The organism is Dongia rigui (assembly GCF_034044635.1).
GTDB classification, from domain to species: Bacteria; Pseudomonadota; Alphaproteobacteria; order Dongiales; family Dongiaceae; genus Dongia; species Dongia rigui.
Map to the genome: position 1 here is coordinate 227565 of NZ_JAXCLX010000004.1, position 56225 is coordinate 283789.

The window sequence follows — 56225 nt, forward strand, 5'->3', positions numbered from 1 at the left end:
TGAGCCCCCATCCAATGGTGGCGGCGGCAACAGCAACGGCGGCTGAGCTGATAGCTTAGCTGATAGACGGGCCATCGACTTCAAGGGCGCGCTTGGACTATCCATAGGGCCTCAGATTTGAGGATCCTCATGTCGATGCCCAATGCCTTCGAGGCCGCCAACGCCGCCTTCTATCAAGCTTTCGCCCGGGCCGATTTCGATGCGATGCGCCGTCTTTGGGCGGCGAAGCTGCCGGTTACCTGCCTGCATCCCGGTGCAGGGCCGCTCCTCTCCAGGATTGATATCCTGGACTCCTGGCGCCAGATCTTCCTGCACGGCCATCCCGGGGACATCACCTTCGTGCCGCAGCAAATGAGCCTGGTGGGCAACATCGGCATCGCCTGCGTGCTGGAAGTCATCGGTGGCGGCCAGATCGCCTGTACCAACCTCTTTGCCGAGGAAGACGGGGAATGGCGGATGATTCACCACCAGGGCGGGCCGGTCATCCCCGCCAACATCCGCCAGCCGGCCCGGTCGGAAACGCCCCCCATCACCCGACACTAGCCCCGGAAGCGCCCGGACGGCATATTAACGCTCATGAAGCTGAGTCGGACCCTTCGGCGCCAGGTGCTGGCGACCACCCTTTGTGCGGCCATCCTCGCTGGTGCCGGCGCCGGTTTGGCGCGTGCCGACTACAAGAGCGGCCTGGACGCGTTCAACGCCGGCGCTTTTGAACAGGCGCTGGTGGAATGGAAGAAGGCGGCACTGGAAGGGGACAAGCGTGCGCAGCACGCCCTCGGCTTGCTGCTGCAAAGCGGGCGGGGGACAAAGCCTGATATCGCGCAAGCCTTGAAGTGGTACGAAGCGGCGGCCGAGCAGGGTTTTGCACCTGCCATGAATAACCTCGCCATGCTCTATGCCGACGGCTTGGGTGTGAAGAAGGATCAGAACAAGGCGATCGCCTATTGGACCAAGGCGGCCGAGGCCGGCAATGCCACGGCCCAGTTCAATCTTGGCGTCCAATACATGCTGGGCAACGGCGTTCCCGCCGACAAAAAGCAGACCGTGCAACTTTGGACCAAGGCCGCCGAAGCAAAGCATGCCCAAGCCCAATATAACCTTGGCCTGCTCTATGACCGTGGCGACGGCGTCGACAAGGATGAGAAGCAGGCGGCGCATTGGATTGCGCAGGCCGCTGAAAACAATCTGGTCGAAGCGCAGATCGATTTGGCCGAGTTCTATCGGACCGGTCATGGCGTCGCCAAGAATTCCGACCAAGCTTATATGTGGCTTGAAAAGGCTGCCGCCGCCGGCAGCTTGAAGGCCAAGCAGAAACTGACCGAATTGCCCAAGCCGGCTGCGCCCGTCGCTGCTGCCGAACCAGCGCCAGCGCCGACTGAAGGCCATGCAACTGAGGCGCAGCCCGCCGAGGGTCATGGAACGGAACCGCAGGCCGAGGGTGGCCAAGCAGCCGAAACAGGACATGCGACGTCGACGGCCGAAAACGCCGCGCCGGCGGAACCCTCAGGGCACGCGGCCGAACCGGCCGCTGCCAGCACTGCCGCTGAGCCGGCGCCGGAAGCCCATGCAACCGAGGGGCACACGGCCGAGGGGCAAACGACTGAGGGGCACGCGGCCGAAGAACAGACCGCTGAAGCGCCCACGAGCGAAGGCGGCGCCGCGCCGACGGAAGGCCATGCCGCCGACACGCATGGCGCAGAGGCCGCCAGTGAGTCGAATGGCGAGGCGACGAGCGTGGCGTCCGACGCGCATGCAGAAGCGGCGCCAACCGATGCCCATGAAGAAGCACCCGTCGCTGCTGTGGCTGAAGAAGGGCATGCCGCCGAAGAGCCGCAGGCCGAGGGCGAACACGCAGCCGAACCGGGGGCGGCCGAGGGCGACCATGCCGCCGCCAGCGAAGCTGCTCCTGCCGAGGGCCAGGCAGAGGGGCAGGCCGAGGCTCACGCTGGCGAACACACTGAACCTGCTGCCGAAGAAGAGGGCGAAACATCGGTCGCAGAAAATGCCGAAGGCGCCGCCAGTCCGGCCGAAGAGGCGGCTTCATCTGCCGACCCTGGAAGCGAAGGCGAGGCAGCCTCGAGCGCCGAAGACACGATCAGCGCGGATGGCGTGCAACCCGACATTCCGATGGCGGAGACCCTGTCGCCAGCCGAGAAGCGCTTTTACATCTGGCTCGATGAGCGCGGCACCAGCCCCTCTGCCGAGACTCAGTTCAGCAGCCTGAAATTGCAGTTGAAGCCCGATCTCAACAAGGCAGAGCATACCATCCGGCCTTTCATCAGCGCCGACCGCAAGGTCTATCGCATTTACGTCGGCCCCTATCCGACGCTGAAGGACGCGCAGGAGATGTGCGACAAAATCCACGCGCGCATCAGCGGGCAGTTCTGCCGCACCGTCATCAACTGATCATGTCATTGGTACGGCAACCCGTCGTCACCTCGTCAGAGATGCGCGCGGCGGAGCGGGCCTATTTTGCCCGTGGGAACGACAGTTATGAGTTGATGCGCCGCGCCGGTGCCGCGGTGGCAGATGCGATCAGCCGCGCGCATGCGCCGGATGTCGGCCCCGTCCTGGTCCTCTGTGGCCCAGGTAACAATGGCGGCGACGGTTTCGTCATTGCCGATTTGCTTCGGCACGCTGGCTTCGACGTCCAAGTGGCCGCCATGCGTGCGCTCCAGGATTATCAGGGGGACGCAGCAACGGCCGCGGCGAAGTGGGGGCAGGGTGGCAATCTTCTGCCATTCGAGCCGGCCGATTGGCCACGGCCGTTCCTGGTCGTCGACGCCCTGTTCGGCATTGGCCTCGATCGAAAACTTGAAGGAAAAGCGACCGCAGCGATCGATTGGGTCAATCGGTCCGGCGCGGTGACCTGGGCCGTCGACGTCCCGAGTGGGATTTCAGCGGATGATGGCCGTGTTCTGGGGGCGGCCATCCGGGCGACAAACACGGTCACCTTCGGCTGGGCGAAGGTCGGGCACCTCCTGCTGCCTGGACGCGCCTATTGCGGAACACTTGTCGTGGCACCGATCGGGCTTGATGAAACGATTGTGCCGGCGGGTGGAAAGACGTTCCGCAACGACAATGGCTTTTGGGGCTCTTCCTTGCCAAGGCCGGGCCCCCTCGATCACAAATACAGCCGCGGCCATGCCTTGGTGATCGGCAGCAGCGAGATGCCCGGGGCCGGGCGACTGGCTGCCCTGGGTGCCAGGCGCATCGGCGCGGGCATGCTGAGCGTGGCGGCACCGGCTGCGACACTCACGCTCTACATGGCCGATCAACCGGGCATCATCGCCAAGCCAGCCGCACGGGCCGAGGATCTGGTCGAGATCCTGATGGACCGCCGCATCTCCGCCGTGCTGGTCGGATCCGGCCTGGTTCCAAACACCACAACGCGGGAGGGCGTGATCACGGCGCTTTCGGCGGGTCGGCCGGCTGTCGTCGACGGCGGTGGTCTGACGGCCTTTGCCGATCGGCCGGACGATCTTTTCACGCTGGGTCGCGCGGATGTGGTGCTGACGCCCCACGAGGGCGAATTCCGGCGTCTTTTTCCCGATTTGGGGCCGGAGCTTGCCAAGGTGGAACGCGCCCGCCGCGCGGCGGCCCGTGCCAAGGCTGTGATCGTCCTGAAGGGGGCTGATACCGTCATTGCCGCGCCGGACGGCAGCATTCTGATCAACGACGTCAGCAGCCCCTATCTTGCCACGGCTGGCTCCGGCGACGTGCTGGCGGGCCTCATCCTGGGGCTCCTCGCCCAGGGAATGCCGGCCTATCCGGCGGCTGCAGCAGCTGTCTGGTTTCATGGCAAGGCGGGCCTCGCCCTTGGACCCGGCCTCATCGCGGAGGACCTACCGGGCGCCATTCCAGCGCTGCTGGCAGGGCTTGGATGACCATCGCGGTGCGGCGCGCGGGTCTGGCGGACCAAGCCGCCTGTATCCGGATCTTCGTCGAGACCGTGACGGCTACCTTTCCGCATGAACCCGATGCGGGCAAAACGGCGGCAGCCTATGCCGACAGCGTCATCGGGGAAGAGCAATGGGTCGCGTTAATTGATGACCAAATAGTCGGATATATTTCAGTGTATTGGCCGACAAACTTCATCCATTCTCTTTACATTGTGCCGGGGTTTCAGGGACGCGGCGCCGGCCGGGCGTTGCTGGACGAGGTTCGCAAGCGGGCCAAGGGGGACCTCGAGCTCAAGACCGATAAGGCCAATGCGCGCGCTTTCGCCTTTTACCGGCAGCTCGGCTGGCGGGTCGTGGGCGAGGGGATGGCGGCCACCGGCCCCTGGTGGCGCTTGCGCTGGGCCGGAGGCATCCTCTAGACCTATTAGGCCTTTTTCGCTTGTCGCTCCGGCCGGGCTGGGCTACACCCCCGGCCCGGAACCGGTGCGAACCGGGGCCGACGGGCGTGCTTCGGCGCCGCTCGAGGCGACCTTGAGATGAGCGGGCGTGGCGAAATTGGTAGACGCGCGGGATTTAGGTTCCCGTGACGCAAGTCGTGGGGGTTCAAGTCCCTCCGCCCGCACCAATCCAGCCCGATAGGGTCGTTTCGCAGCTGGCGCGGATTTGCCCGCCAAGCCCCTGGTGACGTTGCCAGAACGCATTTTGAACCCAAGTCTGAAAGAGTGCTGCCATGCAGGTTACCGAAACCCTCAACCAGGGTCTGAAGCGGGAATACAAGATCGCCGTCCCGGCCGCCGCTTTGCGCGAGAAGGTCGACGGCAAGCTGAACGAGCTCAGCCACAAGCTGAAGATTCCCGGCTTCCGCCCCGGCAAGGTGCCGATGTCGCTCCTGAAGCAGCGCTATGAGCAGTCCGTCATGGGCGAAGTGCTCGAGGAAAGTGTGCAGCAGAGCTCGCAGCAGCTGATGACCGAGCGCAACCTGCGTCCGGCCGGCCAGCCCAAGGTCGAGCTGGTGGGTGAATTCAAGGACGGCGCCGACCTCGAATTCTCGGTCGCCATGGAAGTCATTCCGGAAGTGACGCCGATGGATTTCACCACCGTTTCGCTGGAGCGCGTCGGTGTCGAAGTCCCCGAGACCGAAGTGGAAGAAAGCCTGAAGCGCATCGCCAAGCGCCAGCGTGCCTCCGATCCGGTGGACGACGCTGCCGCCAATGGCGACATCGTCGTCATCGATTTCGTCGGTTCGATCGACGGCGTTGAATTCGAGGGCGGCAAGGCCGATGGCCACCATCTGGAACTCGGCTCGGGCCAGTTCATCCCGGGCTTCGAAGAGCAGCTGGTCGGCGCGAAAAAGGGTGACAAGAAGACCGTGAAGGTGACCTTCCCGGCCGAATACGGCAATTCGGATCTTGCCGGCAAGGAAGCGAGCTTCGGCGTCACGGTGCAGGAAGTGCGTCGTCTGAAGGACGTGCCGGTCGACGATGAGCTGGCAAAGTCGCTGGGTCTCACCGACCTCGCTGAACTGAAGAAGCAGGCCCGCGAGCGCATCGAGAAGGAATACGGCGCGGTCGCCCGTGCCCGCGTGAAGCGCAAGCTCCTTGACGTTTTGGCCGACAATCACAATTTCACTCTTCCGGAGAGCCTGGTTGAGGCCGAGTTCGGCGCCATCTGGCAGCAGATCGAAGCCGATATGAAGGCCGACCGCCTCGACGAGGAAGACAAGGGCAAGTCGGAAGAGGTGTTGAAGAAGGAATACCGCGACATCGCCGAACGTCGCGTGAAGCTCGGCCTGCTTCTCTCTGAAGTCGGCCGTCAGAACAACATCCAGGTGCCGAACGAGGAATTGAGCCGCGCCCTCATTCAGGAGGCGCAGCGCTATCCCGGTCAGCAGCAGCAGGTGATCGAGTACTACCAGCGTTCGCCGGAAGCGCTCAACCAGCTGCGTGCGCCGCTCTACGAGGAAAAGGTCGTCGACTACATCCTCGAGCGCGCCAAGGTCAGCGAGCGGAAGGTTTCGCCCGAGGCGTTCGCCGCCGAAGGCGAAGCGGAGCTCAAGGGCCGCCGCGACTAAGTGATTGCGACTCTGGCAGCTGTTTCAGATCTGCCCGTTTCAGATCTGGAACGGTTTGCCAGAATCCCGCCACTCGCTAAGATCGCGCTTCATAAGCTTCGGGTGAGTCGCCATTCGCGCCGCGGATGACCGCTTAGCCCCATCTTGAGAGTGGATGATGAGAGACAGAGATCCCGTCGAGATCTATAACAATTATCTCGTGCCGATGGTGGTCGAGCAGACCAATCGCGGCGAGCGCTCCTACGACATCTATTCGCGCCTCCTCAAGGAGCGCATCATTTTCCTGGTCGGCCCGGTCAATGACGGCATGGCAAGCGTCGTATGCGCCCAGCTGCTGTTCCTGGAATCGGAAAACCCGAACAAGGAAATCTCGATCTACATCAACTCGCCGGGCGGCGTCGTCTCCTCAGGCCTCGCGATGTACGACACCATGCAGTACATCCGCCCCGAAGTGTCGACCGTCTGCATCGGGCTTGCGGCCTCGGCCGGATCGCTGCTGCTGACCGCCGGCGCCAAGGGCAAGCGCTTCAGCCTGCCGCATTCGAACATCATGATCCATCAGCCCTCGGGCGGCTATCAGGGCCAGGCGACGGATATCGAGATCCACGCCAAGGAAATCCTCCGCACGCGTGATCGCCTGAACAAGATCTATGTCCGCCACACGGGCCAGGATCTCGCCACGATCGAGAACGCCATGGAGCGCGACCGCTACATGACGCCGGAGGAGGCCAAGGAATTCGGCCTGATCGATGAAGTGGTCAACGAGCGTCCGCCGATGCTGGACGGCAAGGACAAGGCTGCCTGAACGCTGTAAAGCCCAAGGCCCCGTTCTCGTTATGGTCATGGCCCGGTCTGTCGGATAGTCCGCCGGATCGGGCCTTAACCTTTTGTGGACGAAGCCATGCGCAAAATGGGCTTGTGAATGGCATGCCGGGTGCCGATTTGTTCCCGGTAGGTACCTCAATCCGCGTTCTGTTGCAAAATGACGTTGTGCGGCGCCGGAACGGGGGGCTACATTGACCAATGACCGGGCGATTCAGCCAATTGAATCAATGCTGCCCGAAGCTCGAATGGATCGGAAATGAATAAATCCGCCAGCGGTGACTCCAAAAACACCCTCTACTGCTCCTTCTGCGGCAAGTCGCAGCATGAGGTTCGCAAGCTCATCGCCGGTCCCACGGTGTTCATCTGCGACGAATGCGTCGAACTGTGCATGGACATCATCCGCGAGGAGCACAAGACCACGTTGGTCAAGTCCCGCGACGGCGTGCCGAGCCCCAAGGACATCTGCAAGGTCCTCGACGACTATGTGATCGGACAGGGCCATGCCAAGCGCATCCTCTCGGTCGCGGTCCACAACCACTACAAGCGCCTCGCGCATCTGGGCAAAAACAACGACGTCGAGTTGGCGAAGTCGAACATCCTGCTCGTCGGCCCCACAGGTTGCGGCAAGACGCTGCTCGCCCAGACGCTGGCGCGCATCATCGACGTGCCCTTCACCATGGCAGATGCGACGACACTGACCGAAGCCGGCTATGTCGGCGAGGATGTCGAGAACATCATCCTGAAGCTGTTGCAGGCCGCCGACTACAATGTCGAGCGCGCGCAGCGCGGCATCGTCTATATCGACGAAGTCGACAAGATCAGCCGCAAGTCGGACAACCCCTCGATCACCCGCGACGTGTCCGGCGAGGGCGTGCAGCAGGCCTTGCTGAAGATCATGGAAGGCACCGTTGCCAGCGTTCCGCCGCAGGGTGGCCGCAAGCATCCGCAGCAGGAGTTCCTGCAGGTCGACACCACCAACATCCTCTTCATCTGCGGCGGTGCCTTTGCCGGCCTCGAGCGCGTCATCAGCCAGCGTGGCCGCACCGGTTCGGCGATCGGCTTCGGCGCCGATGTGCGTGGTCCGGATGAGCGTGGCACGGGCGAAATCCTGAAAGAGGTCGAGCCCGAGGATTTGCTGAAGTTCGGCCTCATCCCCGAATTCGTCGGCCGTCTCCCTGTCGTGGCGACACTCGAAGACCTCGATGAACCGGCCCTCATCAAGATTCTGACCGAACCGAAGAACGCGCTGGTGAAGCAGTATCAGCGACTGTTCGAAATGGAAGACGTGCGCCTCGAATTCGCTGAAGACGCGCTGGGCGCCATTGCTCGCCGCGCCATTCAGCGCAAGACCGGCGCCCGCGGCCTGCGCTCGATCATGGAGAGCATCCTCTTGGAACCCATGTTCGATCTGCCCGGCCTCGACGGCGTTGAAGCCATCGTCATCAGCCGCGAAGTGGTCGATGGCAAGGCAAAGCCGCTCTACATCTATACCGATCGTCGCAGCGACGCGACCGCCGGTGCCTGAGACGCGCGATCATCGAAATGCAAAAGGCCGGGCATTTGCCCGGCCTTTTTGTTTGCAGGCTAAAACAAGCTGCGTGATTTTTTGTGAGGACCATCGCGCAGCCGAGGGTACGGCAAATTCTTCGACCTGAGACGCCAGAACGTGAAGGCAAGATAGAATGCGGCTGTCAGCAAGGTTTGAAAAGCAAGCGCCTGTACGCTCCTGTCTGAGCCGGTAAAATAATCAAACGTCGCAATGGACAAGAAGAAAACAACCGCGAAATCGACCGCATCTCGACGCGCTTTCGTATAAATCTCGCCTGTTTCAGGTGTCATCTGCGGACCTGATTGTTCGATAGAAGGGGCGGGAACATTATCACCTTGAGGTCGTGTTAGCTAGAAACTCAACCGTTCCCCGCTCACGACATGTTCGAACCAGTCAGGGACCACGCGCGGGGCGCGGCCGTCGACATTGGGGGCGGCGAGACCGGCGGTGACGTGGGCAAGATTGACCGTGCGGCTTTCGACGCTGAAGCGCGTCGCCGATGTGTCGGTGGCGATGCTGCCATGGAGGTGCTGGCCGGAGAAGGCCAGCATGTCGCCTGGCTCGATGACGACAGCTTTGGCGGCATCCGCCGGCAGTGTTTCGGTGACGACCGGCAGGACCGGATATTGATCTGCCTTGCCCTCGTTCATCAGCCGTTTCAGCGTCTCAAAATCCCAATCCGCACTGCTGTTGGCGACAGGCTTATCGAAATAGGCAGGGTAAAACAGGATCGAGCGCCCCTCGCTCAACGGATAGAGCGGTGACCACCAATTGATCTGCTGGCCGATATTGGAACCCCAATTGTCGCGATGGGCGGGCAGGGGCATGATGCGCCGGCCGTGATGCGACCCTTGCGCCGGCACGACGCGCAATTGCAGCGGATCCCAGAAGCAATCGCCGGCACCAAGACCCGTCTCGGTCAGGGCTCGCTTGAAGGCCACATTGATGATCTCGTCCTGGCGGAAGGCCGCCCGCAGGCGCCGCACGCGCTTCAGATACTCATCCGGCCCAAATCGCTGCTCGGCACTCAAGGGATCGCCGTCGAAGCCGCCACGCAGGACGTCGTCGGCACGTGTGCACAGCGTTATGAGGGCAGGGAGACGGCGCCACACCAGCAGCGCGCCACCGAAGGCGGCGGCGCCGATCGCATGCGTGTCACGTGGACCCGGTGTCAGTGTCGCAAGGCTCATGTCCCATTCTTGCGGGTGGTAAGGCCGAAAAACAGGCAGAAGCCGTCAACGACATGCCTTTTAGCGTCATCGCGCCTGCGGCATAACGCGCCGATCCTGGCAGATGGCCGATCTTCTTGCATTTCAGCCGGTCGCCCACCGGCGGTTCGCTTGTTGCGGCGTGAGCCGGACGATATAAGGCGTGCCTATCTCAAAAGATCGGCTGGAGACTTGGTATGGAAGACGTCAAGGACTGCAATGGTGCCATCCTCAAGGACGGTGATTCCGTCACCCTCATCAAGGATCTCAAGGTCAAGGGCAGCTCCGTCACCTTGAAGCGCGGCACGCGCATTAAGAACATCCGCCTCACCAGCGATCCCGCCGAGATCGAATGCAATGCCGACAAGGTGAAGGGGCTGGTCCTGCGCACGGAGTTTCTCAAAAAGGCCTGAGGCAGGGCGGTACCGGCAGATTTTCAATCCGCCATGTCAAGATAGGGCGCCACCACATCGCGCGTGTCCTTGCTGGGCACCACCGGCACGATCTCAAATGTGACGCCAAGGCCGCGCCAGCCGAGCACCCATTCCTGCAGCAGCCGGGCGTCATCGGTTTCCATCAGTTGGAAACAGCGCCCGAAACCGGGTTCAATCCAGCTATCGATATAGCGCAAACCGTCGGGCAGGGACCGCCCATTCTGGCGCACCTGGCGATAGACCGGCACCATGTCGTTGTCCTTGAACCGTTCGATGACCATGAAGAGCATTTCCGGATCCACTTCCTGCCGTGCCACGGGCGACAGTGCCGGAAAAGGCTGCGGATGTCAGCCTGCGGCGCGATAAACACTTGCTGTTTCTTCGATTTCCCTGCAAGGCTGGATGCACGATACACGTGCATTACTGAAGGCAAGATGGCTGCACTCAAAGACCATGCCGACGTCCCGAACATCCACCGGCTGCATGCCTATTGGCAGAGCCTGGCAGGCGGGGCCACGCCGGATCGCGCGCAGGTCGACCCGGGGGCGATCAAGGATCTGCTGCCCTATATCTGCATCGTCGAATTCGAGGCCGAACCGTTCCGCGTGCATTATCGCCTCAGCGGCACCAAGGTCGATGAGATCAATGGCTTCAGCCTGGTTGGCCTTTATCTCGACCAGCTTGGTACGCCGGAGAGCAAGGGCGCCGTCGCGCATCTTGCGGACTTCTATCGGCGCTGCTGGGAAACCGCCAAGCCCTGTTTCAGCGCCTATCGCTGGCCACGCCGGTCGGGCGGTCATCTCGACGTCAAGTTCGCCATGTTCCCGCTCAGCGTCGACGGCAAGGTCGCCCAAGCCATTGCCATCGAGGACTGGGAATATTCCTTCGAACCAATCGTCGAGGAAGCAGTGCCGCTAGCCGAGGATAAAACCCGATTGGCCGACTAGGGACGTTCGCGCGTGTCTAGCGTTCGTTGTCGCGTACCATCGCCAGATCGGGACGCTTTGTCAAAGCCGGCCGGGGAATGCTGGAGCATCACCCGGCCGCTCTGACGGAAGTTCCGAGCTCAGCAGAAGACCGGCGCCAGCTCTCCGAGCGTCTTGGCGCGAGCAGGGGCGATGTGCTGGAGCGTACCCATGAAGTTGGGATGGGTCATACCGGAGCCGATATAGGTCCAGCGCTGCGCCTGGTGCTGCTGCGTGATGATGGCTGTGGCCGTTTCCGCATCGAAGCGGCGGCCAGTGGCGGCGGTGAGTGCATCGAGATCGAACGCCGCCTGCTGCTTCAGCGCGCCGTCGATCATGCCGCCCAGGGCCAGATAGCCATCAACGGCAGCGTCGATCGCCGCCGCGTCACGGCTTTCCGCCAGGGCTTCCACCATCAGCGTGTCGAGCTTGGCATGCTGGCTTTCTTCCATCCAATGGTGCTTCAGCAGGCTTTTGAACTGCGGGTCGAGATCCTGGTCGTCGCGGACGCTGTCGACATAGTGGCGCTGCGACATCCATTCGATGTGGAGGATGAGGAGGGCGACCGCCAACGGGTCATGGGCCAATACCGCGTCGGCGATGGCGGCGGCCGGACCGATCACCTCACAGTCGGTGCCGAAGCCTGCCTGGAATTCGCGCCGGAAACGCTTGAAGAGGTCGATGTGCTTGGCCTCCTCGCCGGCGAATTGCAGCAGGGCGCGGGTGCGGGCATCGTCCTTTGCAAGGTGCGGTCGGGCATGATCCAGCACGAAGGGCAGGATGAACTCCTCGACCAGCCCGAAGATGTACAGATAGCCGTGACCCCTGATGTGGTTGAGGACCAGCTTTTCAGCGTCGTCCAGCATGCCGAGACTGTCGATCCGGGCGAGGTTCTTCGGCATGAAAGGTTTCGAGAAATCCAGCGGCTTGTCCGGGCCGATGATGTCCTCGATCCGCCAATTCACCCGTTGCGACGTGGCAAGGGTATCGGCATAGGAGTAGGCGCCCGGCGCGTAGCTCGCCGCGCGCGAAGGCGCCGCCATCGTCTGCTGCATCTGCATGATCTTCCTCTGTCTTTCTCTGCTGTTGGCCTGCGCGGGCCGACGGACCGGGAGGGTCGCGACCGGGCGAGGGGTGGGCGGGAACCTAGGCAGGCGGCGTTCGACATGCTTGGCGAACACCTGCAGGATTCATGGAGAGTTCCGGTTTTTTGGGACCGGATTGCCATACCGGCCGGAATAGGTCATCACTGCGCGAAATGACCGGCACACAGGAATCCAGCCGATGTCAGACGTGGAAAACAGGGTTGGAAAGGTTGTTTTCGCCGACTGCGAGGTCGATCTCGCTGCCTTTGAGTTGCGGCGCAATGGAACGCTGTGCCCGGTCGAACCCCAGGTCTTTGACCTCATCGCCTATCTGATCCGCCATCCGGATCGCCTCATCAGCAAGGACGAGTTGATTGCCGGCGTCTGGCATGGTCGCATCGTGTCTGACGCGGCGCTTGCCAGCCGAATCAAATCTGCCCGCCGGGCGCTGGGTGACGATGGCGAACAGCAGCGCCTGATCCGAACCGTCCATGGTCGTGGCATCCGCTTCGTGGGCGATATCCAGAGGGCGGCGGAATCGGCGCAGGGCGACGCAGTCCCGTCGCAGAAGATTCAGTTCTGCACCGCCGCCGACGGCGTCCGCATCGCCTATGCGCGCGTCGGTTCCGGCCCCGTGCTGGTGAAGCCCGCGCATTGGCTGACGCATCTTGATTACGACTGGGAAAGCCCGGTCTGGCACGACTGGCTCAGCGATCTTGCCCGGCATTACACGCTGATCCGGTACGATCAGCGTGGCAACGGGCTCTCCGACCGGGAGGTCGAGAACGTCTCCCTCGATGCCATGGTCGGCGATCTGCTGGCCGTGCTGGATGCCAACGGCCTCGACCGGGTGCCGCTCTTCGGGCATTCCCAGGGTTGCGCCGTGGCGGCGACTTTTGCCGCGAGATATCCGGAGCGCGTCAGCCGGATGGTGTTCCTGGGTGGTTATGCCAGGGGATGGGCGAAGCGGGGGGATCCGGAACTGGTGACCCGCCGGCGTGCCATCTCGACCCTGATCGCCCATGGCTGGGGCCAGGACAATCCCGCATTCCGCCAGCTGTTCACCAGTTTCATGATGCCCGGCGCGTCGCCTGAGCACATGCAGTGGTACAACGAGCTGCAGCGCCGGACGGCCTCACCTGAAGGCGCCAGACGGCTTCATGACGCGTTTGGGGAGATTGACGTCACTTCGAACCTCGCACGGGTCAAGGCGCCGACGTTGGTCATGCATGCCCGTGGCGATGCCTCGGTACCATTCGAGGAAGGTCGCATTTTGGCGACGGGCATACCCGGCGCGCGGTTCGTGCCGCTGGAGGGTAACAACCACGTCCTGATGAAATGGGAACCAGCCTGGCAGCGCTTTATGACCGAGACCCAGGCCTTCCTGAATACCTGATACAATATTTTCCATAATATATATTATGCGACTTGACGATAAACTAAGCCGGCGTGAGATCACGGTTTCCTGATGTTGCTGAACCCTCTGACCCGCCTGCTCGACGGACCTTTGAAGCGATCGGCTTCAACCAACTGGTGGAGGTCCCAATGTCGGTTCGAATGAAAAAAACAGGCTTAAGTTACCGGCGGCTGCGCGTGGCGGTGTTGGCTGCCGCTCTCACCCTCAGCCCGCTGGCGATGGCGCATGAGGCCATGGCGGATGGGTCGGTCAAGGTTGTGCCCCCGACCAACCCAAGCGCGGATCTGCAGCTCAAATCCGCCGGCGGTGGGGTCAAGCCGGACGTTCATTGCAGCACGGTCCCAAGCCAGACCCTGCAGCCATGTACCGGCGATTTCAAAGCGTGGTGCAAGGCGGTCGGCGGCACCTATGGCTCGACGGCAAACAAAGAGGTCGACGCCTGCTTCAGCACCAACGAGTGGTAGCACGCATCAGCAATACCCCGGGGGGATGGCCCCGCGGTATTGCCTGACGACGTCTTCGGGTGTCAGGTACGCTGCCTGAGGTGATCAAGTCCTTCGAACTCAACGAACTTCATCATCGCGTCCCAGACGAGGTCGCCATAGAGGAAGGGGTCGAATTCGCCCTCCAGCTGATTGATCGGCGCAATGAGCGCATCGACCGCGGGCTCGAAGAAAAAGGCGATTGAGTGGCGCGCGCGCCCTTCTCCGCTGCCGGCGCCGATCACGCGGTGCTTGGTCGCCTTGATGCGGCCACCGGTCCAGCGTTCCAAAAGTTTGCCGAAATTGACAACCAGGCTGTCCGGCCGCGGCGGCACGTCATGCCAGGCACCGTCACGTCCCAATGCCTGCAGGCCGGAAACACCGTGCTGGCGCAGCAGGGTGATGAAACCTGAATCGACGTGGGGCGCCGCCACCAGATCAACCGCGCGACCCTGATGCGTCGTCCAGATTTTGTCGGCTTCGACGCCGATGAAGGAATGCGCCGGCCGGACCGGGTAGTGCAGCAGCCGCAGCGTCGAGATGCCCTGGTCGAAGGCTGGTGTGAAGGTCTCCTCAGGCAGCCCAAGGGCACGCGCGATGCTGCGCAGCAAATTGAGCCCCAGCACCTCCATCGCCCTGTAATAGCAGGCCATATCTGCCTGCCATCCCGGCAGGATTGCTTCGGGCGGCAGCGGCGTTGCCTCGGTCAGCGGATCGCCATGGCGCACACGGGTCGCGCCATGGGCGATGTCTGGACCGCTGTCGAGGCCCTCTTTGTAGGTCGGGCGGCCATCTTGCAGCGGAAACCAGCCGCGATAGACATTGCTGTTGCCCGGCGCGAATTTCTGGCGCCACAGGCGGTGCGTCACCTCGGGCGGGAGGTCGAAGAGGCGCAGCAGTCGTTCGACCGGCACCGGCGGCGGCAGGTGATCGAGGATCATGAAGCCGCTGTCTGTCGCCGCGGCGAGAATGGCGGCATCGGCCCTATCGCGGGAAATGCCGGCGGGCTGGAAAAGTGGTCCTGCGTCGATGACTGGAATCATGAAATGCGAGGCTAAGGTATTAGCCAAACGTCACAAGTGCCAATTGTCGATTGGCCCATCCAATTTGGCTATAGTGCCGATACCAAACGTCATTTCCGGATTGTGCCACATGTCTGCTGCTGCTGAACTCGACCGATTGCTGGCCATCATGGCGCGGCTGCGCGACCCGCAATCCGGCTGCCCTTGGGACCTGGAACAGAGCTTTCGTAGCATCGTCCCGCATACGCTTGAGGAGGCTTACGAGGTCGCCGAGGCGATTGAGACGGACGACATGCCGGCGCTGGTCGGCGAGTTGGGCGATCTGATGTTCCAGGTGGTGTTCTATGCGCAGATGGCGTCCGAAGCCGGCGATTTCACGATGTCGGACGTTATTGAATCTATTAATAACAAGATGATAGAGCGTCATCCTCATGTATTTTCCAGCGCCGAGATAAATACCGCCGCGGCCCAAACCATCGCCTGGGAAACGCACAAGGCCGCCGAGCGGGCGAAGCTTGCCGCGGCGTCCGGGCGCGAGCCGTCAGCGCTGGACGGCGTCATTGCCGCCCTTCCCGCCCTCGCCCGTGCCGAAAAACTGCAGAAGCGCGCCGCCCGCGTCGGCTTTGACTGGCGCAATGCCGCCGAGGTCATCGAGAAGGTCGAGGAAGAGATTGCGGAGATCCGCGCCGAACTGACGGATGCCCCCGACCAAGGGGCGATCGAGGAGGAAGTTGGCGACTTGCTTTTTGCCGTTACCAATCTCGCCCGCCACCTGAAGGTGGAGCCCGAAGGTGCGCTGCGACGCGCCAACGCGAAATTCGAACGCCGCTTCCGCCGGGTCGAGGCCATCCTCAAGAACGCGGGCACGGAAGCCGCACGTGCCGGGCTCGAACGCATGGAAGAAGCCTGGACCCAAGTGAAGTCGGAGGAGCGGGCGTAAGCCTAGGCGATCACCGGCACAACGAATATCGCGCTGGTGCCCTCCCCGAAACGGCTTTCCAGCCAGACCTTTCCACCATAGGCCTCGATGATGCGGCGGGTGTTGACGAGGCCGAGGCCGACGCCGCCATATTGGCGGCTCAGGCTCTTCTCGATTTGCGAAAACGGCTTGAAGAGCTCTCCCATGTCTTCCGGCTTGATGCCGGCGCCGTGATCGCGGACGGTCACCCGCACTGAGCTGGCTTCGACCGCCGCATTGACGGTGATCTCGCCGCCAGGCGTGGAGAACTTGATCGCATTGCCGAGCAGATTGAGCAGCACTTGCCGCAGATGCAGTCCCTCCATGCGGACAAGCGGCAGGCCGGCTGGCAGATCTTGGATGATCCTCAGCTGCCGCGCGTCGCACTGACCAGCGAGCAGCCGAATGCATGTCCCCACTTCTTCCCCCAGATCCGTGGCAACGTCGGCCAATGCAAGGGTCCCGGATTCGAGCTTCGCCGTTTCCAGAATCTGGCTGATGATCCCCAGCAACTGCCGGCCGGCATCGCCGATATCCTTGGCGTATTCGCGATAGTTCGGTGAGCCCAACGGACCAAACAGCTGCCGTGTCAGAATGTCTGAAAATCCGATGATCGCGTTGAGAGGCGTGCGCAATTCATGGCTCATATTGGCGAGGAAATGAGCCTTGGAGTCATTGGCCACCTCGGCTTTGGCCAAGGCGGCTGCAAGCATCGCGGCCCTATCGGCGCGCCGCTTCATTTGAAGGATCAGCGCAAAGCCGAGGGGGGCGATGACGATCGTGGCGAGGATAGCCAGAATCGCCGGGACCGTTGATTCCGAGCGCTTGACCTCCGCCAGATCGCTGGTCTTGATCCCGGCAAAGACGATGATGGGGTCGGAGTCAATTCTGGAGAATGTCACCTGGAGCATGCCGTCGCCATCGAGGGAAGGCAGCAAGTCCTCGGCACGCGCCGGCATGGCGCCACGCGCCAATACATCGGTGAATCCTTTGATGACATTTCCTTTTAACGCTTCGTTGGGTGGCCAGACGAACAGCAATCTTCCGTCGTCGCGGACAATTCCAATCGTGGCGGGCGCGACGTCGGTCAGTTGCCCCATGACGTTGCTGAAATCGTCTTCCTCGATGGTTGTCGCAATGACGCGGATGCCCATGTTGTTGGGGTGGGCCCGCATCGATATCGGCAGGATCTTCTTGTCACTGATACGGCTGCGAATGGGGGCGCCGACATAGAACGACCCGGGAGAGCTTCGCAGCGGCACGCTCACGTAATCCCGGTCGCCGACATAGGTATCGGTGTTAAGGGCCGGCCGAGGTTCGCGCCAGACACCGTTCCCGGCAGCATTGATCAAGGCGACCGGCATCGACAGCCCGCCCGACGATCCTTCAACCTCGCGCAGCTGGTGGCGCAGATGTTCGAAGCGACTGAACTGCGCGCCTGCGGGTTGATCCACCAACCATTGGTTGGCCGTCCGCAGAAGAGACTTGGCATCTCCATACACGTGCGATGTGTGGGCGCGCATGGCATTGATGGCGTGACTGAGTTCCAGCCGGGCCTCGTCATTCACCGATTGACGCATGTCGAACACAAAAGCGATCAGCGTTGCCCAGATCACCAGCAGCACAGCCGCGGTGAACAGAAGCGCTGGAATAGCCGATGTTAGTAACCCGCTCTTGGCGGCGGGGGAATTATCTGGCGACCCGTCCAAAATGCAAACCACTCCACCTTGCGGCGGGTACGCATACCCGCCCACGCGATGAAGAGAAGCTATCCCGGCCGGGGTTAATCAGCACTTACTGCGATGGAGGCCGAAAAATCCCGGCAGGCGGGGCTTGTAGCTGCGGATCTCCGTGACGGCGCGGCGGATGCTTGTGATAATTGTCTCATGCGATGACTCTGTACCTACAGATTCATCGGCGGTGCTGGAACGATGCAGCAGTAGATCGGCAATGAACGCCTCAAGGGCTGCGGCGAAGGCAAGATATCCCATGGCAGATTCTCCTCTGCGCTAGACGATTGAAGGAATGCGGTCTTTTGGGGGCGGGTGGCTTGGCTAAACTTGCCCTCGCCCGATCATTTTTTAAGCGGCACGACTGCAGTTTGGCGCCAGCGGGCAGCGATCCTGTGGGCAGGCATTGTCGTCGCACAGACGACAGGCGGTATCGGATGCCACTTCATCGGTCACCATGCTCTGCAGCATCTTCTCGATCAGATGTTCAAGGCTGCGGCGCTCGTCGTCCGTCAGGGCATCGAGCGGCGCCCGCAATACCTTTTCGCGACCAAGCAGCATGGCGCGGACCATGCGCTGGCCTTCAGCCGTCAGGCCTAGCGGCCGGGCGCGGCGGTCAATGCCGGTCTGGCGCTCGACCCGCCCCTCTTCCACCAGGCGGTTGATCATGCGTACCGCGCCTGGCTGGGACAGGCGAACGATCTTCGCCAGGCGGTCGACGGTGATGCCTGGGTTCTGTTCGATAACGATGAGGGCCGCGCAATCGCTGTCGCAGATATCGGTGAGGCCACCAAGCTCATCCGTCATTGCGTCGCTCAACATCAAGGACAGGGCGCCCAGCAAATTGGCAGTGCGGGTGTCTGGCTTATTCATGATGCGTGATCCTCCAGGGGTTTGGTCTCAAGCGCTTGGATGACCAGTTCAGCAAGTCTTTTGCCGTCGCGCAGACCCTCATCCTTTTCCGGATTGTAGCAGGCAAGCGAGATCCCGAGGAGCTGAGGCGATCTTGCCAAGCCTTTGACAAGAGATGCGAAGGCTTCCCAACTGAGACCGCCCGGCATGAGGTAATCTGTGGCTGGGAATGCCGCCTGGTCGACGATATCGACATCTATCGCCAGCCAGAACGGGCGCGCGGCCTCTTCAAACCCATTGGCGACCGCGTGTGCGACGCTTGACGGTCCTTCCGCCGCAATATCCAGATTGGTCCAGAGGGGGATTGCGGGGGTGAAGTCCTCTGGCAGCAAAGAGCCCCGGCTGGCAGCGTCCTCTACGTCGCGTGGGCCCAGCAGGGCGATGTCCTCGGGGCGCAGACTGGCGCCGCCGGCAGCATCGATCCAGGACTGGTCGCCACGGCCGAGCATGGCGGCAAGCGGCATGTCCGCCGCCTCGCCCGTTGGCGAGGTGACGCCGTCATAGAGATCTAAATGACCATCGAGATAGGCGATCCCGACCCGGCCCATCACGTCGCGCGCGCCGGCGACTGCACCGACGACTTGCGTGCAGCACCCGCCCAGAAGAACGGGGCGATGCCCTTCCTGCAGGCAGTGCGCGATCTCACGCCGCAGAAGCTCGGTCGTGCGAATGACATCGGCCCCGCCGATGATGCCGGTCTTGGGATCGCGCACGCGGTCGCGAATACGGATATCGAGATCGCCCCTATCAGCGACCGTCACACGCGCCCAATTGCCGTTCGCACGCAAGCTGGCCGGGCTGAGTTCCGTGCCACCGGCGCCGCCGATGGAATCGATCGGCGCGCCGATCAGGACGAAAGGAGCCTTGGAAAGGTGTGCGCTCAACATGGGATATCCCATCTGCTGCATTGGCTTCAGCAGTTATATGCATGACGCATGCATTAGTCAAGCGAGAATGAGGACTAGATTTAGATTCAAACATATTATCGTAATACAATGACTTATTATAACAACTTAATTCATTAGATGAATTATTGTGCAATTTCCATGAGCAACGCATCGAGCTGGCTGAGGTCTTTCAGCTCGCGGAATCGCGGCGAGGATAACGGTGCCTCGACATGCTCCAAGGCCCAGGTCAGGGCATGCGGAATGAAGACGCCCCAGCTGCCGGCGGCAATCGCCGGAACAATATCGGACTTCAAGGAATTGCCGATCATCATTGCGCGCTCTGCCCCGTCACCGTGGCGGTGAAAGATGTGTGTGTAAGTCGCGGCGGATTTCTCCGAGACGATCTCGACCGCCGTGAAGAAATCGCCGAGGCCGGATTGAGCCAGCTTTCGCTCCTGGTCGAAAAGATCGCCTTTGGTGATAAGAACCAGCCGATAGTCGCCAGAAAGTCGCTCGAGCGTATCGCGGACATGTGGCAGCGTCTCGACCGGATGCGTGAGCATGTCGCGGCCGGCTGAGAGAATCTCGGCGATCGCCGTGGTGGGCACTTTGCCGCCGGTCAGGGTCAGCGCAGTCTCGATCATGGAGAGTGTGAAGCCCTTGATGCCGTAGCCATAGAATTGCAGGTTGCGGCGCTCGACCTCCAGCAAATGCCCGCTGATGGTTTCCGGCGCCGCATGATCGGCCAGCAAGGCAGCAAAGCGTTGCTCCGTCAGCCGGAAGAATTGCTCGTTCTGCCACAGGGTATCGTCGGCATCGAAGCCGATGGTGGTGAGGTTGCGGCCCATGCCCGTCGCCCTGCCCCGCCCGGGCTTATGCCAGGAACTTGGTCAGTGCCGCGACGACCAGCGCATGGTCGTCGGCCTGCGGCAGGCCGGAAATCGCCACCGTTCCGACATGGCCGGTGCCGGCGATGATGATCGGGAAGCAACCACCCTGAGGCGCATAGCGCAGGGGATCGAGATGATAGCGCTCGGTAAAGACAACGCCCTTGGCGGCAGAGGACCGGCCCATGTAGTAGGACGAATGGCCGAAGCGCATGACCGTCGCCACCTTGCGCTTCACCCATTCGTCGTTATCGGCCGAGGAGCCGGGCATAGCGACGTGGAAGAGCTGCTGTCCAGAACGGGTGATGTCGATGACCACGGGCAAGGATTTCTCGCGCGCCATCTCCACCAGCAGCAGCCCCAAGGCGATCGCCGTGTCGTTGTCGAACTGCTTGAAGACCAGGCGCTTTTCCTGGTCGAGCAGTTCGGCAAGGAATTCCGGGCTGGTGTCCTGTTCCATACCTTAAGGCTCGGTCAAGGGCTGCATCAGGGACGACGTGTCCCAGCGGCCGCCGCCGCGCTTCTGCACGCGGGCGTAAAACTGATCGACCAGGGCCGTAACTGGGAGTTGGGCCCCGTTCCGCTTCGCCTCGGCCAGGCAGATACCGAGATCCTTGCGCATCCAATCGACGGCGAAGCCGAAGTCGAACTTGCCTTCCAGCATGGTGCGGCCGCGATTTTCCATCTGCCAGGATTGCGCGGCACCTTTCGAGATGACGTCGAGCAGCTTGTTGCCGTCCAGGCCAGCCTTCTGGGCAAAATGCATGCCTTCGGCCAGCGCCTGGACAAGGCCGGCGATGCAGATCTGGTTGACCATCTTGGCGAGCTGGCCGGCGCCAGCCGGTCCCATCAGTTCGCAGGCGCGGGCGTATGAGTCGATCACGGGACGCGCGCGGTCAAAATCCTTCTGCACCCCGCCCACCATCACCGTGAGCTTGCCGTTCTCGGCGCCTGCCTGACCGCCGGAGACCGGGGCATCTAGGAAGCCAAGGCCAGCCTTGATTGCTGCGGCGTCAATCTCGCGCGCGACCTCGGCCGAGGCGGTGGTGTGGTCGACAAACAGCGCGCCCTGGCTCATGCCGGCAAAGGCGCCGTCATCGCCATAGACCACCGAGCGTAAATCGTCGTCATTGCCGACGCAGGCAAAGACGATTTCAGCGCCCTTTGCTGCCTGACCCGGCGTCGGCGCCGAGGCACCGCCATGGATCTCGACCCACTTGGCAGCCTTGGCGCCGGAGCGATTATAGACGGTGACCTCGTGGCCGTTGCGCTTCAGGTGGCCGGCCATCGGAAAACCCATGACGCCGAGGCCGAGGAAGGTGACTTTCATTGGTCGCTTTTCCTTTGGACGATCACATTGCAGCCGGATCAGCCTTCGCCGAACAGCGTCTCGTGCACATTGCGCCAGGTGGCATGGCTGGTGGCGGAGAGGATGCCCGCTGCCGAAAGAGCGTGGCTCGGGCGATAGGTCTCGTCGCCCCTGATGTAGGCGATATGGCCGCCCAGTTCGCGGATGATCATGGCACCCGGCGCGTGATCCCAGGGCATGATGCCGCTGAAGAAAGTAAAGTCGATCTCACCCTTGGCCATGCGCACATAGTCGATGCCGGCGGCCCGCGCGCTCTTGAGCTGGCTCAAGCGGTCGCGACGCTTATCGACTTGCTCGGCGATACCGGGCGCACCGCGCTTGCCATAGGCCAGCACCCCCTTGGGTGCCGAAGTTGGCACGAAGGGCGGGGCTTTGCGGCCGTCGATGGTGACGCCGGCACCCTGCTCCGCCACAACCATTTCGCCCGTTACCGGCCGATAGATCCAGCTCGCCAGGATATCGTCTGCTTGAACGAGGGCGAGCATGGAGACGAAGCCTTCATCCCCACCAGCAAAATTGCCAGTCCCATCAATCGGGTCCACCAGCCAGACGGGTGCCTGGCCGGCGAGCGCATCCATGACCGCCGGGTTCTTGGCGGTCGCTTCCTCGCCCACCACCACGGAACCGGGCAACAAGTCAAGGAGGCGCGGTGTCAGCGCAAGCTCGGCCGATTCATCGGCGATGGTGACGAAATCGCCCGGCGATTTCTGGCGCGTGTCGCCTTCCTGCAGATTGCGGAAGCGTGGCAGAATCTCGATTGCCGCCACCTCGCGAACGAGGTCGGCAACCTTCGCAAGATCGATGCGGGCGCCGGTACTCACTTGCGACCCTCGATCCATTCGCGCATATCGTTCTCGCTGTGGAGATAGTCGGGCCCGGATTTCACATCCAGCGAGGCCGTCAGGCGCAGCAAATGCCACATCTCCGGGTCGACCGCTTCGGGGTCCTCGCTCTCGATATTTTCCTGCACCTCGGCAGCCCATTCGGCTGCAGCCAACCGGCTGCTGGTACCGTCGAGCACAGCTTCCAACACGTTGACGACTTCCTGGCGCGTCGGAACCGGAATAGCACTCATCGACGCTCTCCTTCGTTCACTTTGCTGGCGCCATATTGGCGCTCGAAACGCTGAATATCCTCTGGCGCCAGGCGCACGGTAATTTCGGTGTTCTCATCGGTGTCGGTACGGTCAAGGACCTCGCCATGGGCATAAAGCCAGGCCATTGCCGCACCGTCTTCGTGGCGCAATTGGTAGCCGACTGTCTGGCGCTGCGCCGAGAGGCGCGCATCGACTGCCGCCAGCAAAGCCGCGATGCCGTCACCGGTGATCGCCGAGATCGGCCGCAGCTTGGGATCGCGCTCCGCCTGAGCCAGCAGCGCGTCGCGCCGGACGTCATCAAGGAGATCGGTCTTGTTCAACACCTCGAACATCGCGTCGGTGATTTCGTGGCCGAGCCCGAGGCCGGCCAGCACCGCTTCTACATCGGCCTTCTGGCCGTCGCTTTCTGGATGGGCCACATCACGCACATGGAGGATTACATCCGCTTCAAGCACTTCTTCGAGTGTTGCACGGAAGGCTGCCACCAGTTCGGTCGGCAGATCGGAGATGAAGCCCACCGTGTCGGAGAGAATGATCTCCCGCCCTGAGGGCAAATGAACACGCCGCATGGTTGGGTCGAGCGTCGCAAACAGCAGGTCGGCTGCCATGACCGAGGCCTTGGTCAGGCGATTGAAGAGCGTCGATTTGCCGGCGTTGGTATAGCCGACCAGGGCAACCACCGGATAAGGCACGCGCTTGCGCGCCTGACGATGGAGCGCACGGGTGCGCTTCACATCCTCGAGGTCCTTCTTGATGCGCACGATGCGTTCATCGATCAGGCGGCGATCCATTTCGATCTGGCTCTCGCCGGGGCCGCCGATGAAGCCGAAGCCACCGCGCTGCCGCTCCAAATGGGTCCAGGACCGGACCAGGCGCGATCGCTGGTAGGACAGAGCCGCCAGTTCGACCTGCATCTGCCCTTCCCGGGTACGGGCGCGCTCACCGAAGATTTCCAGGATGAGGCCGGTACGATCGATGACCTTGGCCTTCCACTCGGTCTCGAGATTGCGCTGCTGCACGGGGGTCAACGCGGCATCGAAGATGACAACTTCGATTTCTTCGGCCTGGATCAGCGCCGCGATGCGCTCGACATTGCCCAGCCCAAGCAGCGTACCGGGTTTGGGGTCGTTGACGCGCACGACCTCCCCCGCCACGACATTGAGGTCGATGGCGCGGGCGAGCCCGCAGGCTTCTTCGAGGCGCGTTTCTGGCGAGCGGCCGCCGCTATATTGCGCGCGGGGGCCGGTCTTGAACGCCGGATGGATGACCAGGGCGCGATCGCCACGGCGGATGCCGTCGACGTCCGTATGAGCGCCGCCGGTCTGATCAATTGTTGCAGTCAAATTTCAACTTTCGTGGCTTGCGCCCCGATCAAGCCTCGTCGCCCTCTTTCTGAGGTTCGAAGAGCTGGATGGGGGTACCCGGCATGATGGTCGAGATCGCGTGCTTGTAGACCAGCTGGACATGAGAGTCGCGGCGCAGCAGCACGGAGAAATTATCGAACCATGTGACGATGCCTTGCAGCTTCACGCCGTTGACCAAGAAGATCGTGACCGGGATCTTGTTTTTGCGGATATTGTTGAGGAAGACGTCCTGGACGCTTTGCGATTTTTCGTTTGCCATCGTCCTATCCTTTTCTCATTGGGCCCGTTTTGAGCCGTTTCGTTATTTTGCGCCTGCTCATAGCCAGCCCTTCCCGGCCGGTCCATGACCCAGGATTTCCCCTGTGGCTCGATAGAGTGGTTAACACAGAACTTGACAGAATGAAACTTCTGTCCCGCGGGAATCGGCGCGGGGAGCGCCTAAAGGGCCGCCAGTGCTGCCTGAAGTCCTGAAAGAGCAGGAAAATAGTGCTGCGGTGGCGCTTCCCCAAACTCCCCGGCATGAGGTGGTTGTGGTCGCACCAGGACCGGCACGCATCCGTTGTTGTGCCCACAAACGAGGTCGATATCGGTATCACCGATGAACCACACATGGCCGCCGGGCTTGAGCTTGCCGGGGTCGAGCGCTTTCTGGACATGGGCACGCGCCGGCTTGTCCTGGTCGGCATCGCCGGCCCCTGCCAGCGCCGCGAAGTACTTGTCCCACCCGAGATGGGCAGCTTCCTTGCGCAAATAAGACCCGCGCTTGTTGCTGACGACCCCCATATAGAAACCGGCGCCGGATGCCCAGACAAGCAAGTCTTCGGCCCCGGGCAGCGGCTGCAATTCGAGCAAGTGGAGGCGTTCGAAGGCGTCGTAGAATATCTTTTCAGCCTCCTTCCACCGCTCTCCGAACAGGCCCGGAAAGCTGTCCCGCAGCGAGGTCCGAATGCGGTTCTCGGCATCCGAGCGTGACCACCGGGGATGCCCCATGGCCTCAAGCGTCGTGTTCATGGCGGCGTGGATGACGCCCCAGGAATCGACCAGGGTGTTATCCCAATCGAACAGCAGAACGGTCGGGCGCTGTTTCATGATGCGGCCTGCACCTGGCGGGCGACATTGTCGAGATAGATTTGGCGCAGTTGCTGTGTCACCGGACCCGGCTTGCCGCTGCCGATTTGCTGCCCGTCGATGCTGGTGACCGGCAGGATGAACGCCGAGGAGGATGTGAGAAAAGCCTCATCGGCGCTGATCGCTTCCTTGAGCGTGAAGCTGCGCTCGACGAGCTTGGTGCCGGTCTTGTCGGCCAGTTCCAGCAGTGACAGGCGCGTGATGCCGCCCAGGATGTCATGGCCCTTGGGATAAGTGATGACGGTACCGTCCTTGACGATCCAGGCATTGGTCGAGGAGCCTTCGGTGACAACACCGTCCCCGTCCACCAGCCAGGCTTCGAAGGCCTTGGCCTCGGTCGCCGCCTGCTTGGCAAGAATGTTTGGCAGCAAGGACAGCGATTTGATGTCGCGGCGCGTCCAGCGGATATCCGGCTGGCTCGACACGGCGACACCATGGCGCAACACCGCTTCACTCGGCGGGTTCATGCGCTTGGTGGTGATGACAAGCGCACTCTTGATGCCGGCGGGGAATTTATGATCACGGGGGGCGACACCCCGGCTGACCTGGAAGTAGACAAGGCCGCGCTTGAGGCCGTTACTTGTCATCAATTCGCGGAGGATCAGCTTCAACACCGGCCGCGTCACCGGCCAGGCGATGCGCAATTCCTGCAGCGAATAGCCGAGACGGTCGAGATGCGGTTCCTCGTCGACCAGAACACCGTCAATCACCGGCACCACTTCATAGACGCCATCGGCGAATTGGTAGCCGCGATCCTCGACATGGACCATGGCTTGGGCATGCGGCACATAGCGGCCGTTGACATAGGCAAGACGGCCCATTTTTCAGCGTTTCCTCATGTTTTCTTGGTCTTAGGCGCCCTCTGGCTTCAAGCCTTCGGCGCGTTCGTTGGTGTTGATGCCCAGCGAGCGCAACTTGCGATGCAGGGCCGAGCGTTCCATGCCGACGAAATTGGCTGTGCGTGAGATGTTACCGCCGAAGCGTGCCACCTGACTTTCGAGATAGCGGCGCTCGAAGATCTCCCGCGCTTCTCTGAGCGGCAGAGACATCACCTCGGTTCCGTCGGCGAGCGAGGTTGGCGCGATGGAAACGGAACCGATATCCGGCGGCAGCATGTCGGCGCGGATCGCCTCATCCGGGGCGCCGCCGGTCATGATCAGGATCCAATCGATGACGTTGCGAAGCTGGCGAACATTGCCCGGCCATTCATAAGCCTGCAGCACAGCGACGGCATCCTCGGCCAGGCGTCTGGCTGGCAGGCCGGTCTGTTCCGACGCACGGGCCATGAAATATTCCAGCAGGTCGACAATGTCGTCGCGCCGCTCTTTGAGCGGCGGTAGGCGCATGGGGACCACGTTCAGGCGATAGAAAAGATCCTGCCGGAAGCGGCCGGCAGTCATTTCCGCCTGCAGATCGCGCGCCGTTGAGGCAATGACACGGACGTCGACCTCGACACGGGTCTTGCCACCGACGCGCTCAAAGGTCTGCTCCTGCAGGACACGCAGAATCTTGCCCTGGGTCTCGAGTGGCATATCGGCCACTTCATCGAGCAGCAACGTGCCACCATGGGCCTGCTCGAGGAAACCGATCTTGGCAGCACCTTCCCCATCCCGTTCCTGCCCGAAAAGTTCGCTCTCCAACCGGTCCGGGTGCATGGTGGCGCAGTTGAGGACGACGAACGGGCCCGTCGCGCGTTTCGAGCGCTTGTGCAGCAGTCGCGCTGCCACTTCCTTGCCACTGCCCGGCGGACCGGAAAAAAGCACCCGGCTGCCGGTGGGCGCCACGCGTTCGATGGCAAGACGCAGTTGCAGTATTGCCTGGGAGGAGCCGATCAGTTCCCCTTCCGCGCCTGCCCGGTGTTTCAGTTCCTCGATCTCGCGGCGCAGCCGCGCCGCCTCCAATGCGCGTTCGATGGTCAGCAGCAGGCGGTCGGATTTGAACGGCTTCTCGATGAAATCATAGGCGCCGTTCTTGATGGCGGTGACGGCGGTTTCGATATTGCCGTGGCCGCTGATCATGATGACCGGGATGTCCGGAAATTCCACTTTAACGACTTCCAGCAGGCCCATGCCGTCCAGCGCGGAATTGTTGAGCCAGATATCGAGAATGATCAGGTTCGGACGGCGCGCGCGCAACTGGACAAGGGCTGCGTCGCTGTCGCCCGCTTCACGGGTCTGAAAACCTTCATCGCCAAGAATGCCGCTGATCAGCAGGCGGATGTCCGCCTCGTCATCGACGATGAGAATGTCGCGCGCCATACGTCACTGCCCCATTCTGTCTTCTGGTGATTACCTGCTGGCGATCTGCAGGCCGGGTGCCGCGTCGGCACTGTCCGAAGCCCGCATCTGCGGTGCATCGAGCGGGAAGCTCAACGTCACCACCGCCCCACCACCGGGACGATCCGCCAATGACAAACGACCACCATGGTCCTCCATGATCTTCTTGACGATGGCAAGCCCCAGCCCGGTGCCCTTGCTGCGCGTCGTCACATAGGGCTCCGTCAGGCGTTCACGGCCTTCCTTCGGCAGGCCCTTGCCGTTGTCGGCGACACTGAAAAGGAGCGCCTCGCCCTCGCGCCTTATCCATAAATGGATATGCCCCGGCGTCAAGGCTTCATCCCGGGCAGTCATACGCTCTTCCTCCATGCGACCGTCGATCGCATCCGCCGCGTTCTGCAACAGATTGGTCAAGGCGCGGTTAAACTGGCTTGAGTCGCATTGAATGGTGACGGGGACGTTGGGAAGATCGAGCGAATATTCGATGCCGGGATGTGCGCTCTGCTGCAGGAAGACCAGCTCCTTGGCGAGCGCCACCGGGCTTTCCAGGTTGAGCACCGGCGCCGGCATGCGCGCGAAGGCGGAGAATTCATCGACCATGCGGCCGATGTCGCCGACCTGACGGATGATGGTGTCGGTACAGACGGTAAAGGTGTCGGGATCGTCCGAAATCTGCTTCAGGTATTTGCGCTTCAACCGCTCGGCGGACAACTGGATCGGCGTCAGCGGGTTCTTGATCTCATGGGCGATGCGGCGGGCGATGTCAGACCATGCGGCCTTGCGCTGCGCCGACAACAGTTCCGTGACGTCGTCGAACGTAACGACCAGGCGCATATGGTCGTCCTCGCCACGTTCGGAGACGACCCGCACATGGAAAGTGCTGGTTGCACCATTGAGGTTAAGCGAGATTTGGCCATCAGCCGTGCCGGAACTGCGGTGCTGAGCCTGGCTCAGCAGATCCGTCATCTCGGGTATCAAATCTGCGATCGGATGTCCGATCCCCTGTTCCAGGTCCTGGCCCAGAAGGGTTGATGCGGAGCGATTGGCGAAATCGACAATGCCGTTTTCCGTCACACCAATGACGCCGGCGGAAACACCCGACAGAATGAGCCCTGTCAGGCGGCTGCGGTCGTTGAGGTCTCGGTTTGCGGCAATCAATGCAGCCTGCTGGCTTTGCAATTGCGAAGCCATGACGTTGAACGTGCGGCTGAGTGCCGCCAGCTCGTCGTTGCGCGATCCCACTTTGACACGGGCGGACATGTTGCCATCGCCGATCTTCTGCGCCGCCGAGGCAAGGCGAGTGACCGGCTTCACCAGCTTGCTGGCTGAAATGATCGCGTACCAGACGGCACCCAGCAACAACAACAGCGCAAGGACCGCGTAAATCACGCCGGACGTGATCTGCAGGGACGATCGGTCCCGCTCCAGTTTGCGATAGAGCCTGGCGGCGTCCTCCGTGCCACGGACAGCGCTGAGCACACGGTCGTCGATCAACCGCCCGGTATAGAGGTAGAGGCCGACGACCGGGTCTAGCGCCACCAAGGCGCGAACGCGGTCGCGGGTCGGCGAGACGATGATGGCGGTTTCGCCGCGATCCGCCTGATCGTAAGACTCTTCAGGAATATCCAGGTCGAATTCCATCAGGACGCTGAAACTGGAGCGCGCCACGATCTGCATGCGCCGGTCGATGATAATGCCTTCCGACAGATTTCGCAGATTGAGCTGACGGTCAAAGGTGGCCTGAAACTGGTCGGGGTCATTGATGTCCATCAGGCCGTTGGCGCGCAACTCGGCCGCAATCGCCACGGTGTCTGCGCCAATCCGCTGCTGGGATTCGGCGAGGTAGGAATTGGCGACATTGAGCGAGGACTCGACCGCATTCTTGATACGGGCCGAGAACCAGTCGTTGAGACCGAAATTGAGGAAGGCGACGGAGAAAACCGATACCACGATGGTCGGCAGGATTGCGATCAGCCCGAACATCACCACCATGCGGGCGTGAAGCTGTGCGCCTGCCAGGCCACGGCGCCGACCCATCCACAGGAGAACGGCGCGCCGTGCAATGATAATCGCCAGGGCCAAAGCAACGACCAGATCGCCGGCCAGCAGCCACGTGATCGTTCTGGCCGGTTCGTCAGTATCCCAGACATCGGTGAGGGCGAGGTAGGTGAGCAAGCCAAGGCCCGCTCCCGTCACCATCAAAGCGATGGCGAAAAGCCGTTCGAAGCCGATATCGATCGCCCAGCGCTTAAGCGCACGGCTGCGCGAGACCCGACGCGGTCTTTCTACCATGTCGGGATGGGACTCGGTCACGGATCAGCGGCTCCCGCGTGTCGGCTGCAGTTCAAGTTCCTTCAGCTTCTTGCGCAGCGTATTGCGGTTGAGGCCGAGGAGATCGGCGGCCCGTATCTGGTTGCCACGTGTTGCTTCCATGGAAATAGCCAGCAGCGGCCGCTCGATCTCGTGCAGGATTCGATCATAAAGGCCGCGTGCGGGCAAGGCTCCCTCATGGGCGTCAAAATAGGCCCGCAGGTGCCGCTCCACCGATTGACCAAGCGTTTCGTCCGTGGCCCGGCTACCGACATTGGCCGCCTGCTCCTGGGCCTTCAACTGCTCTGTCACGATTCGGCCGTCGATTGCCGGTTCGCTATAGAGAACCGCGATGCGGCGCATCAAGTTCTCGAGTTCACGCACGTTGCCGGGCCAGCGATGCCGCTTGAGCAATGTCTGGGCGTCCGGGTCGAGCGTCTTCAGCGGCAGGCCTTCGCTTGCGATGAGTTCGAGAAAGTGCCGGGCCAGATCCGGAATGTCCTCGGCACGGTCCCGCAAGGGCGGCAGTGTAATCGGCACGACGTTGAGCCGGTAATAGAGATCCTCGCGGAAACGGCCCTGCTGGATCAATTGCCGCAGATCGCGATGGGTCGCCGCGACGATCCGGACATCGGCCCGGATCGGCGTCCGCCCGCCGACCGGCGTGAATTCGCCGGACTGCAGCACGCGCAGCAGGCGCGTCTGCGCCTCCAGCGGCATGTCGCCGATTTCATCCAGGAAAAGCGTGCCGCCGGTTGCAGCCTCGAACTTGCCGATACCGCGCTGGATGGCGCCGGTGAAGGCGCCCTTTTCATGACCGAACAGTTCGCTTTCGATCAGTTCGCGCGGGATCGCCGCCATGTTGACGGCGACAAAGGGGCGTTCGCGGCGCCGGCCGAAATCATGCAAGGCGCGCGCCACCAATTCCTTGCCGGTGCCGGACTCGCCATGGATCAGCGCCGTCATGTCAGTGCCGACCAGGCGCGCCACCACCCGGTAGATCTCTTGCATGGCGGCCGAGCGGCCGATGATCGGCAGCTTGTCTTCCTTGACCGACGTCGCCGGTACATTGGTAACGCTGTCATTGCGGGGACGCGTCAAGGCGCGGTCGACCGCTGCCGTCAGCGCCCCGAGATCGAAAGGCTTTGGCAGGTATTCAAAAGCGCCCCGCTCCGTCGCCTTGATGGCAGTCAGGATCGTGTTCTGGGCGCTCATGACGATAATCGGAATATCGGGCCGCTCTGCCTTGATGCGCGGGACGAGGTCGAGGCCGTCGCCGTCCGGCATCATGACGTCGGTGATGATGACGTCGCCCTCGCCGCCTTTCACCCATTGCCACAGAGTGGCAGCATTGGCGGCGGTCTTGACCAGATGCCCCCGCTCGGCGAGCGCCTGGCTCAACACCATTCGGATGGCACGGTCATCATCGGCGACGAGTACAGTCTTGCTCATTGGGTCATGCGTCTCCACGGCCATCGGCAATCGGTAGAATCACGGAAAAAGTGGTGCGGCCCGGCTGGCTGTCGCAATCGATCAGCCCGCCATGGTCGGTAACAATCTTGGCGACGAGTGCGAGGCCCAGCCCTTTGCCGCCGGCCTTGCCGCTCACAAACGGCTCGAAAAGCTGCGCCTTGAGGGCATCGGGCACGCCGCTGCCATTATCCTGCACGGTAATGACAAGGCCGAGACGCCGGCGCGAGGCGGTCCCGGGCTCACTTACTGAGAGACCGGGCCGATAGCGCGTGTTCAGCACGATGACGCCGCCGGTTTCCGGCACCGCTTCGGCTGCGTTCTTGAAGAGGTTGAGAAAGACCTGGATCAGTTGATCGCGATTGCCAAGCACCGGGGGCAGCGACGGGTCGTACTCCTCGCGGAAAGCGACGCTCCGTCCGAAACCCGCCTGCGCTAGGCGCCGCACATGTTCCAGGACCTCGTGGATATTCACCGGCTGCATCGGCGCAGGACGGGAATCCGTGAAGACCTCGAGCCCGTTCACCATGCCGACAATGCGGTCGGTCTCCTCGCAGATCAGTTGCGTCAGTTGGCGGTCGCTGGGCGAGATCTTCGATTCCAGCAACTGCGCGGCGCCACGGATGCCAGAGAGCGGGTTCTTCACCTCATGCGCCAACATTGCAGCAATCGCCTTGGCCGAGCGCGCGGCATCGCGGCTGACCGCCTGTTGAGCAAGGCGCCATTCCAGGCCACGATCCTGCAGCAATAGGGCGACATGCCCGACTGGCTGACTAAGCATCGCGACATCGACCGCCGCATGCTCGATGGTCAGGCGCGGGCCAGACAACGACATGTCGGCCTCGCCAACCGCGCTGGCACCAGCGCGGGCTGCCTCAATGAGGGTGAAGATCGGCGAATCTCCGGCAATATGATCGTTGAGCGGTTTCGAGATCAACTGCGCGCGGCTGAGACCCAACAGGGCTTCGGCGGCCGCGTTGACGCTGCTGACGCGGTTGCCAGCGTCGAGCGCGATAATGGCGAGCGGCAGGGCCTCAAGCAGGGTCAGGGCATCCGGCATCAGCGGCAGATTGCGCGTCCCCGGTGCCAAGGCCAGCTTGGGAATTGCGGAAGCTGGCACGGCGCTGTTCATGCGGCTGCCTGCTGGTCGAGTTGCGGTTCGTAGAATTCTCGGATCGCGGCGATTGCCGCTTCCGGCGTCTCCAGCGTGTTGATGCGCACGCGGAACTCGGCCGAACCGGTCAGGCCCTTCGAATACCACGCCACATGCTTGCGCGCGATCTTGAGGCCCGTATCACGGCCGTAATGCTCGATCATGGCTTCATAGTGGCTCAGCAGCAGCTGATACTGACGCGACAGCGGCGGGTCCTGCAGGCGTTCACCATCACGCAAGAAGCGGATCACCTGGTTTGGAAACCAGGGCCGTCCATAGGCGCCGCGGCCGATCATGACGCCATCGGCGCCGCTGAGGTCACGCGCCTCCCTGGCCTTCTCGATTGTGGTGATGTCGCCATTGACGATGACTGGAATTGAAACGGCTTCCTTGACCTTGCGCACAAAGGCCCAATCGGCCTCGCCGGTATAGAGCTGGGCCCGCGTGCGTCCATGGACAGTGATCATCTTGATGCCGCTGGCCTCGGCGATGCGCGCCAGGCTCGGGGCGTTGAGGTTGGTGGAATCCCAACCCATGCGCATCTTCAGCGTCACCGGCAGCTTCACGGCCTGCACGGTTGCTTCGAGGATCTTGCCGGCATGAACCTCGTCACGCATCAAGGCAGAGCCGGCATGACCGTTAACAACCTTCTTCACGGGGCAGCCGAAATTGATGTCGATCAGGGCAGCGCCCCGGTCTTCGTTGAGTTTGGCCGCTTCGCCCATCACCTTCGGATCGCAGCCAGCAAGCTGCACCGACATCGGTGCTTCCTCGGCGCAGTTGGTGATCATTTTCATGGTCTGGCGGGCTTGCCGGATCATCGCTTCGCTGGCGATCATCTCAGAAACAACCAAGCCAGCGCCTTCCTGCTTCACCAGACGACGAAACGGCATGTCCGTGACGCCGGACATCGGGGCAAGGATGACCGGGTCGTCGATTTTAATCGGACCAATGTTTATGCTCATTTTTAAGGCAGCCGCGTCCTATGCCTATTTCTTAGGCGATTTCTAAAGGGTTCTCTCGCAATTGCAACAAAAAAGGGGGTGCGGTCTGAAATATCAGCCGAGCAGCACATCCTTGACGAATTTCACGCCCGGATAGCCCAGCGTGAGGAGCAAATATCCCGCCAGGAACCAGCGGGCAGCCCGCCGTCCCCGAATGCCCGTCATGTGGTGCGTGATCAACAAGCCCAGCAACACCAGGAAGGCCAGAATCGAGAGCAACACCTTATGGCTGATCTGCGGCCAGGATCCACTCTCCATAAACGTATTGGCAAAGCCACTGGCGAGTGCAGCCGCCATGAATATCGCCGCCCAGACCAGCAGCTTGATCTGCAGTCCTTCGGCCTCGAGGAGCGGTGGCAACGCCCGTTCCGACCAGCCTGATTGCCGCCGTTTCAGCGCGCGTTCCTGGATCAGAACGGCAAGTCCCGCAATGGCGCCCAGGGTCAGGACGCCATAGCTTGCCACAGCCAGCACCACATGGGCGCGGAACCAGGCGGCCGAGGCGACGCTCGGGCTCGGCTCGCTGAATGAAGCAAAAAGCAGCGCCAACAAGGCGAACAGGATGAGATAGGGCAACAGCAGCGCCGCCAGGCGAACTGCCTCGGCGTTGACGGCGCTGAGGGCTGCAAAGGCGATCAGCGACACGGCGCAACTGGCCCAGAGATTGGCGGAGAGACCGGCCTCCCAGCCATGGGCCATCGATTGCACGAAGACACCGCCACAGCCGGCGATGGCGGCGGCCAGGAATAGCCAGAACTGGAAATTGCGCTGCAGCTTGGCGGTGACGGCGAGGACAGCTAGCGGCAAAAGGGTCAGCAGGCCGGCGATTTGTAAATTAAGGGGGCTCGACATGGCGCGCATTATGGTGAGGCGTCGCCCCCTTGGCAAACCAGATCGGATGGCCTAGAGAGCCATCATGTCACAGGCTCAGAATTCCCAAAAACCCAAGGTCATTGCCCTGGTTGTCGCCGCCGGCAGCGGCAGCCGCATGGGCAAGGATATGCCCAAGCAATACCTGCCGCTGGGCGGCAAGACCGTGCTGCGCCACTGCCTGGAAACCTTTCGCCGGCATCCACGCATCAGCGGCGTCCGGGTGGTCATCAATGATTCCTTGCGGGATCTTTACGAGAGTGCCGTTGCCGGTCTCGATCTGCTGCCGCCGGTGGCCGGTGGCCAGCGGCGCCAGGATTCGGTGCGCGCGGGGCTTGAGAGCCTTGCCGCCGAGGCACCTGATCTGGTGCTGATCCACGATGCCGCGCGGCCGTTCATCGACGCCGCGACAATCGACCGAACCATCGACACGCTGGCCGCGCATGACGGTGCCCTGGTCGCGGTGCCGGTCGTCGACACACTGAAACGTGGCGCACAGGATGGTACCGACATGTTCAGCGGCGCCACCGTTGACCGCAATGGTCTTTGGCGGGCACAGACGCCGCAGGGTTTCCGCTACCAACCGCTATTGGCAGCGCACCGCCAGGCGGCGTCGGGGCCCGAGATGACCGATGATGCCGCGGTTGCCGAAGCGGCCGGCATGAAGGTTGCGCTGGTGCTGGGACATGAGAACAACTTCAAGATCACGGCTCCGGCCGACCTCGAACGCGCGGAGCGCCTGATGAGCGAGCAGATGGAATACAGAACCGGCAATGGCTTCGACGTGCACCGCCTCATCCCCGGCGATGGCGTCATCATGTGCGGTGTCACGATCCCCTATCACCAAAAGCTCGAAGGCCATTCCGATGCAGATGTCGGCATGCATGCCCTGACCGATGCGATCCTTGGCGCTGTCGGAGCTGGCGATATCGGCCAGCACTTCCCGCCCTCGGACCCGCAATGGCGTGGCGCCGCATCGTGGAAATTCCTGGCCCATGCCGCCAAGCTCGTGGCCGATAAGGGTGGCCGCATCGCCCATTGCGACATCACCCTCATTTGCGAAAAGCCGAAGGTGGGGCCGCATCGTGCGGCGATGCAAGCCAAGCTGGCCGAGATTCTGGGTATCGCGCTGGACCGCGTCAGCGTGAAGGCGACGACAACCGAGCAATTGGGCTTCACCGGCCGTGGCGAGGGCATCGCCGCCCAGGCGACAGCGACCGTCGCCCTGCCCGTCACCGCCTGAGGACTTCGCCATGGATGTCGCCGGCCTCCTCGATCTCTATCGCCAGAACGGCTTGAAGATCGCGACGGCCGAAAGCTGCACGGGCGGACTGGTGGCTGCAAGCCTTACCGCGGTCGCCGGTTCGTCGGATGTGTTCGAGCGCGGCTGGGTGACCTATTCCAACGAGGCCAAGAGCGAGAGCCTTGGCGTGCCGATGGAGCTTATCGCCGACAAAGGGGCCGTCAGCGCCGAGGTGGCGGACGCCATGGCGAGGGGCGCGCTGCGTCGCGCCGGGGCTGATGTCGCGGTTTCGATCACTGGCATTGCCGGTCCGGGTGGCGGCTCGGCGGCAAAGCCGGTGGGCCTGGTCTTTATCGGCCTTGCCCGCAAGGACGGCTGGTCACAAGTCGAACGTTGCGTGTTCCCGGGCAATCGGGATGCCGTGCGCGCTCATTCAGTCAGCCGCGCATTGGCGCATCTGGCGACGGCGCTGACGGCCACGTGACGCGCCTTCTCGGGATCGATTTTTCCGGTGCACGGGACGCCGGGCGCAAGATCTGGATCGCCGAAGGCCGCCGCTCCGACGGCCCAATGGCGCTTGTCGATTGCCGGCCCGCCACGGATCTTGCCGGCGGAAGTGCCCTGCCCGAGCCGGCGATCGCCGCCCTCGCCCACCACATCGTTGCCGTGCCGGATACGATTGCCGGTTGCGATTTTCCGTTCAGCATGCCGATCGATCTGCTGGGCGCCAAGGATTGGCGCGCGTTCGCCTTGGGGTTCCGGCAGCGCTTTGTCGACCCGCTGAGCTTCCACGATCTGTGCCACCAGGCCACCGGCGGTGTCGAGACCAAGCGTCGCACCGACCGCGAGGACAAGACGCCATTCAATTCATTCAATCTGCGCCTCTATCGGCAGACATGGTGGGGCATCGGGCATCTGCTGGCGCCACTTGTTGCAAGCGGGCGGGTGGGCGTCTGGCCGCAGATGCCGCGCGTAACGGGCAAGCCGACCCTGGTGGAAGTTTGCGCTGCCTGCAGCCTGATCAGGCTCGACTGTTATCCGTCCTACAAGGGCCGCACCAAGAAGCACCGCGATGCGCGGAAACGGATATTGGATTTGCTGATCGCGCGCGGTTTTCTGGTGCCGCCCAAACGAGCGATGCGGAACATGCTGCTGGACAATCAAGGCGGTGACGCTCTCGATGCCGTCATCGGCGCCATTGCCGTGAACCGCTCGCCATTGGACGCCAAGCGCGACCGCATTGACCGGATGGAAGGCCGCGTTTTCTACGATCTCGGTTAAAGCACCGCGACACAGTCGATCTCGATGCGGGCGCCGAGGGCAAGGCCAGCAACGGCGATGCCGGAGCGTGCTGGCTGGTGGCTGCCGAAGAACGCGCCATAGATCTTGTTGAAGGCGAAGAAGTCACTCATATCGGCGAAATAGACCGTGCATTTGACGACGCGATCGAGGCTGGCACCGGCTGCCTGGAGTGCGTCCTTCATATAACTCAGTGCCTGTCGCGCTTCCGCTTCCAACCCGCCTGGGACAAGTTGCAACTCACCCGGCAGATGGCCGATGACACCAGAGACGTAAACTGTCTCGCCGGCGCGCAGGGCGGAGCAGAACGGCAACACACTGGGCAATGAGTCCAGGCGGAAAGTTTCCAGTTTGGTGGCCATCGACGTCTCCCGGGGATTGGCAATGCTGGCGTGATCCTTTCGCAAGCGCGGCAGGAAACGCAAACGAAATAATCTGTCCTAACCTTCCCCTCGACCCTCCGCGCAAAACGGGCTTAGGATCACGCGTCGCTCTGGAAGGCATAAGATTTCTGGGAGGAAACAAGAATGGCTGTTTCAATTCATCCGGCCGTCGATAAGGGCTTCAAGCCCGCAAAGCCTGGATTCGCCGGCGGCACGTTGCATTGCAAATGTGCCAAAGACCAAGTTGAAGTGAAAGTTGGCGGGCAAACGGCGCACAATCACGTTTGCGGTTGCACCAAATGCTGGAAGCCGGCCGGCGCGCTCTTCAGCCAGATCGCCGTGGTGCCGCGCGATAAGCTGAGCGTCACCAAACATGCCGAAAAGCTGAAGATCGTTGATACCAACGCGCCGCTGCATCGCTATGCCTGCACCGGATGTGGCACGCATATGTATGCCCGCATCGAGAACAAGAACCATCCACTCTATGGTCTCGATTTCGTCCACACCGAACTGTCCAACGAGGATGGTTGGTCGCCGCCGGAATTTGCGGCCTTCGTCTCGTCGATCATCGAAAGCGGTGCCGATCCTGCCAATATGGGTGCCGTGCGCGCGCGACTGCGCGAACTGAAACTCGAACCCTATGACTGCCTGTCGCCGCCGATCATGGATTTGATCGCCACGCACACGGCCAAGCAAAAAGGCGTGCTGAAGTAGAGTCGTCCTTAAGTCCCGCCGACGTAATCCGGCACCTCGACGACGAGTCCATCGAAGGCGGGCTCGACGCCGGCGGGGCATTTTGCCTTGAGCACGTCGTAATCGACCATGTGATTCATGTGCGTGAGGATCGTATGCTTGGGCTTTAGAAGCTCCACCCAAGCCATCGCCTTGTCGAAATGGGCATGAGTCATGTGCGGCTCGAAACGCAAGCAATCGACAATGAAAAGATCCAGGCCCTCGAGTTGGTCCAGGCTCTTATCGGGAAGCTCGACGCAATCAGTGGAATAGGCAACGTTGCCGATCCGGTATCCGGTCGATTTGGTCCCGAAGCCGTGATCCTGCTCATACGGCGTGACGTCAATGCCGTGCACTTGAAACGTCTGGTCATGCACCAGATAGGATTGCAGGAACGGCTTGTAGAGATGGCCCGAACCCGTACTGTTCTGTGCAAAGGCATACTCGAAGCGATGCCGCAATGTCGCCAATGTCTCGGTTGAGCCATAGACCGGCACGCGATTGTCGATCGATTTGTCCTTGCTGCGCACGAAGCGCAAATCATCAATGCCCTGCGTGTGATCGGCATGATCATGCGTGTAGAGGACGGCATCGAGATGATGGATGCCGGCCTCAAGTGCCTGGTCCCGAAAATCCGGGCTGCTGTCGCAGATGATGTTGGTGTGCTTCTGTTGGATCAGGATTGAAACCCGCCGGCGACGGTTCTTCGGGTTTTGCGGATTGCACTCACCCCAGCCGGGGCCGATGAGCGGCACGCCGCCGGAGCCACCGCAACCCAGTATCGTGACCTTCATGCCGCCGCCTTGGTGAACAGGCGATCGAAATTGGCCGTCGTCTTGGCGGCCAGATCGGCCAAAGGCATGCCCAGGAAGTCGGCGACGAAACCGGCGGTATGCGTCACAAAGGCGGGTTCGTTCCGTTTCCCGCGCATCGGAATCGGCGCCAGATAGGGCGAGTCCGTTTCGACCAGGAGTCGGTCATGCGGAATGGTCTTGGCGACATCGCGGAGTGCTGCGGCACTCTTGAACGTCACGATGCCCGACAGCGAAATATAGAAGCCCATCTCAAGGGCCGCGTCGGCCAGGTATTGTGTCGAGGTGAAGCAGTGGATCACCCCGGTGAGGCCACCCTTCTTGGCACCATCTTGCAGCAAGCGAACGGTATCCTCATCGGCATCGCGGCTATGGACCACGATCGGCAGGCCGGTCACCCGGGAGGCCTCGATATGGGTCGCAAATACCTCCTGCTGCCGCTGCCTTGGGCTCTTATCGTAGAAATAGTCGAGGCCAGCCTCGCCAATGCCGACGACCTTCGGGTGTTTGGCCAGTTCGGCCAGACGTGCCACGTCGACGTCGGGCTCGTTCTCCGCTTCATGTGGATGAATGCCGACCGTGCAGCGGATATTGTCTGACGCCTCGGCAATCTTCAGCACTTGCTCGAATTTCGTGACGCGCGTGCAAATGGTTAGCATTCGCGCGACGCCGCTCTCCTTGGCGCGCGCAAGGACGGCATCGAAATCGCTGCCAAAATCCTCGAAATCGAGATGGCAGTGGCTGTCGACCAGGTTGAGCGTCACGACTTCGCCTCTTCCGCCTCGACAAAGCGCGGGAAGATCGCCGTCGGCGCCGGCAAGGTCGTGCCGCCTTTGATGCGGACCTTGCCGCCGAGCTGCGTGAAATCACGCTCGCTGGCGGGAATGCCCAAGATATCAAGCAACTTTGCCGTCGATTCCGGCATCACCGGTTGGCTGAGGATTGCCACCTGGCGCAACACCTCGGCTGTCACCCAGAGGACCGTGCCGAAGCGTTCGGGATTGCTCTTGCGCAGGGCCCAGGGCTCGTTGCCGGCGAAATAGCGGTTGGCATCCGCCACGACGGCCCAGGTCGCCGTGAGGATCTGGTGGAGCGCATAGTCACCCATGCTCTCCCGCGCCTTGCCAATGAGAGCATCGACTTGCGCCAGCATCGCCTTGTCGTCGTCATTGAGCGCGCCCGGCTCCGGCAACTTGCCCTCGAGATTCTTGGCAATCATCGACAGCGAACGCTGCGCCAGATTGCCAAGATCATTGGCGAGATCTGCATTCATGCGCTGCACGATGGCTTCCGGGCTGTAGCTGCCGTCCTGGCCGAAGGGCACTTCGCGCAGGAAGAAATAGCGCATGGCGTCGATGCCATAAACCTTGGCAAGGTTGAATGGGTCGATCACGTTGCCGACCGACTTCGACATCTTCTCGCCCTTGTTGAACAGGAAGCCGTGGCAGAACACGCGTTTGGGCAGCGGCAGGCCTGCTGACATCAGGAAGGCCGGCCAATAGACCGTGTGAAAGCGCACGATGTCCTTGCCGATGATGTGCACGTCGGCCGGCCAGAACTTCGTGCGCGGGCCGGTCGTTTCGGGCCAGCCGGTCGCAGTCACATAATTGGTCAGTGCGTCGACCCAGACATACATGATGTGCTTCGGGTTGCCCGGTACGGGAATGCCCCAGTCGAACGTCGTGCGGCTGATGGATAGATCCTTCAGGCCGCCTTTGACGAAGCTCATGACCTCATTTCGCCGGGCATCTGGGCCGATGAAGTTCGGCACGCGCTCGTAAAGGTCGATCAGCTTCTGCTGATAATTGGAGAGGCGAAAGAAATAGCTTTCCTCCTCCACCCACTCGACCGGCGTGCCAGTCGGTGCAAAGCGCTTGCCATCGGCATTCAGCGTCAATTCGCTTTCGTCGTAATAGGCCTCGTCGCGCACCGAATACCAGCCAGCGTACTTGTCGAGGTAGATATCGCCGGCGGCCTCCATCTTCTGCCAAAGCGCGGCGCAAGTCTTGTAGTGCCGGTCTTCCGACGTGCGGATGTAATCGTCATTCGACGAATTGAGCGCCGGCCCCATCTCGCGAAAACGCGCCGTGTTCCGATCGGCCAGTTCCTTGGCCGTGATGCTCTCGCGCTCGGCCGTCTGCTGCATTTTCTGGCCGTGCTCGTCTGAACCGGTCAGGAAAAAGACGTCGCGGCCATCCAGGCGCATGAAGCGGGCGATCGCATCGGTGGCGATCAACTCGTAGCCATGCCCGATATGCGGCGCACCGTTGGGATACGCGATGGCGGTGGTGATGTAGAACGTCTCTTTCGACATGTTGCTCAGTTTCCGACAAACAGAATGCTTATATCCGGCCACCGCGCCTGCCAGCAGGTCGGAGGATCCGCAAACCACCCTCAATACATGGCAAGAAAACGCGTGCCCGGCTTAACGGCCCGGAGATGCCAGAACAAGCCAAGCCGTGGCCCAGGCCTGCTTCCGGTCCAGGTTGGCGCTGGTGACCCTGGCAAACAACCGGGTCACCTTTTCCCATGATTGCAGCCAGTGATCAAGGCTGGCAGCCCCCATCAGCCGCCGCATGAGGCTGTTTTCGCCCGGAAAAACCTCAGTCATTTGAGGATCTTGCACGGCTGACCAGCGGATGAAGCGGGTCAGCCACCAATCCAGCAGCGAGACGGCGATCTCGAACTGGCCCTCACCACCCTTCCCCGCCAGCTTGTCGCCCAGCCGGTGGAGGATGTTGGGGTCGTAATTGGGCCAGCTCGAGAGCAGCTGGGCCAGAGATTGGAAAAGATCGAGGCCGGCGCTATCGCTGCCGAAATCCAGGGCGCGCCCGATCGAACCATCGGCGAGAGCCGTGCACAGGGACAGCTCGGCGCCGCCGAGATCGATGCCATGGCGCCGGAGCTCCGCTGCAACCGCTGCCGTCGGCAGTGGTTCAAGGGCGAGCTTTCTGCAGCGGGAGCGGATCGTGGGCAGAAGTCGGCCCGGCGCGTGAGAAATGAGAAGAATGACCGTGCGTGGCCGTGGCTCTTCGAGGATCTTCAGCAACGCGTTGGCGGCATTGCGGTTGAGTTCGTCCGCGCTGTCGACGACGAGGACCCGCCAGTGGGATTCACCGGGCGTCATATGCAGAAACTCGATGGCGCCACGCACTTCGTCGATCGTGATCTCCGCTCGCAGCTTGCCGGTCTTTTCATTGACCGTCCGGCGCAGGACACGCAGATCGGAATGCGACAATTCCCGGACGCGGCGGAAAATTGGATGATCAGCGGGGATGTCGAGACTGGTCAATTCCGGCGCCGCGGCCGCCGCGGGCCCTTCCTCACCGAAGAGGCCCATCCCAGCTGGCTCGGCGCTTGGCGCGATCAGGCCATGGCTCAGCAGAAAACGGGTCATGCGAAAGGCAAGCGTCGCCTTGCCGATGCCACGCGGGCCGGTGATGAGCCACGCATGGGGCATGCGGCCGGATTGGTAGGCGCGCAGGAAGGATTCCTGTGCCGCTTCGTGGCCGACCAGGTGGGCCGTCGCCTCGGGGGCTGGGAAGGCGCTTTCGTCGCTCATGGCTTTAGAGGCTGACGCCGAAGCGCTCCCGGATCAAGCCCGCGATTTCCGCGGCGATGACGGCCCGCTCGCGGCTGGCATCGACAATGCGGCAGCGATCTGGCTCGGCGGTCGCCAATTGCCGAAAGCCGTCTGCCAAGCGACGGTGAAAGTCGAGCCCCATGCGCTCATAACGCTGCTGGGTTTCGGCGCGTGCCAGGCCCTTTTCGACCGGCAGGTCCATCATGATGGTAAGGCCCGGCTCGGTCGGACCGACGATGTGCCGCCGCAGGGTCCAGAGCCATTCAAGATCCAGGCCCTGGCCATATCCTTGATAGGCAAGCGTACTGTCGGCAAAACGGTCGCACAGAACCCATTTCCCGGCAGCGAGGGCCGGCCGGATCACCTGCGCCAGATGCTCGGCACGGGCGGCAAAGTGCAGCAGGGCCTCGGTTTCCGACTGCCAGCGTCCGGCGGCACCTTCGACCAACAATTTGCGGATCTGCTCGGCACCCTCGGTGCCGCCAGGCTCGCGCGTCATCTCGACGGACTGGCCTGCGGCGCGCAGCGCCTCGGCGAGCAGGCGGATCTGGGTCGATTTGCCGGCGCCCTCGCCGCCTTCAAATGTGACGAAGCGCAGTGTGCCCGCCGGCATCAGATGCTCAGTTCGAGCCGAAGACGAAGTGCTGCAGCGCGGCGGCAATGCGGCCGCCGAAGCCGAGATCGGCCACGTCTTTCGCCGCCACCAGCTTGGCCTTAGCCTGCGGCATGCCGGGGATGTCGATCACCAACTCGCCAATTTCCTGGCCTTTGGCGATCGGTGCCATGACCGGCCCCTGGAAGACCGCCTTGGCGACCACCTTGTCGCGTTCGGCGCGCGGCAGCGTGACCAGCAGGTCGGATTCGACCGTCAGCGGGACAGTCTTTTCCGCGCCCATCCAAACCTCGGCCTCGCCCAGGACCGTGCCGGGCGTGGCGATGGTGAAATTGCCATATTCGCGGAAGGCCCAATCGAGCAGACCGCCCGCTTCGTCGGCGCGTTCCTGCATGCCGTTGAGGCCATGCACCACCATGATGAGGCGTCGACCATCGCGGATCGCCGATGCGGTCAGGCCAAAGCCCGCCTCCTCGGTATGACCCGTCTTTAGCCCATCGACCCCTGAGCCCTTGCGATAGAGCAGCGGGTTGCGATTGCCCTGCTTGATCCCATGCCAGGTGAACTCATGCTCCGAGAAGTACTTGTAGTAGTCGGGGAAATCATCGATCAGGCGGCGCGCGAGCGTCGCCAGATCCTTGGCGGTCATCAGATGATTGGGATCCGGAAGGCCCGACGCATTTACGAAATTGCTGTCGGTGAGGCCGATTTCCTTGGCTTTCTTGTTCATGCGGTCGGCAAAGGCTTCTTCCGAGCCGGCCAGCCCTTCGGCGACGACGACGCAGGCATCATTGCCGGACTGGATGATGATGCCGCGAATGAGGTCTTCGACGGCGATCGACGAGTTGATCTCGACGAACATCTTGGAGCCTTGGGTCGACCAGGCTTTCTCGCTGACGTGGAAGGTGTCCGTGAGCTTGACGTCGCCGCGCTTCAATGCGTCGAAGAGCATGTAGATGGTCATGAGCTTGCTCATCGACGCCGGGTGCAGGCGTTCTGTCGCCAGTTTGTCAAACAGGACGGCCCCGGTCGTATAGTCGACGATATAGGCATGCTGCGCGTTGGTGATGAGCGGTTCGGCTCCTGCGCGCGGGGCGAGGCCCAACGCAAGACCCGCAGCAACGATACCCGCCAGCAATGACTTCAGCATAGTTCCGACCTCGGCAAACCCACATAGACTCGCGCCACAACGGCGCTTTAGCGCGGCAAATTGATCCTCGACCCCAGCAACGTCAAGCAACATCCGGTCCCGCTTCAATTAACGGCAATCCTGGCATCCGGATGTCCGGTATCGATCAGCTTCTGCAGCAGGGCGTCCGCTTCTTCGACCGATCCGATCGGGCCGAGTTGGACGCGATAGAAGCGCTGCTGGTTCAACAAGAACTGCGTGATACGCGTCTGATGGCCGAGGCTTGTCAGCTTCATCTGCAATTGCTGCGCGTTCTGCTGCCGAAGGAAGGCGCCCGCCTGGATGAAGATATTGCTGGGCTTCACCGGCACCACCGACACCTGGCCGGTGGGTTTGGGGACCTGAACATTGCCGATGGCAGATGCCTTGGGTGCCTGCGTCGCCTGAACCGGCGCAGGTGTCGCACTGCCGCCAGCCGGAGGCAAGGCCTGCGCCGTCACCGTACCGGCGGGTGCCGCCTGCGGTGCTGGGCTGAAGCTATCGCCGCCAGCTTGAGACGAGGCCTTGGCAGCCAGCATCATGCTCTCGTCCTTCATCACCTGGACGCGAACCTTGGCCGTGCCATTCTGCTCGAAGCCGAGCAACTGGGCACCGCGACGGGACATGTCGATGATTCGGTTGTTGACGAAGGGACCGCGGTCGTTGACGCGAACGACGATCGAGCGGCCATTCTCCAAATTCGTCACGCGCACCAGCGAGGGCATCGGCAGCGTCTTGTGGGCGGCGGTGAGGTCATTTTCGTCATAGGTCTCGCCATTGGCCGTGGCCTTCGAGTGAAAACCCGGTCCATACCAGGAGGCGATGCCTGTTTCGTCGTAGTTGTAATCCGGCTGCGGATAGTACCAAACGCCGCCCACCTGATAGGGCTTGCCGACCTTGTAGGGGCCTGTGACTTCAGGTGCCTGGCGGGTGACGACCTTGGTCGTTTCGACGGCCAGATTGGTCTCGGCACAGGCAGCGACCAGACCCAACAGCGCCATCGCCGCCAGAACACGATGAAAACCTCTTAACCCCCGCATGTGGACCGCCTGGACCCCAGAATCATCAAGATGTAGTGGAAATATGGGGACTTAACCTATCCGCCAAAGCACGAATAGGCAAGGTCACAAGTCCCAAATAGATGACCGTTTCGGCGGTCGGGAGGCAAAAGAGTATAGCCGTAATGATGGCATATGTTTGCCAACTCTACGTCTGTTGGAATATGCCGGCGGGCACTTACACGCGCTCTTATCGCTCCTCACCACCCTTGATTTGCGCTCTCCGGCCCTTTAAGCAGCAGCCCCTATGGAAGGGTGGCCGAGTGGTTTAAGGCAGCGGTCTTGAAAACCGCCGTGGGTGCAAGCCCACCGTGGGTTCGAATCCCACCTCTTCCGCCACGCCGGTTGGGGAGAGAGAAGATGCCGAACATTGCCCGCCATCTCCCGGCTCTCACCTTTCTTGCGGCGCTCGCATGCTGGTCCGGTGCCGCCTGGGCGGATCCCGCCGTATCCGATCAGGCGATGGCAGAAAAGCTGCTGGGGACACATGCCATCACATTGCAATGGCTGGGCACGGGCACGCTGAAGGACGCCGGCAAGGCCGAGGTGAAGGCGCTGGCGGGCGAATGGCATCTGACCGGTCGGCAGGATGCTGCCGAAGGCTCGGTCGAGGTCGATGGCATCGTCACCTTCGTCGACGCCACCAGCTTTGGTTTCAAGGGCAAGATCGTCACCCAGGTCACCCACATCAATGGCGGCAAGGCCTGCAGCCGCGATGGTGAATTTGTCTTCTTCAAGAAGGGCAAGCGCAAGTACTGGCGCATGCAATCGATCGACAATCCGTGCGATGTGGCGGCCGATTACGTCGACATCTATCTGCGCTGATCGCTTCGCTGGGCCAATGGTCAGGTCAACCTAGGCCCGACCTGGTCGCCATGGCAATCCCGACTGGGATCGAGTTCCTTACCCCTGGCGACATTTGCCCGCCCCATCGAAGATGATTGGCGCGACGCTCATTCCAACCCTAATCTCGTTTTTGGGATCATCAGCGAAGGCGCATCGAGGATGGCTTGGGAGCCGCGGAAGCCGAACAGGGCTGGCCTGCTGGAAGATGCATTGTCGGGCTATCGAACGCCCGCCTGCCGGACGCTTGCCACCGGATACCTGAGGATGCTTCAGGCAGCCAGCGGCCGCATTCCGCACAAGAACGACCTCGACCTTGCGAACTTTGCCGCGATCATGCCGCATCTGGCTTTGGTCGCCATCACAAAGCCCGATCGGTGCCTCTATCGCGTCGCAGGGGAACGCCTGAAAGAGCGGGTCGGCCTCAACCTCGCCGGACGGAACTACTATGATTTCGTCGAGCCCGAACGTCGGCAGATCGCTGCTGCCGCCATGCATATGGTGATCGACACGCCCTGCGCCTTTCGGGCGGAAATTCGCCAGACCTACTCAGGCGACATCGCCCTGATGATCGAGGCCAGCGGCTTTCCGCTGCTGTCCTCCGAAAGGGGTGTCGATGGCTTCATCCTGTTCGCCGACCAAGGCATTGACCAGCACGACGAATTGGCGACACCGAACCCGATTCTGCAAAGCGCCAGCCTGCGGCGACGCGACCTCATCGATCTTGGTTCCGGGATCGACGACACCTTTGAAGACCTGATCGAAGCGAGCTGACCACACGTCGATCTTTGGGCTGAGCGTCGCGTCGGCGAAAGCTGTCAGTGCTCGTTCCGCCGTTGCCCACGCCAAAGGCTATCACAGCAAGACTCCAACAAAAGCCAGAAATGGATCACGCCGCAGCGGCGGCGCGACCACCGGCCTGTCTGTGCCGACTCCAATATCGATCGGCAGCCCATTTCAGCGGAATGAATGCCGCCGCCACCAGCATGACCCACCACGCCGGACGGACATGCCTGAAATCGAAGGTTGCCGCCAGAATGCGCTGCCCGCCAATGCCAGTCGCCAGTTCATACCACAGAGCCTCGCCCGCCAGCGTCAGCCCGGCTGTTCCGACGGCCAGCAATCCCAATTGCACCACCGATAAGCCGCGATCGCCGTTCCAATGATAGGCCGCTCGATACAGCATCAACCATATGAAGAAGCCGCTCATCAAGATCGGCTCGCCGACATTGATCTTCGACTGCAAGAAGAAGTGCGCCAGGCCCAGCACGGTGAGCGGGTAGACGAGATAATGAAGGCGCTGCCACTTCCTGCCGCCAAGGCGCCGCACCGCGCTGTCGGTCGAGGTGATCGCAAGGACCAGCAGTCCGACCAGGGCGACAAAGCCGATGGAGAGATAGAAGCGCAGCACGATTTCGCTCGCCACAAAACCCAGCCTGAAATTCTGTTGGACGACGTAAAGCGCGAGATGGATCGCGGCGTAGAAGAACGCGCTGACGCCCAGCATGCGGCGCAGGGTGATCGCCCGCGGCCACGCCCCGATCCGGCGCAAAGGTGTAACGGCAAGTGTTATGAGCAAAAGACGTACAGCCCATAGGCCGATCTGATGGAGTGCTGCCGTCACCGGCATGGCGCTGGTGCCCAAGGCGCCGGCTGCTGCCGGGGTGCCATTGGCCCAGATCACGGCAGCCCACAATCCCGGCAGCGTGACGCCGACGAAGACACTCAGCTTCAGCCAGGAAAGTTGGCCGGAACGATCGAGCCATGGATACAAGACGGGGACTCCTTCTACCTGATGATGATCCATTCGGATGCGGCTGTCCCGCTGTTACATGGGTTTGATTTTTGTCGGTAGAACAGTGGGTTGACAAAGATCGAGGAGGCGGCGCACAAGTTTTATGCCGCCTTTTGCTACGAGCGTTCCCATGAATCCGATCTTTGCCCAGGCCTCGACCAGCATTTTCGAAACCATGTCCCGGCTCGCCCGCCAACATGATGCTGTCAATCTGGGGCAAGGATTCCCTGATGATCCCGGGCCACTCGATGTCCGTGAAAAGGCCGCCGAAGCAGTGGTGAAAGGCTGGAACCAGTACCCACCGATGATGGGCATTCCAGAACTTCGCCAGGCAATCGCTCGCCACTACAAACGCTTCCACGCCCTCGATCTCGATTGGGAGAACGAGATCATGGTGACGTCCGGCGCGACGGAGGCTTTGGCGGGTTCATTGATGGCGCTGATCGAGCCCGGCGATGAAGTTGTGCTGTTCCAGCCGATGTACGACGCCTATCTGCCATTGGTGAAGCGCGCCGGCGGCGTACCCCGCTTCGTGTCCCTGAAGCCACCGCATTGGGGGCTGGACGAGGTGCAGCTGCAAACAGTCTTCAACGAGCGGACGCGTGTGGTGCTTCTCAATCATCCGCTGAACCCCACCGGCTCGGTCTTCTCGCGGGCCGACCTTGATCTGCTGGCCAAGTACATCGTCGCCCATGATTGCATCCTCATCTGTGACGAGGTCTGGGAGCATGTGCTGTTCTACAACGCGGCCTATGATCCGACCCTGACCTTGCCCGATCTGCGACGCCGGACGCTCAAGATCGGCTCGGCCGGCAAGATCTTCTCGTTGACTGGTTGGAAAGTCGGCTTCGTTTGCGCGACGCCTGAAATCCTCAAAGTGGTTGCAAAAGCTCATCAGTACATCACCTTCACGACGCCACCCAATCTGCAAGCGGCGGTGGCCTATGGCTTGGACAAGCCAGATGCGTATTTCATCGGCATGCGGAGCGACTTTCAGGCCGCGCAAGATCGCTTGGCCGCCGGCCTCACCGCACTTGGGTTCGATGTCATCCCCTCAAAGGCCACCTATTTTCTCAATATCGATCTCTCCAAGGGGCGCTTTGCTGGCATGGACGATGTCACCTTTGCGATGCGGTTGGTCGAGGAAGCAGGCGTCGCCTCGATCCCGGTCAGCGCCTTCTACGCCGAGCACCCCGTCACCAGCGTCGTCCGCTTCTGCTTTGCCAAGCGTTTCGAGACGCTCGATGAGGCCCTGCGCCGAATCAGCCGCTTCTGCTAGGATCATCGGCCATGTACGAGATCGATCCCAGCCGTACCGATCTGGCGCAGGAGTTCAAGCGCAAGCCGTTTGGACGCCACAGCGCCGAGCTGCAACGGGTGCTCAACCGGATGCGGTCGGAGCCGTTTGAAGGGCACTATGTCCTCCTGCGCGACAGCCGTTTTGGACCCTGGAAGCTGGCGCAGTTGGGACGCCGGCCGCAGGACCCGATGACCTTGACCGGCCACGTCTTCCAAGACCGCCTGGAGGCGGAATGGCAGGTCTTCAAGCTGCGCTGGAAACGCCTGACCGGCCACGACCTCCCTTTGGAATGAACCCAGCATGCTGAAGATCGTCGGCTATACGGATCGCCCGTCGGTGCGCCCAGGTGAGCGCCTCGATTTCAAGGTCTCTTGCGAGGATGGCGCGCGCGCATTCGATGCCCGCATTGTGCGCCTCATCTGCGGCGATGACGGCCCGACCAGTCCCGGCTACAAGGTGCTGCCGATCGAAGCCAAGGTGAATGGCAGCTATTCCGGCCGCAAGCAGGCGATCGATGTCGGGTCCTACATGCTGGCCAAGCAACCGGTCACGCTGCATGCCTCGGCCGGCTTTACCCTGGCCGCGATCATTCAGCCGCATTGGGTCGACAAGGAAGCACCACAAACGATCATTGCCTGCCATGACCTTGGGCATCCAGGTTCGATGCGCGGCGTTTCATTGGGGCTTGATCGCAGTGGTGCAGCGGCCGTGACGGTCGGCGATGGTCGCGGCCAGATCACGCTGGGAACCGGCCGACCCTTGCTGGCCAAGCGGTGGTACCTGATCGCCGCCAGCTATGACGCCACCGATCGCCGGCTCATCGTCATTCAGCGACCGCTCGACCGGCAGTTTGGTGAACCCGAGCACAGCGACGGTTCGGCCGTCATCCCGTTCACCCTGCCGGATATGACCCACGCCACCCTCACGGTCGGCGCAGCGCTTGTGCCGGGCATGGTCGACCGGCGCCAATCGCAATTGCACTTCGACGGCAAGATCGAAGCGCCGGCGCTCTATGCCGGCTACCTGGATCCGCTGCGCGTCAGTCACCCCAGTTGGGCGACGCAGCCTTGCATCGCACGATGGGATTTCAGCCGCGACATGGCTGCCCGCGTCATCCACGACCAGAGCGGCAACGGGATTGACGGTGAGTTGGTCAATCTGCCGACGCGTGCGGTGACGGGTTCCAATTGGCATAGCGAGACAACCAACTGGCGGGAACGACCGGAACTGTACGGTGCGATCCACTTTCATAGCGATGATCTCTATGACATGGGCTGGGCAACGGATTTTTCCTGGGACCTGCCAGGCGATCTTCCCAGCGGGATCTATGGCTGCGAACTGTCGACGCCGGACGGTGGCGAGGACGTGGTGCCTTTCTTCGTCCTGCCGCCTAAGGGTCGGAACACCGCCTCGGTCGCCCTGCTCGCTTCCACCTATACCTACCTCGCCTATGCCAATTCGCATCACGGCTATGAAGATGCCCTCTCCGAGGTCTGCTATGGTGCATTGCTTGAGCTCGGCCCGGCGGAGCAGTTCCTGAAGGAGCGGCGCGATTTCGGCATTTCGCTGTACGACCGGCATCGCGACGGTTCCGGATCAAGCTATTCGTCCTGGCTGCGTCCGATCCTCAACACCCGGCCAAAGCGCGCGATCTGGAATTTCAATGCGGATCTGCACATCACGGATTGGCTGCACGCGATCGGACAGCCCTACGACATCATCACCGACGACCGCATTCACGCCGAAGGCGCCGATCTGCTGAAGGGATATCGCTGCGTGATTGCCGGCACGCATCCCGAATACCACAGCACCCAGATGCTGGATGCGTTCGAGCGCTATCAGAAGGATGGCGGCAGGCTCATCTATCTCGGCGGCAATGGATTCTACTGGCGCATTGCCACCAATCCGGAATGGCCGGCAGCGATCGAGGTTCGCCGGGGCGAGTCCGGCACGCGCTGCTACGAACTGCCGCCCGGTGAGCGTTACCATGCCTTCACCGGCGAGTTTGGCGGCCTGTGGCGCAGCCAGGGCCGGGCGCCCCAGAAGATGTTCGGGGTCGGCTTCGTCACCGAGGGCTTCGATGCCAGCTCCTACTATACCCGCCTTGCCGACAGTTTCGATCCCCGCGCAGCCTTTATCTTCGACGGTATTGGCCCCACCGACCGGATCGGCGATTTCGGGATTCTTGGCGGTGCTGCTGGCCTGGAACTGGATGCCTCGGATCCGGAACTCGGCACACCGGCCCATGCGCTGATCCTGGCCAAATCGGTCGAGCATTCGAACACCTTCCTCCTGACGCCGGAAGAATTGCTGGCGGGCTTCCCGGGCCTTGATGCCATCGAGAGCGATCGCTGCCGTGCCGAACTCGTCTTCTTCGAAACACCGAGTGGCGGGGCGGCTTTTTCGACCGGGTCGATCGGCTGGGCCAGCGCGCTCAGCCACAACAAATATGATAACAATGTTTCCAGGATCACCCTGAATGTGCTGCGGCGCTTCCTGGATCCTGATGCCTTCGCTTAGGATTGCCGGTGCCCTTGCCAGATCGGCGATGAGCACTCACAATATCGCCATGCTGCTGGAAATATTCGCTGACACCGTCTGCCCCTGGTGCTTTATCGGCAAGCGCCGGCTGATGCGTGCGTTGGCCAATCGGCCGCAATCCGACCTCGTGATCCGCTGGCGTGCCTTCCAGCTGAACCCTGGCATGCCGATGGCCGGCATCGACCGCGCGCAATACATGACCGCCAAATTCGGTTCGCTCGAGCGGGCACAGCGGGTGTTCGACAGCGTGGCGCGGGTTGGCCGCAATGAAGGCATCGATTTTCAATTCGACCGCATCAAGCGCACGCCCAACACCTTACGCTCGCATCGCCTGCTGCAGGCAGCCGCGCGGATCGGGCGCGAGGCGGCCTTGCTCGACCGGCTTTACAATGCCTATTTCCTGGAAGGGATCGATATCGGCGATCCAGACAGGCTGGTGAGCCTTGCGGAGGAGATGGGGCTGCCGGGTGACATGGCGCATGCCGCGGTCGAAGGGATCCCCGAGATCGATCTGGCTTTGGCCGAGGATTTCCAGTCCCGCCGGCTCGGCATCACCGGCGTGCCCTATCTGATCTTCAACGGCCATTTCGGCTTGTCAGGCGCACAAGAGCCCGAGGTGCTCTATTCCATGTTCGACCTCGCTCGCGAGGACGACAAGGGCAAGCTGGCTTCGTAGTCTGCGCGTTTAGACCGCCATTTCGGCAAGCTTGTCCATCAGCTTGCGCACGCCGCTCACTCGCGCATCCGAATCCATCCAATCCTGGCGATAGACCAGCTTCTGGTCCGGGCGGACCGACATGATGTCGGCGCGCCTGGAAATGTAATCGATAAGACGATCCGGCTTGGCATAGCGGTTGTTGCGGAAGCTCAAGACCGCACCCTTTGGACCCGCCTCGATACGCTCGACTCCTGCCACGCGGCAGAGCCGCTTCACCGCCACGATCTTCAGGAGGTTCTCGACCTCGTTCGGAAAGGCGCCGAAGCGATCGATCATTTCTGCGGCGAAGGCATCCGCTTCCTGGTCGTTTTCCAGCCCAGCGATACGGCGATAGAGGCCGAGGCGGATCGAGAGATCCGTCACATAGCTCTCCGGAATCAGGACCGAAGTACCCAGATTGATCTGCGGTGCCCAGTCTTGCTTCTGCTGTGCCCGGAGATCACCGCGCGCCTCTGCAACAGCCTCCTCGAGCAATTGTTGATAAAGCTCGACACCAACCTCCCGCACCTGCCCGGATTGCTCCTCGCCCAGCAGATTGCCGGCGCCGCGAATATCGAGATCGTGGCTGGCGAGGGTGAAGCCGGCACCCAGTTGGTCCAGGGTCTGCATGACCTCGAGGCGTTTCTGCGCCGTCTCGGTGAGGTTCTTGTTCGGCACCGTCGTGAGGTAGCAATAGCCACGCAGCTTCGAGCGTCCGATCCGGCCGCGCAGCTGATAAAGCTGCGACAAACCCAGAATGTCGGCGCGGTGAATAATCATCGTGTTGGCGCTCGGGATATCGAGCCCGGATTCGATGATGTTCGTCGCCAACAGCATGTCGTAGGTGCGGTCATAGAAGGCCGTCATGGCGGCCTCCAATGCGGTCGCCGACATTTGCCCATGAGCGGTAACGATCTTCACCTCGGGGACCAGCTTGCGGATGCGCTCGGCGACCGTTTCCAGATCCTCGATGCGCGGGCAGACATAGAAGATCTGGCCGCCGCGGAACTGTTCACGCAGGATGGCTTCCCGGATGATGACCGGGTCGAAGGGCAGCACGAAGGTTCGTACCGCCAGACGATCGACCGGCGGTGTCGTAATCAGGCTCATCTCACGAATGCCGGTCAGCGCCAATTGCAGCGTTCGCGGGATCGGTGTCGCGGTCAGGGTCAGGACGTGAATGTCGCCGCGGAGTTCCTTCAGTCGTTCTTTCTGGCCAACGCCGAAATGCTGTTCCTCATCGACGATGAGCAGGCCTAGATCGGCAAACTCGATCGACTTCGACAACAGCGCATGCGTGCCGATGACGATATCGACCTTGCCCTCCTTGAGCGCTGCCTTGGTCTCCTTGGTTTCCTTGCTGCCGACCAGCCGCGACAACTGGCGCACCTGCACGGGAAGCCCGCGGAAACGTTCGCTGAAGGTGCGGAAATGCTGACGGCAGAGCAATGTCGTGGGCGTCACCACGGCCACCTGCTTGCCGCTCATGGCCGCAACGAAGGCAGCGCGAAGTGCCACCTCGGTCTTGCCGAAGCCGACATCGCCGCAGACCAGACGGTCCATCGGCTTGCCCGCCGCCATGTCGGTCAGGACATCGTCGATCGCGCGCTGTTGATCCTCCGTCTCGGCGAAGGCAAAGCGGGAGCAGAACTCGTCGAACAGGCCCGATGGCGCCTGCAGGGGATCACTTTCCCGGATCGCGCGCTGGGCAGCCACCTTCAGCAGATGGTTGGCGATGTCCTTGATCCGCTGCTTGACGCGCGCCTTGCGCGCCTGCCAAGCGGCGCCACCCAGCTTGTCGAGCTCGACCAGGGCGTCTTCACCGCCATAGCGGGTCAGCACATCGATATTCTCGACCGGAACGTAGAGCTTGTCATTGCCCGCGTAGATGAGGCGCAGGCAGTCATGCGGCGCGCCGCCGACATCCAGCGTTTCGAGCCCCTCATAGCGACCGACGCCATGATCGACATGTACGATGAAATCGCCCGCTGCGAAATTGGCAAGCTCGGCCAGAAAGGTCTCGGTCTTGCGCTTGCGGGCGACTGTGCGGGTGAGGCGATCGCCAAGGATATCCTGCTCGGTGACAACGAGCAGGTCGTCCGCCTTGTAACCCTGCTCCAGGCCCAGAACGGCCCGCCCGAGGGTGTCGCGGGGCCAGGCCATGAACTCGCCCAGGCTGCCAATCGCCACCTGCTTGGCAATGCCGTGCTCGCTCAGCAGATGGGCGATGCGTTCCACTGCACCCTGGCTGACGGCGGTGAGCAGCACGCGCTTGCCATCCGCCTGTTCGGCGCGGATTGCCTTGGCGGCAGCCTCGTAGACGTTGATATCGGGGTTGATGCGGGCCTCGGCAAAATTGAGGCCAGGCCCACCCATAGCGCGCAGATTGGTGTCGCTGCCCGTGCCGAAATGGTGAAAGGCGAACAGCGTATGGCGGCGGGCGAAATTTCGCCAATCGGCATCGGTCAGGTAAAGCTGATCGGGCGGCAGCGGCTTGTAGGCCGTGGCGCCTGACTCCCTGTCGGCGCGTTGCAGATCGCGCCTAGCAGCATAGAAATCGGCAATTGTATCGAGACGCGCGCGCTTGGCTTCATCTGCCTGGTGATCGAGCGTGATGACGCATTGTGGCAAATAGCTGTCGAGGCTGACCAGCGGCGTGCCGAACAGCGGCAGCCAGTGCTCCATGCCCGGATAGTGCCGACCGGCGCTGATCGCCTCGTAAAGCGGATCATCGGCGCCGCTGGAGCCGAAGGTCTGCCGATAGCCGGTCCGAAAGGCCTCGATGGCCGCCGGTGTCAATGTCACTTCATTGACCGGCTTGATCTCGAAACGCTCCAGCTTTTCCTGGCTGCGCTGGGTCAACGGATCGAACAGGCGAATGTCCTCGATCTCGTCGCCAAAGAAATCGATCCGCAGCGGCGCGTTGGTTCCCGGCGGATAGAGGTCAGCGATGCCACCACGCAGAGCAAACTCGCCTGGCTCCGTCACGGTCGCATTGCGCAAATAGCCATTGCCCATCAAATAGGCCGTCAGATCATCCTGCGAGAGGGTCTTGCCTCTGGCAAGATCCAGGCCGGCCTTGGTAAAGGCGGCCGCACCCGGGACTTTCTGCAACAGAGCGCCGACGGTTGTGACAACGATCGGGAGGGGCTTGCCGGCGGCGCCCGCTGCCGCCAGCGCGCTCAGCGTCTGAATGCGGGCCGCCAGAATATCCCGATGCGGCGATGACCGATCATAAGGCAGGCAGTCCCAGGCCGGGAAGGACAGCACTTCGAGATCGGGCGCCACGAATTTCAGCGCCTCGACCATTCGCGTCATGCGCAAGTCGTCGCGTGCGACATGCAGGACGCCATTCAGCGTCCGCGCACGCGCAATGCCAGCCACCAGCTGAGCGTCGTGGCCATCCGGAACGCCAGCGACGTCATGCCGGCCTGCCTCGGGGACGTCGAAAGGCAGTTTCTCCCGCATCACGCGCCCTCACCCAACAGGCGCTGGCGCCCAAAAGCGACAAGGCGCTGGGTCATCTCGCTTTGCAGGCGCGCCGGCAGGGGCTCGCGGCCGGACAGCCAATCATAGATATCGGGATCGATTTCACTCAGGAAAGCAGTCAAAACGCTCAACTCTTCGGCGCTCATGGTGGCAAGGTGGGCATCGGCGAAAGGCCCCAGGACCAGGTCAAGTTCCTTGGTGCCCCGGTGATGGCATTGGAACATCAGCTTTTTGCGCTGCCGCTCCAAATCCTCCATGCCGATACCCTTCCCTCTTTTACGTTTGGCGCATAGAA

58 protein-coding genes and 2 tRNA genes (1 of these 60 only partly in view) are annotated in these 56225 nt (G+C 62.0%); 25 read left to right on the forward strand and 35 right to left on the reverse strand.

The window, feature by feature from the left end:
• From SMD31_RS19885 to clpX, 9 genes are all read left to right on the forward strand, one after another.
• Positions 1-46 carry the end of a FecR family protein gene (locus tag SMD31_RS19885; RefSeq protein ID WP_320502683.1) on the forward strand. It extends 728 nt beyond the left edge of the window, so the window shows 46 of its 774 coding nt (coding positions 729-774); its start codon lies off the left edge, out of view; its stop codon occupies positions 44-46.
• Between the two features lie 83 nt (positions 47-129).
• Positions 130-543: a nuclear transport factor 2 family protein gene (locus tag SMD31_RS19890; protein WP_320502684.1), complete on the forward strand. Its 414-nt coding sequence runs from the start codon at positions 130-132 to the stop codon at positions 541-543.
• 33 nt (positions 544-576) lie between these two features.
• Positions 577-2406: a tetratricopeptide repeat protein gene (locus SMD31_RS19895; RefSeq protein WP_320502685.1), complete on the forward strand. Its 1830-nt coding sequence runs from the start codon at positions 577-579 to the stop codon at positions 2404-2406.
• An 8-nt stretch (positions 2407-2414) separates the two neighbouring features.
• Positions 2415-3887: an NAD(P)H-hydrate dehydratase gene (locus SMD31_RS19900; RefSeq protein WP_320502686.1), complete on the forward strand. Its 1473-nt coding sequence runs from the start codon at positions 2415-2417 to the stop codon at positions 3885-3887.
• Complete coding sequence (locus SMD31_RS19905; protein ID WP_320502687.1) at positions 3884-4321, forward strand: GNAT family N-acetyltransferase; 438 nt, start codon at positions 3884-3886, stop codon at positions 4319-4321. The genes SMD31_RS19900 and SMD31_RS19905 overlap by 4 nt, the downstream gene beginning before the upstream one ends.
• Positions 4322-4442: 121 nt before the next feature.
• A tRNA-Leu gene (locus SMD31_RS19910) sits at positions 4443-4527 on the forward strand.
• A 105-nt stretch (positions 4528-4632) separates the two neighbouring features.
• Positions 4633-5973 carry a trigger factor gene (gene tig / locus SMD31_RS19915; protein ID WP_320502688.1) on the forward strand — a complete coding sequence of 447 codons (1341 nt, stop codon included), beginning with the start codon at positions 4633-4635 and terminating at the stop codon, positions 5971-5973.
• A gap of 157 nt (positions 5974-6130) precedes the next feature.
• On the forward strand, positions 6131-6778 hold the full coding sequence (gene clpP / locus SMD31_RS19920; RefSeq protein ID WP_320502881.1) for an ATP-dependent Clp endopeptidase proteolytic subunit ClpP: 648 nt from the start codon (positions 6131-6133) through the stop codon (positions 6776-6778).
• 276 nt (positions 6779-7054) lie between these two features.
• The gene (gene clpX / locus SMD31_RS19925; RefSeq protein WP_320502689.1) at positions 7055-8323 is read left to right on the forward strand and encodes an ATP-dependent Clp protease ATP-binding subunit ClpX; all 1269 of its coding nucleotides are present in this window, start codon (positions 7055-7057) and stop codon (positions 8321-8323) included.
• A 59-nt stretch (positions 8324-8382) separates the two neighbouring features.
• Here clpX and SMD31_RS19930 read toward each other — a convergent pair whose 3' ends face one another.
• Both SMD31_RS19930 and SMD31_RS19935 read right to left on the reverse strand, forming a co-directional pair.
• Positions 8383-8637, reverse strand: a complete 255-nt coding sequence (locus SMD31_RS19930; protein ID WP_320502690.1) for a hypothetical protein — start codon at positions 8635-8637, stop codon at positions 8383-8385.
• A gap of 60 nt (positions 8638-8697) precedes the next feature.
• Positions 8698-9537: a hypothetical protein gene (locus SMD31_RS19935; RefSeq protein WP_320502691.1), complete on the reverse strand. Its 840-nt coding sequence runs from the start codon at positions 9535-9537 to the stop codon at positions 8698-8700.
• A gap of 215 nt (positions 9538-9752) precedes the next feature.
• On the opposite strand from SMD31_RS19935, the gene SMD31_RS19940 reads away from it, so the two are divergent.
• Positions 9753-9968, forward strand: coding sequence for an alkylphosphonate utilization protein (locus SMD31_RS19940; RefSeq protein ID WP_320502692.1), 216 nt, complete (start codon positions 9753-9755; stop codon positions 9966-9968).
• A gap of 23 nt (positions 9969-9991) precedes the next feature.
• On the opposite strand, the gene SMD31_RS19945 is transcribed toward SMD31_RS19940, so the two are convergent.
• On the reverse strand, positions 9992-10279 hold the full coding sequence (locus SMD31_RS19945) for a DUF3303 domain-containing protein (protein ID WP_320502693.1): 288 nt from the start codon (positions 10277-10279) through the stop codon (positions 9992-9994).
• A 144-nt stretch (positions 10280-10423) separates the two neighbouring features.
• Here SMD31_RS19945 and SMD31_RS19950 point away from each other — a divergent pair, with 144 nt between their 5' ends.
• The gene (locus tag SMD31_RS19950) at positions 10424-10936 is read left to right on the forward strand and encodes a PAS domain-containing protein (RefSeq protein ID WP_320502694.1); all 513 of its coding nucleotides are present in this window, start codon (positions 10424-10426) and stop codon (positions 10934-10936) included.
• A gap of 119 nt (positions 10937-11055) precedes the next feature.
• Here SMD31_RS19950 and SMD31_RS19955 read toward each other — a convergent pair whose 3' ends face one another.
• Positions 11056-12015, reverse strand: a complete 960-nt coding sequence (locus SMD31_RS19955) for a hypothetical protein (RefSeq protein WP_320502695.1) — start codon at positions 12013-12015, stop codon at positions 11056-11058.
• A 223-nt stretch (positions 12016-12238) separates the two neighbouring features.
• Here SMD31_RS19955 and SMD31_RS19960 point away from each other — a divergent pair, with 223 nt between their 5' ends.
• Together SMD31_RS19960 and SMD31_RS19965 are read left to right on the forward strand one after the other, a co-directional pair.
• Positions 12239-13435: an alpha/beta fold hydrolase gene (locus SMD31_RS19960; RefSeq protein ID WP_320502696.1), complete on the forward strand. Its 1197-nt coding sequence runs from the start codon at positions 12239-12241 to the stop codon at positions 13433-13435.
• Between the two features lie 197 nt (positions 13436-13632).
• Complete coding sequence (locus SMD31_RS19965) at positions 13633-13920, forward strand: hypothetical protein (protein WP_320502697.1); 288 nt, start codon at positions 13633-13635, stop codon at positions 13918-13920.
• Between the two features lie 62 nt (positions 13921-13982).
• Here the strand turns inward: SMD31_RS19965 and SMD31_RS19970 are convergent, their stop codons facing one another.
• The gene (locus SMD31_RS19970) at positions 13983-14879 is read right to left on the reverse strand and encodes an isopenicillin N synthase family dioxygenase (protein WP_320502698.1); all 897 of its coding nucleotides are present in this window, start codon (positions 14877-14879) and stop codon (positions 13983-13985) included.
• On the opposite strand from SMD31_RS19970, the gene mazG reads away from it, so the two are divergent.
• Entirely contained in the window at positions 14878-15900 is a 1023-nt protein-coding gene (gene mazG / locus SMD31_RS19975; protein WP_320502699.1) for a nucleoside triphosphate pyrophosphohydrolase, read from the forward strand. The two genes, SMD31_RS19970 and mazG, sit on opposite strands and share 2 nt — an antisense overlap.
• A gap of 2 nt (positions 15901-15902) precedes the next feature.
• Here mazG and SMD31_RS19980 read toward each other — a convergent pair whose 3' ends face one another.
• The 19 genes from SMD31_RS19980 to ccsA form a co-directional block, all read right to left on the reverse strand.
• Positions 15903-17627, reverse strand: coding sequence for a cache domain-containing sensor histidine kinase (locus tag SMD31_RS19980; RefSeq protein ID WP_320502700.1), 1725 nt, complete (start codon positions 17625-17627; stop codon positions 15903-15905).
• Between the two features lie 78 nt (positions 17628-17705).
• Positions 17706-17909: a hypothetical protein gene (locus tag SMD31_RS19985; protein WP_320502701.1), complete on the reverse strand. Its 204-nt coding sequence runs from the start codon at positions 17907-17909 to the stop codon at positions 17706-17708.
• A 90-nt stretch (positions 17910-17999) separates the two neighbouring features.
• On the reverse strand, positions 18000-18521 hold the full coding sequence (locus tag SMD31_RS19990) for a MarR family winged helix-turn-helix transcriptional regulator (protein ID WP_320502702.1): 522 nt from the start codon (positions 18519-18521) through the stop codon (positions 18000-18002).
• Positions 18518-19447 carry an arginase family protein gene (locus tag SMD31_RS19995; RefSeq protein ID WP_320502703.1) on the reverse strand — a complete coding sequence of 310 codons (930 nt, stop codon included), beginning with the start codon at positions 19445-19447 and terminating at the stop codon, positions 18518-18520. The genes SMD31_RS19990 and SMD31_RS19995 overlap by 4 nt, the downstream gene beginning before the upstream one ends.
• Before the next feature lie 143 nt (positions 19448-19590).
• Entirely contained in the window at positions 19591-20295 is a 705-nt protein-coding gene (locus SMD31_RS20000) for an HAD family hydrolase (RefSeq protein WP_320502704.1), read from the reverse strand.
• A 25-nt stretch (positions 20296-20320) separates the two neighbouring features.
• Positions 20321-20794: a heme-degrading domain-containing protein gene (locus SMD31_RS20005; RefSeq protein WP_320502705.1), complete on the reverse strand. Its 474-nt coding sequence runs from the start codon at positions 20792-20794 to the stop codon at positions 20321-20323.
• Between the two features lie 3 nt (positions 20795-20797).
• The gene (locus SMD31_RS20010) at positions 20798-21664 is read right to left on the reverse strand and encodes an NAD(P)-dependent oxidoreductase (RefSeq protein WP_320502706.1); all 867 of its coding nucleotides are present in this window, start codon (positions 21662-21664) and stop codon (positions 20798-20800) included.
• Positions 21665-21702: 38 nt separating this feature from the next.
• Entirely contained in the window at positions 21703-22524 is an 822-nt protein-coding gene (locus SMD31_RS20015; protein WP_320502707.1) for an inositol monophosphatase family protein, read from the reverse strand.
• Entirely contained in the window at positions 22521-22778 is a 258-nt protein-coding gene (locus SMD31_RS20020; RefSeq protein WP_320502708.1) for a hypothetical protein, read from the reverse strand. The genes SMD31_RS20015 and SMD31_RS20020 overlap by 4 nt, the downstream gene beginning before the upstream one ends.
• Entirely contained in the window at positions 22775-24070 is a 1296-nt protein-coding gene (gene hflX / locus SMD31_RS20025) for a GTPase HflX (RefSeq protein ID WP_320502882.1), read from the reverse strand. Before hflX ends, SMD31_RS20020 begins: the two co-directional genes overlap by 4 nt.
• 100 nt (positions 24071-24170) lie before the next feature.
• Complete coding sequence (hfq, locus tag SMD31_RS20030; protein ID WP_320502709.1) at positions 24171-24422, reverse strand: RNA chaperone Hfq; 252 nt, start codon at positions 24420-24422, stop codon at positions 24171-24173.
• Between the two features lie 179 nt (positions 24423-24601).
• On the reverse strand, positions 24602-25252 hold the full coding sequence (locus SMD31_RS20035; protein ID WP_320502710.1) for an HAD family hydrolase: 651 nt from the start codon (positions 25250-25252) through the stop codon (positions 24602-24604).
• A complete protein-coding gene (locus tag SMD31_RS20040) occupies positions 25249-26112 on the reverse strand; it encodes a D-amino-acid transaminase (protein WP_320502711.1) in 864 nt (287 codons plus the stop codon). The genes SMD31_RS20035 and SMD31_RS20040 overlap by 4 nt, the downstream gene beginning before the upstream one ends.
• 30 nt (positions 26113-26142) lie before the next feature.
• Positions 26143-27549 carry a nitrogen assimilation response regulator NtrX gene (ntrX, locus tag SMD31_RS20045; protein WP_320502712.1) on the reverse strand — a complete coding sequence of 469 codons (1407 nt, stop codon included), beginning with the start codon at positions 27547-27549 and terminating at the stop codon, positions 26143-26145.
• Positions 27550-27579: 30 nt separating this feature from the next.
• Complete coding sequence (locus SMD31_RS20050; protein ID WP_320502713.1) at positions 27580-29880, reverse strand: sensor histidine kinase NtrY-like; 2301 nt, start codon at positions 29878-29880, stop codon at positions 27580-27582.
• Between the two features lie 3 nt (positions 29881-29883).
• Entirely contained in the window at positions 29884-31329 is a 1446-nt protein-coding gene (ntrC, locus tag SMD31_RS20055; protein WP_320502714.1) for a nitrogen regulation protein NR(I), read from the reverse strand.
• A 4-nt stretch (positions 31330-31333) separates the two neighbouring features.
• Positions 31334-32479: a two-component system sensor histidine kinase NtrB gene (locus SMD31_RS20060; protein ID WP_320502715.1), complete on the reverse strand. Its 1146-nt coding sequence runs from the start codon at positions 32477-32479 to the stop codon at positions 31334-31336.
• The gene (dusB, locus tag SMD31_RS20065) at positions 32476-33465 is read right to left on the reverse strand and encodes a tRNA dihydrouridine synthase DusB (protein ID WP_320502716.1); all 990 of its coding nucleotides are present in this window, start codon (positions 33463-33465) and stop codon (positions 32476-32478) included. The genes SMD31_RS20060 and dusB overlap by 4 nt, the downstream gene beginning before the upstream one ends.
• Before the next feature lie 93 nt (positions 33466-33558).
• Positions 33559-34356, reverse strand: coding sequence for a cytochrome c biogenesis protein CcsA (ccsA, locus tag SMD31_RS20070; RefSeq protein ID WP_320502717.1), 798 nt, complete (start codon positions 34354-34356; stop codon positions 33559-33561).
• A gap of 64 nt (positions 34357-34420) precedes the next feature.
• On the opposite strand from ccsA, the gene SMD31_RS20075 reads away from it, so the two are divergent.
• Genes SMD31_RS20075 through SMD31_RS20085 form a run of 3 tightly spaced genes read left to right on the forward strand, consistent with a single transcriptional unit; the run spans position 34421 to position 36898 of the window.
• On the forward strand, positions 34421-35617 hold the full coding sequence (locus SMD31_RS20075) for a bifunctional 2-C-methyl-D-erythritol 4-phosphate cytidylyltransferase/2-C-methyl-D-erythritol 2,4-cyclodiphosphate synthase (protein ID WP_320502718.1): 1197 nt from the start codon (positions 34421-34423) through the stop codon (positions 35615-35617).
• A gap of 10 nt (positions 35618-35627) precedes the next feature.
• The gene (locus SMD31_RS20080; protein WP_320502719.1) at positions 35628-36101 is read left to right on the forward strand and encodes a CinA family protein; all 474 of its coding nucleotides are present in this window, start codon (positions 35628-35630) and stop codon (positions 36099-36101) included.
• Complete coding sequence (locus SMD31_RS20085) at positions 36098-36898, forward strand: hypothetical protein (protein ID WP_320502720.1); 801 nt, start codon at positions 36098-36100, stop codon at positions 36896-36898. The genes SMD31_RS20080 and SMD31_RS20085 overlap by 4 nt, the downstream gene beginning before the upstream one ends.
• Here the strand turns inward: SMD31_RS20085 and SMD31_RS20090 are convergent.
• Positions 36895-37278 carry a RidA family protein gene (locus SMD31_RS20090; protein WP_320502721.1) on the reverse strand — a complete coding sequence of 128 codons (384 nt, stop codon included), beginning with the start codon at positions 37276-37278 and terminating at the stop codon, positions 36895-36897. The two genes, SMD31_RS20085 and SMD31_RS20090, sit on opposite strands and share 4 nt — an antisense overlap.
• 165 nt (positions 37279-37443) lie before the next feature.
• Here SMD31_RS20090 and gfa point away from each other — a divergent pair, with 165 nt between their 5' ends.
• The gene (gene gfa / locus SMD31_RS20095; protein ID WP_320502722.1) at positions 37444-38013 is read left to right on the forward strand and encodes an S-(hydroxymethyl)glutathione synthase; all 570 of its coding nucleotides are present in this window, start codon (positions 37444-37446) and stop codon (positions 38011-38013) included.
• Positions 38014-38021: 8 nt separating this feature from the next.
• Here the strand turns inward: gfa and SMD31_RS20100 are convergent, their stop codons facing one another.
• The 7 genes from SMD31_RS20100 to SMD31_RS20130 form a co-directional block, all read right to left on the reverse strand.
• Positions 38022-38825, reverse strand: a complete 804-nt coding sequence (locus tag SMD31_RS20100; protein ID WP_320502723.1) for an MBL fold metallo-hydrolase — start codon at positions 38823-38825, stop codon at positions 38022-38024.
• Positions 38822-39607 (reverse strand): TatD family hydrolase, encoded by a 786-nt coding sequence (locus SMD31_RS20105; RefSeq protein ID WP_320502724.1) that lies wholly within the window; start codon positions 39605-39607, stop codon positions 38822-38824. The genes SMD31_RS20100 and SMD31_RS20105 overlap by 4 nt, the downstream gene beginning before the upstream one ends.
• Complete coding sequence (gene metG / locus SMD31_RS20110) at positions 39604-41157, reverse strand: methionine--tRNA ligase (RefSeq protein WP_320502725.1); 1554 nt, start codon at positions 41155-41157, stop codon at positions 39604-39606. The genes SMD31_RS20105 and metG overlap by 4 nt, the downstream gene beginning before the upstream one ends.
• A gap of 111 nt (positions 41158-41268) precedes the next feature.
• The gene (locus SMD31_RS20115) at positions 41269-42405 is read right to left on the reverse strand and encodes a DNA polymerase III subunit delta' (protein ID WP_320502726.1); all 1137 of its coding nucleotides are present in this window, start codon (positions 42403-42405) and stop codon (positions 41269-41271) included.
• A gap of 4 nt (positions 42406-42409) precedes the next feature.
• Positions 42410-43039 (reverse strand): dTMP kinase, encoded by a 630-nt coding sequence (gene tmk / locus SMD31_RS20120; protein WP_320502727.1) that lies wholly within the window; start codon positions 43037-43039, stop codon positions 42410-42412.
• Positions 43040-43046: 7 nt separating this feature from the next.
• On the reverse strand, positions 43047-44189 hold the full coding sequence (locus SMD31_RS20125) for a D-alanyl-D-alanine carboxypeptidase family protein (RefSeq protein ID WP_320502728.1): 1143 nt from the start codon (positions 44187-44189) through the stop codon (positions 43047-43049).
• A gap of 104 nt (positions 44190-44293) precedes the next feature.
• Positions 44294-45247, reverse strand: coding sequence for a septal ring lytic transglycosylase RlpA family protein (locus tag SMD31_RS20130; RefSeq protein WP_320502729.1), 954 nt, complete (start codon positions 45245-45247; stop codon positions 44294-44296).
• A 267-nt stretch (positions 45248-45514) separates the two neighbouring features.
• Here SMD31_RS20130 and SMD31_RS20135 point away from each other — a divergent pair.
• The 3 genes from SMD31_RS20135 (at position 45515) to SMD31_RS20145 (ending at position 46882) form a co-directional block, all read left to right on the forward strand.
• A tRNA-Ser gene (locus SMD31_RS20135) sits at positions 45515-45604 on the forward strand.
• Between the two features lie 21 nt (positions 45605-45625).
• Positions 45626-46090, forward strand: a complete 465-nt coding sequence (locus SMD31_RS20140; protein WP_320502730.1) for a hypothetical protein — start codon at positions 45626-45628, stop codon at positions 46088-46090.
• Between the two features lie 285 nt (positions 46091-46375).
• Positions 46376-46882, forward strand: a complete 507-nt coding sequence (locus tag SMD31_RS20145; protein WP_320502731.1) for a PAS domain-containing protein — start codon at positions 46376-46378, stop codon at positions 46880-46882.
• A 115-nt stretch (positions 46883-46997) separates the two neighbouring features.
• On the opposite strand, the gene SMD31_RS20150 is transcribed toward SMD31_RS20145, so the two are convergent.
• On the reverse strand, positions 46998-47882 hold the full coding sequence (locus SMD31_RS20150) for a protein-methionine-sulfoxide reductase heme-binding subunit MsrQ (RefSeq protein ID WP_320502732.1): 885 nt from the start codon (positions 47880-47882) through the stop codon (positions 46998-47000).
• Between the two features lie 151 nt (positions 47883-48033).
• Between SMD31_RS20150 and SMD31_RS20155 the strand changes: the two genes are divergently transcribed.
• Genes SMD31_RS20155 through SMD31_RS20170 form a run of 4 tightly spaced genes read left to right on the forward strand, consistent with a single transcriptional unit; the run spans position 48034 to position 52420 of the window.
• Positions 48034-49182 carry an aminotransferase gene (locus SMD31_RS20155; RefSeq protein ID WP_320502733.1) on the forward strand — a complete coding sequence of 383 codons (1149 nt, stop codon included), beginning with the start codon at positions 48034-48036 and terminating at the stop codon, positions 49180-49182.
• Positions 49183-49193: 11 nt separating this feature from the next.
• Positions 49194-49496 carry a hypothetical protein gene (locus SMD31_RS20160; protein WP_320502734.1) on the forward strand — a complete coding sequence of 101 codons (303 nt, stop codon included), beginning with the start codon at positions 49194-49196 and terminating at the stop codon, positions 49494-49496.
• A 7-nt stretch (positions 49497-49503) separates the two neighbouring features.
• Positions 49504-51723: a N,N-dimethylformamidase beta subunit family domain-containing protein gene (locus SMD31_RS20165; RefSeq protein WP_320502735.1), complete on the forward strand. Its 2220-nt coding sequence runs from the start codon at positions 49504-49506 to the stop codon at positions 51721-51723.
• Between the two features lie 28 nt (positions 51724-51751).
• Complete coding sequence (locus SMD31_RS20170) at positions 51752-52420, forward strand: DsbA family oxidoreductase (protein ID WP_320502736.1); 669 nt, start codon at positions 51752-51754, stop codon at positions 52418-52420.
• A gap of 9 nt (positions 52421-52429) precedes the next feature.
• On the opposite strand, the gene mfd is transcribed toward SMD31_RS20170, so the two are convergent.
• Positions 52430-55909, reverse strand: coding sequence for a transcription-repair coupling factor (gene mfd / locus SMD31_RS20175; RefSeq protein ID WP_320502737.1), 3480 nt, complete (start codon positions 55907-55909; stop codon positions 52430-52432).
• Entirely contained in the window at positions 55909-56187 is a 279-nt protein-coding gene (locus tag SMD31_RS20180; protein ID WP_320502738.1) for an FAD assembly factor SdhE, read from the reverse strand. The genes mfd and SMD31_RS20180 overlap by 1 nt, the downstream gene beginning before the upstream one ends.
• Positions 56188-56225: the final 38 nt, after the last annotated feature.

Coding starts and splice junctions, on each gene's coding strand:
- SMD31_RS19890 (WP_320502684.1), top strand. CDS start 130: ATGTCGATGCCCAATGCCTTCGAGGCCGCCAACGCCGCCTTCTATCAA.
- SMD31_RS19990 (WP_320502702.1), bottom strand. CDS start 18,521: ATGAATAAGCCAGACACCCGCACTGCCAATTTGCTGGGCGCCCTGTCC.
- SMD31_RS20130 (WP_320502729.1), bottom strand. CDS start 45,247: ATGCGGGGGTTAAGAGGTTTTCATCGTGTTCTGGCGGCGATGGCGCTG.
- SMD31_RS20155 (WP_320502733.1), top strand. CDS start 48,034: ATGAATCCGATCTTTGCCCAGGCCTCGACCAGCATTTTCGAAACCATG.
- ccsA (WP_320502717.1), bottom strand. CDS start 34,356: ATGTCGAGCCCCCTTAATTTACAAATCGCCGGCCTGCTGACCCTTTTG.
- SMD31_RS20180 (WP_320502738.1), bottom strand. CDS start 56,187: ATGGAGGATTTGGAGCGGCAGCGCAAAAAGCTGATGTTCCAATGCCAT.
- ntrX (WP_320502712.1), bottom strand. CDS start 27,549: ATGGCGCGCGACATTCTCATCGTCGATGACGAGGCGGACATCCGCCTG.
- SMD31_RS19955 (WP_320502695.1), bottom strand. CDS start 12,015: ATGCAGATGCAGCAGACGATGGCGGCGCCTTCGCGCGCGGCGAGCTAC.
- SMD31_RS20005 (WP_320502705.1), bottom strand. CDS start 20,794: ATGGAACAGGACACCAGCCCGGAATTCCTTGCCGAACTGCTCGACCAG.
- ntrC (WP_320502714.1), bottom strand. CDS start 31,329: ATGAGCAAGACTGTACTCGTCGCCGATGATGACCGTGCCATCCGAATG.
- SMD31_RS20020 (WP_320502708.1), bottom strand. CDS start 22,778: ATGAGTGCTATTCCGGTTCCGACGCGCCAGGAAGTCGTCAACGTGTTG.
- metG (WP_320502725.1), bottom strand. CDS start 41,157: ATGTCGAAAGAGACGTTCTACATCACCACCGCCATCGCGTATCCCAAC.
- gfa (WP_320502722.1), top strand. CDS start 37,444: ATGGCTGTTTCAATTCATCCGGCCGTCGATAAGGGCTTCAAGCCCGCA.
- SMD31_RS19895 (WP_320502685.1), top strand. CDS start 577: ATGAAGCTGAGTCGGACCCTTCGGCGCCAGGTGCTGGCGACCACCCTT.
- tig (WP_320502688.1), top strand. CDS start 4,633: ATGCAGGTTACCGAAACCCTCAACCAGGGTCTGAAGCGGGAATACAAG.
- SMD31_RS19950 (WP_320502694.1), top strand. CDS start 10,424: ATGGCTGCACTCAAAGACCATGCCGACGTCCCGAACATCCACCGGCTG.
- SMD31_RS19960 (WP_320502696.1), top strand. CDS start 12,239: ATGTCAGACGTGGAAAACAGGGTTGGAAAGGTTGTTTTCGCCGACTGC.
- SMD31_RS20115 (WP_320502726.1), bottom strand. CDS start 42,405: ATGAGCGACGAAAGCGCCTTCCCAGCCCCCGAGGCGACGGCCCACCTG.
- SMD31_RS19995 (WP_320502703.1), bottom strand. CDS start 19,447: ATGTTGAGCGCACACCTTTCCAAGGCTCCTTTCGTCCTGATCGGCGCG.
- dusB (WP_320502716.1), bottom strand. CDS start 33,465: ATGAGCATAAACATTGGTCCGATTAAAATCGACGACCCGGTCATCCTT.
- mfd (WP_320502737.1), bottom strand. CDS start 55,909: ATGCGGGAGAAACTGCCTTTCGACGTCCCCGAGGCAGGCCGGCATGAC.
- SMD31_RS19930 (WP_320502690.1), bottom strand. CDS start 8,637: ATGACACCTGAAACAGGCGAGATTTATACGAAAGCGCGTCGAGATGCG.
- hfq (WP_320502709.1), bottom strand. CDS start 24,422: ATGGCAAACGAAAAATCGCAAAGCGTCCAGGACGTCTTCCTCAACAAT.
- SMD31_RS20080 (WP_320502719.1), top strand. CDS start 35,628: ATGGATGTCGCCGGCCTCCTCGATCTCTATCGCCAGAACGGCTTGAAG.
- clpP (WP_320502881.1), top strand. CDS start 6,131: ATGAGAGACAGAGATCCCGTCGAGATCTATAACAATTATCTCGTGCCG.
- tmk (WP_320502727.1), bottom strand. CDS start 43,039: ATGCCGGCGGGCACACTGCGCTTCGTCACATTTGAAGGCGGCGAGGGC.
- SMD31_RS19945 (WP_320502693.1), bottom strand. CDS start 10,279: ATGCTCTTCATGGTCATCGAACGGTTCAAGGACAACGACATGGTGCCG.
- SMD31_RS19905 (WP_320502687.1), top strand. CDS start 3,884: ATGACCATCGCGGTGCGGCGCGCGGGTCTGGCGGACCAAGCCGCCTGT.
- SMD31_RS20035 (WP_320502710.1), bottom strand. CDS start 25,252: ATGAAACAGCGCCCGACCGTTCTGCTGTTCGATTGGGATAACACCCTG.
- SMD31_RS20000 (WP_320502704.1), bottom strand. CDS start 20,295: ATGGGCCGCAACCTCACCACCATCGGCTTCGATGCCGACGATACCCTG.
- SMD31_RS20145 (WP_320502731.1), top strand. CDS start 46,376: ATGCTTCAGGCAGCCAGCGGCCGCATTCCGCACAAGAACGACCTCGAC.
- SMD31_RS19940 (WP_320502692.1), top strand. CDS start 9,753: ATGGAAGACGTCAAGGACTGCAATGGTGCCATCCTCAAGGACGGTGAT.
- mazG (WP_320502699.1), top strand. CDS start 14,878: ATGAAGCCGCTGTCTGTCGCCGCGGCGAGAATGGCGGCATCGGCCCTA.
- SMD31_RS19970 (WP_320502698.1), bottom strand. CDS start 14,879: ATGATCCTCGATCACCTGCCGCCGCCGGTGCCGGTCGAACGACTGCTG.
- SMD31_RS20125 (WP_320502728.1), bottom strand. CDS start 44,189: ATGCTGAAGTCATTGCTGGCGGGTATCGTTGCTGCGGGTCTTGCGTTG.
- SMD31_RS20075 (WP_320502718.1), top strand. CDS start 34,421: ATGTCACAGGCTCAGAATTCCCAAAAACCCAAGGTCATTGCCCTGGTT.
- SMD31_RS20140 (WP_320502730.1), top strand. CDS start 45,626: ATGCCGAACATTGCCCGCCATCTCCCGGCTCTCACCTTTCTTGCGGCG.
- SMD31_RS19935 (WP_320502691.1), bottom strand. CDS start 9,537: ATGAGCCTTGCGACACTGACACCGGGTCCACGTGACACGCATGCGATC.
- SMD31_RS19985 (WP_320502701.1), bottom strand. CDS start 17,909: ATGGGATATCTTGCCTTCGCCGCAGCCCTTGAGGCGTTCATTGCCGAT.
- SMD31_RS20010 (WP_320502706.1), bottom strand. CDS start 21,664: ATGAAAGTCACCTTCCTCGGCCTCGGCGTCATGGGTTTTCCGATGGCC.
- SMD31_RS20090 (WP_320502721.1), bottom strand. CDS start 37,278: ATGGCCACCAAACTGGAAACTTTCCGCCTGGACTCATTGCCCAGTGTG.
- SMD31_RS20100 (WP_320502723.1), bottom strand. CDS start 38,825: ATGAAGGTCACGATACTGGGTTGCGGTGGCTCCGGCGGCGTGCCGCTC.
- SMD31_RS20060 (WP_320502715.1), bottom strand. CDS start 32,479: ATGAACAGCGCCGTGCCAGCTTCCGCAATTCCCAAGCTGGCCTTGGCA.
- SMD31_RS20170 (WP_320502736.1), top strand. CDS start 51,752: ATGAGCACTCACAATATCGCCATGCTGCTGGAAATATTCGCTGACACC.
- SMD31_RS20040 (WP_320502711.1), bottom strand. CDS start 26,112: ATGGGCCGTCTTGCCTATGTCAACGGCCGCTATGTGCCGCATGCCCAA.
- SMD31_RS20165 (WP_320502735.1), top strand. CDS start 49,504: ATGCTGAAGATCGTCGGCTATACGGATCGCCCGTCGGTGCGCCCAGGT.
- SMD31_RS20160 (WP_320502734.1), top strand. CDS start 49,194: ATGTACGAGATCGATCCCAGCCGTACCGATCTGGCGCAGGAGTTCAAG.
- clpX (WP_320502689.1), top strand. CDS start 7,055: ATGAATAAATCCGCCAGCGGTGACTCCAAAAACACCCTCTACTGCTCC.